General features: G+C 58.1%; 53 protein-coding genes (2 of these 53 cut by a window edge). 20 read left to right on the top strand and 33 right to left on the bottom strand.

Going from position 1 to position 56,663, the window contains the following annotated elements; genetic code table 11:
- The 3 genes in view from ACSQ3H_RS04895 to ACSQ3H_RS04885 are tightly spaced (at most 43 nt apart) and all read right to left on the bottom strand, a layout consistent with a single transcriptional unit that may run on beyond the window.
- Positions 1–1,275 carry the 5' portion of an extracellular solute-binding protein gene (locus tag ACSQ3H_RS04895; protein WP_436116014.1) on the bottom strand. Its footprint begins 180 nt before the window's first position, so 1,275 of the gene's 1,455 nt are visible here — the first part of the coding sequence; its start codon is at positions 1,273–1,275; its stop codon lies beyond the left edge, outside the window.
- Between the two features lie 43 nt (positions 1,276–1,318).
- Positions 1,319–2,347, bottom strand: a complete 1,029-nt coding sequence (locus tag ACSQ3H_RS04890) for a carbohydrate ABC transporter permease (RefSeq protein ID WP_436116013.1) — start codon at positions 2,345–2,347, stop codon at positions 1,319–1,321.
- Positions 2,344–3,219, bottom strand: a complete 876-nt coding sequence (locus ACSQ3H_RS04885; protein ID WP_436116012.1) for a carbohydrate ABC transporter permease — start codon at positions 3,217–3,219, stop codon at positions 2,344–2,346. The genes ACSQ3H_RS04890 and ACSQ3H_RS04885 overlap by 4 nt, the downstream gene beginning before the upstream one ends.
- Positions 3,220–3,467: 248 nt before the next feature.
- Between ACSQ3H_RS04885 and ACSQ3H_RS04880 the strand changes: the two genes are divergently transcribed.
- The 3 genes from ACSQ3H_RS04880 to ACSQ3H_RS04870 are packed head-to-tail and all read left to right on the top strand — an operon-like array spanning position 3,468 to position 5,992.
- Complete coding sequence (locus tag ACSQ3H_RS04880; RefSeq protein ID WP_436119349.1) at positions 3,468–4,094, top strand: glucose-6-phosphate isomerase; 627 nt, start codon at positions 3,468–3,470, stop codon at positions 4,092–4,094.
- 30 nt (positions 4,095–4,124) lie between these two features.
- Positions 4,125–5,078 carry a shikimate dehydrogenase family protein gene (locus tag ACSQ3H_RS04875; RefSeq protein WP_436116011.1) on the top strand — a complete coding sequence of 318 codons (954 nt, stop codon included), beginning with the start codon at positions 4,125–4,127 and terminating at the stop codon, positions 5,076–5,078.
- A 2-nt stretch (positions 5,079–5,080) separates the two neighbouring features.
- Positions 5,081–5,992 carry an SIS domain-containing protein gene (locus tag ACSQ3H_RS04870; protein ID WP_436116010.1) on the top strand — a complete coding sequence of 304 codons (912 nt, stop codon included), beginning with the start codon at positions 5,081–5,083 and terminating at the stop codon, positions 5,990–5,992.
- A gap of 105 nt (positions 5,993–6,097) precedes the next feature.
- Here the strand turns inward: ACSQ3H_RS04870 and ACSQ3H_RS04865 are convergent, their stop codons facing one another.
- From ACSQ3H_RS04865 to ACSQ3H_RS04820, 10 genes are all read right to left on the bottom strand, one after another.
- Positions 6,098–6,814, bottom strand: a complete 717-nt coding sequence (locus tag ACSQ3H_RS04865; RefSeq protein ID WP_436116009.1) for a GGDEF domain-containing protein — start codon at positions 6,812–6,814, stop codon at positions 6,098–6,100.
- Positions 6,815–6,948: 134 nt separating this feature from the next.
- Positions 6,949–7,086, bottom strand: coding sequence for a hypothetical protein (locus ACSQ3H_RS04860; protein ID WP_436116008.1), 138 nt, complete (start codon positions 7,084–7,086; stop codon positions 6,949–6,951).
- A gap of 159 nt (positions 7,087–7,245) precedes the next feature.
- Positions 7,246–8,031, bottom strand: coding sequence for an LssY C-terminal domain-containing protein (locus ACSQ3H_RS04855; RefSeq protein ID WP_436116007.1), 786 nt, complete (start codon positions 8,029–8,031; stop codon positions 7,246–7,248).
- Positions 8,032–8,200: 169 nt separating this feature from the next.
- Positions 8,201–8,608 (bottom strand): F0F1 ATP synthase subunit epsilon, encoded by a 408-nt coding sequence (locus ACSQ3H_RS04850; RefSeq protein ID WP_436116006.1) that lies wholly within the window; start codon positions 8,606–8,608, stop codon positions 8,201–8,203.
- A 62-nt stretch (positions 8,609–8,670) separates the two neighbouring features.
- Positions 8,671–10,308, bottom strand: coding sequence for a F0F1 ATP synthase subunit beta (gene atpD / locus ACSQ3H_RS04845; protein WP_436116005.1), 1,638 nt, complete (start codon positions 10,306–10,308; stop codon positions 8,671–8,673).
- An 18-nt stretch (positions 10,309–10,326) separates the two neighbouring features.
- On the bottom strand, positions 10,327–11,205 hold the full coding sequence (locus tag ACSQ3H_RS04840) for a F0F1 ATP synthase subunit gamma (RefSeq protein ID WP_436116004.1): 879 nt from the start codon (positions 11,203–11,205) through the stop codon (positions 10,327–10,329).
- 19 nt (positions 11,206–11,224) lie between these two features.
- Positions 11,225–12,754 (bottom strand): F0F1 ATP synthase subunit alpha, encoded by a 1,530-nt coding sequence (atpA, locus tag ACSQ3H_RS04835; protein ID WP_436116003.1) that lies wholly within the window; start codon positions 12,752–12,754, stop codon positions 11,225–11,227.
- Positions 12,754–13,314 (bottom strand): F0F1 ATP synthase subunit delta, encoded by a 561-nt coding sequence (locus ACSQ3H_RS04830; protein WP_436116002.1) that lies wholly within the window; start codon positions 13,312–13,314, stop codon positions 12,754–12,756. The genes atpA and ACSQ3H_RS04830 overlap by 1 nt, the downstream gene beginning before the upstream one ends.
- A gap of 245 nt (positions 13,315–13,559) precedes the next feature.
- Positions 13,560–13,949 (bottom strand): AGROH133_08824 family phage infection protein, encoded by a 390-nt coding sequence (locus ACSQ3H_RS04825; RefSeq protein ID WP_436116001.1) that lies wholly within the window; start codon positions 13,947–13,949, stop codon positions 13,560–13,562.
- A gap of 165 nt (positions 13,950–14,114) precedes the next feature.
- Positions 14,115–16,298, bottom strand: coding sequence for a primosomal protein N' (locus ACSQ3H_RS04820; protein WP_436116000.1), 2,184 nt, complete (start codon positions 16,296–16,298; stop codon positions 14,115–14,117).
- A gap of 124 nt (positions 16,299–16,422) precedes the next feature.
- Here ACSQ3H_RS04820 and fsa point away from each other — a divergent pair, with 124 nt between their 5' ends.
- Positions 16,423–17,076, top strand: a complete 654-nt coding sequence (gene fsa, locus ACSQ3H_RS04815; protein ID WP_436115999.1) for a fructose-6-phosphate aldolase — start codon at positions 16,423–16,425, stop codon at positions 17,074–17,076.
- 56 nt (positions 17,077–17,132) lie between these two features.
- Here fsa and ACSQ3H_RS04810 read toward each other — a convergent pair whose 3' ends face one another.
- The 9 genes from ACSQ3H_RS04810 to leuS all read right to left on the bottom strand — a co-directional run bounded on the left by ACSQ3H_RS04810 (position 17,133) and on the right by leuS (position 27,260).
- Entirely contained in the window at positions 17,133–17,927 is a 795-nt protein-coding gene (locus ACSQ3H_RS04810) for an ATP-binding cassette domain-containing protein (RefSeq protein WP_436115998.1), read from the bottom strand.
- Positions 17,928–17,936: 9 nt separating this feature from the next.
- Positions 17,937–18,716 (bottom strand): ABC transporter permease subunit, encoded by a 780-nt coding sequence (locus tag ACSQ3H_RS04805; protein WP_436115997.1) that lies wholly within the window; start codon positions 18,714–18,716, stop codon positions 17,937–17,939.
- Positions 18,713–19,876, bottom strand: a complete 1,164-nt coding sequence (gene ssuD, locus ACSQ3H_RS04800) for an FMNH2-dependent alkanesulfonate monooxygenase (RefSeq protein ID WP_436115996.1) — start codon at positions 19,874–19,876, stop codon at positions 18,713–18,715. Before ssuD ends, ACSQ3H_RS04805 begins: the two co-directional genes overlap by 4 nt.
- A gap of 22 nt (positions 19,877–19,898) precedes the next feature.
- A complete protein-coding gene (locus ACSQ3H_RS04795) occupies positions 19,899–20,855 on the bottom strand; it encodes an aliphatic sulfonate ABC transporter substrate-binding protein (protein ID WP_436115995.1) in 957 nt (318 codons plus the stop codon).
- Positions 20,856–21,065: 210 nt separating this feature from the next.
- On the bottom strand, positions 21,066–21,926 hold the full coding sequence (locus ACSQ3H_RS04790; RefSeq protein ID WP_436115994.1) for an ABC transporter permease subunit: 861 nt from the start codon (positions 21,924–21,926) through the stop codon (positions 21,066–21,068).
- Entirely contained in the window at positions 21,923–22,696 is a 774-nt protein-coding gene (locus ACSQ3H_RS04785) for a taurine ABC transporter ATP-binding protein (RefSeq protein WP_436115993.1), read from the bottom strand. Before ACSQ3H_RS04785 ends, ACSQ3H_RS04790 begins: the two co-directional genes overlap by 4 nt.
- 28 nt (positions 22,697–22,724) lie before the next feature.
- Positions 22,725–23,732: a taurine ABC transporter substrate-binding protein gene (gene tauA, locus ACSQ3H_RS04780; RefSeq protein WP_436115992.1), complete on the bottom strand. Its 1,008-nt coding sequence runs from the start codon at positions 23,730–23,732 to the stop codon at positions 22,725–22,727.
- Positions 23,733–24,076: 344 nt separating this feature from the next.
- A complete protein-coding gene (locus ACSQ3H_RS04775; protein ID WP_436115991.1) occupies positions 24,077–24,655 on the bottom strand; it encodes an LPS assembly lipoprotein LptE in 579 nt (192 codons plus the stop codon).
- Complete coding sequence (gene leuS / locus ACSQ3H_RS04770; protein WP_436115990.1) at positions 24,642–27,260, bottom strand: leucine--tRNA ligase; 2,619 nt, start codon at positions 27,258–27,260, stop codon at positions 24,642–24,644. The genes ACSQ3H_RS04775 and leuS overlap by 14 nt, the downstream gene beginning before the upstream one ends.
- A gap of 132 nt (positions 27,261–27,392) precedes the next feature.
- On the opposite strand from leuS, the gene ACSQ3H_RS04765 reads away from it, so the two are divergent.
- Positions 27,393–28,055, top strand: coding sequence for a YggS family pyridoxal phosphate-dependent enzyme (locus ACSQ3H_RS04765; protein WP_436115989.1), 663 nt, complete (start codon positions 27,393–27,395; stop codon positions 28,053–28,055).
- A 3-nt stretch (positions 28,056–28,058) separates the two neighbouring features.
- Here the strand turns inward: ACSQ3H_RS04765 and ACSQ3H_RS04760 are convergent, their stop codons facing one another.
- The gene (locus tag ACSQ3H_RS04760) at positions 28,059–28,595 is read right to left on the bottom strand and encodes a YcbK family protein (RefSeq protein WP_436115988.1); all 537 of its coding nucleotides are present in this window, start codon (positions 28,593–28,595) and stop codon (positions 28,059–28,061) included.
- A gap of 292 nt (positions 28,596–28,887) precedes the next feature.
- Between ACSQ3H_RS04760 and acs the strand changes: the two genes are divergently transcribed.
- Positions 28,888–30,840 (top strand): acetate--CoA ligase, encoded by a 1,953-nt coding sequence (gene acs, locus ACSQ3H_RS04755; RefSeq protein WP_436115987.1) that lies wholly within the window; start codon positions 28,888–28,890, stop codon positions 30,838–30,840.
- A 156-nt stretch (positions 30,841–30,996) separates the two neighbouring features.
- Here the strand turns inward: acs and ACSQ3H_RS04750 are convergent, their stop codons facing one another.
- Positions 30,997–32,262, bottom strand: coding sequence for a class I SAM-dependent methyltransferase (locus ACSQ3H_RS04750; RefSeq protein WP_436115986.1), 1,266 nt, complete (start codon positions 32,260–32,262; stop codon positions 30,997–30,999).
- A gap of 469 nt (positions 32,263–32,731) precedes the next feature.
- Here ACSQ3H_RS04750 and ACSQ3H_RS04745 point away from each other — a divergent pair, with 469 nt between their 5' ends.
- Complete coding sequence (locus tag ACSQ3H_RS04745) at positions 32,732–34,129, top strand: MATE family efflux transporter (RefSeq protein WP_436115985.1); 1,398 nt, start codon at positions 32,732–32,734, stop codon at positions 34,127–34,129.
- Here ACSQ3H_RS04745 and ACSQ3H_RS04740 read toward each other — a convergent pair.
- Positions 34,126–34,377 carry a DUF1674 domain-containing protein gene (locus ACSQ3H_RS04740; protein ID WP_436115984.1) on the bottom strand — a complete coding sequence of 84 codons (252 nt, stop codon included), beginning with the start codon at positions 34,375–34,377 and terminating at the stop codon, positions 34,126–34,128. The two genes, ACSQ3H_RS04745 and ACSQ3H_RS04740, sit on opposite strands and share 4 nt — an antisense overlap.
- A 95-nt stretch (positions 34,378–34,472) precedes the next feature.
- On the opposite strand from ACSQ3H_RS04740, the gene htpX reads away from it, so the two are divergent.
- The 3 genes from htpX (at position 34,473) to ACSQ3H_RS04725 (ending at position 38,607) form a co-directional block, all read left to right on the top strand.
- Entirely contained in the window at positions 34,473–35,444 is a 972-nt protein-coding gene (gene htpX / locus ACSQ3H_RS04735) for a zinc metalloprotease HtpX (RefSeq protein WP_436115983.1), read from the top strand.
- Positions 35,441–36,838: an RsmB/NOP family class I SAM-dependent RNA methyltransferase gene (locus ACSQ3H_RS04730; protein WP_436115982.1), complete on the top strand. Its 1,398-nt coding sequence runs from the start codon at positions 35,441–35,443 to the stop codon at positions 36,836–36,838. Before htpX ends, ACSQ3H_RS04730 begins: the two co-directional genes overlap by 4 nt.
- A 62-nt stretch (positions 36,839–36,900) precedes the next feature.
- Positions 36,901–38,607: a heparinase II/III family protein gene (locus tag ACSQ3H_RS04725; protein WP_436115981.1), complete on the top strand. Its 1,707-nt coding sequence runs from the start codon at positions 36,901–36,903 to the stop codon at positions 38,605–38,607.
- Between the two features lie 8 nt (positions 38,608–38,615).
- Here ACSQ3H_RS04725 and ACSQ3H_RS04720 read toward each other — a convergent pair whose 3' ends face one another.
- Positions 38,616–38,921 carry a type II toxin-antitoxin system RelE/ParE family toxin gene (locus ACSQ3H_RS04720; protein ID WP_436115980.1) on the bottom strand — a complete coding sequence of 102 codons (306 nt, stop codon included), beginning with the start codon at positions 38,919–38,921 and terminating at the stop codon, positions 38,616–38,618.
- Positions 38,918–39,193: a CopG family ribbon-helix-helix protein gene (locus ACSQ3H_RS04715; RefSeq protein WP_436115979.1), complete on the bottom strand. Its 276-nt coding sequence runs from the start codon at positions 39,191–39,193 to the stop codon at positions 38,918–38,920. Before ACSQ3H_RS04715 ends, ACSQ3H_RS04720 begins: the two co-directional genes overlap by 4 nt.
- A 207-nt stretch (positions 39,194–39,400) precedes the next feature.
- On the opposite strand from ACSQ3H_RS04715, the gene ACSQ3H_RS04710 reads away from it, so the two are divergent.
- The 3 genes from ACSQ3H_RS04710 to purH all read left to right on the top strand — a co-directional run bounded on the left by ACSQ3H_RS04710 (position 39,401) and on the right by purH (position 43,423).
- Positions 39,401–40,453, top strand: coding sequence for an aldo/keto reductase (locus ACSQ3H_RS04710; RefSeq protein ID WP_436115978.1), 1,053 nt, complete (start codon positions 39,401–39,403; stop codon positions 40,451–40,453).
- Between the two features lie 42 nt (positions 40,454–40,495).
- Positions 40,496–41,722 (top strand): MFS transporter, encoded by a 1,227-nt coding sequence (locus ACSQ3H_RS04705; protein WP_436115977.1) that lies wholly within the window; start codon positions 40,496–40,498, stop codon positions 41,720–41,722.
- A gap of 84 nt (positions 41,723–41,806) precedes the next feature.
- A complete protein-coding gene (gene purH / locus ACSQ3H_RS04700; RefSeq protein WP_436115976.1) occupies positions 41,807–43,423 on the top strand; it encodes a bifunctional phosphoribosylaminoimidazolecarboxamide formyltransferase/IMP cyclohydrolase in 1,617 nt (538 codons plus the stop codon).
- On the opposite strand, the gene ACSQ3H_RS04695 is transcribed toward purH, so the two are convergent.
- The 5 genes from ACSQ3H_RS04695 to ACSQ3H_RS04675 all read right to left on the bottom strand — a co-directional run bounded on the left by ACSQ3H_RS04695 (position 43,413) and on the right by ACSQ3H_RS04675 (position 51,816).
- Positions 43,413–44,771, bottom strand: a complete 1,359-nt coding sequence (locus ACSQ3H_RS04695; protein ID WP_436115975.1) for an MFS transporter — start codon at positions 44,769–44,771, stop codon at positions 43,413–43,415. The two genes, purH and ACSQ3H_RS04695, sit on opposite strands and share 11 nt — an antisense overlap.
- A gap of 31 nt (positions 44,772–44,802) precedes the next feature.
- On the bottom strand, positions 44,803–49,587 hold the full coding sequence (locus ACSQ3H_RS04690) for an NAD-glutamate dehydrogenase (RefSeq protein ID WP_436115974.1): 4,785 nt from the start codon (positions 49,585–49,587) through the stop codon (positions 44,803–44,805).
- A gap of 108 nt (positions 49,588–49,695) precedes the next feature.
- Positions 49,696–50,328, bottom strand: a complete 633-nt coding sequence (locus tag ACSQ3H_RS04685) for a TPM domain-containing protein (RefSeq protein WP_436115973.1) — start codon at positions 50,326–50,328, stop codon at positions 49,696–49,698.
- 3 nt (positions 50,329–50,331) lie between these two features.
- Positions 50,332–51,192, bottom strand: coding sequence for a TPM domain-containing protein (locus ACSQ3H_RS04680; RefSeq protein WP_436115972.1), 861 nt, complete (start codon positions 51,190–51,192; stop codon positions 50,332–50,334).
- A gap of 9 nt (positions 51,193–51,201) precedes the next feature.
- Complete coding sequence (locus ACSQ3H_RS04675) at positions 51,202–51,816, bottom strand: LemA family protein (RefSeq protein WP_436115971.1); 615 nt, start codon at positions 51,814–51,816, stop codon at positions 51,202–51,204.
- A gap of 126 nt (positions 51,817–51,942) precedes the next feature.
- On the opposite strand from ACSQ3H_RS04675, the gene ACSQ3H_RS04670 reads away from it, so the two are divergent.
- The 4 genes from ACSQ3H_RS04670 to ACSQ3H_RS04655 are packed head-to-tail and all read left to right on the top strand — an operon-like array spanning position 51,943 to position 54,255.
- Positions 51,943–52,191: a hypothetical protein gene (locus tag ACSQ3H_RS04670; RefSeq protein WP_436115970.1), complete on the top strand. Its 249-nt coding sequence runs from the start codon at positions 51,943–51,945 to the stop codon at positions 52,189–52,191.
- 38 nt (positions 52,192–52,229) lie between these two features.
- Positions 52,230–53,114, top strand: a complete 885-nt coding sequence (pdxY, locus tag ACSQ3H_RS04665; RefSeq protein WP_436115969.1) for a pyridoxal kinase PdxY — start codon at positions 52,230–52,232, stop codon at positions 53,112–53,114.
- Between the two features lie 48 nt (positions 53,115–53,162).
- Positions 53,163–53,831, top strand: a complete 669-nt coding sequence (locus tag ACSQ3H_RS04660) for a carbonic anhydrase (protein WP_436115968.1) — start codon at positions 53,163–53,165, stop codon at positions 53,829–53,831.
- A 13-nt stretch (positions 53,832–53,844) separates the two neighbouring features.
- Positions 53,845–54,255, top strand: a complete 411-nt coding sequence (locus tag ACSQ3H_RS04655) for a nuclear transport factor 2 family protein (protein ID WP_436115967.1) — start codon at positions 53,845–53,847, stop codon at positions 54,253–54,255.
- A gap of 53 nt (positions 54,256–54,308) precedes the next feature.
- Here the strand turns inward: ACSQ3H_RS04655 and ACSQ3H_RS04650 are convergent, their stop codons facing one another.
- Complete coding sequence (locus tag ACSQ3H_RS04650; protein ID WP_436115966.1) at positions 54,309–55,130, bottom strand: lytic murein transglycosylase; 822 nt, start codon at positions 55,128–55,130, stop codon at positions 54,309–54,311.
- A 444-nt stretch (positions 55,131–55,574) separates the two neighbouring features.
- Here ACSQ3H_RS04650 and ACSQ3H_RS04645 point away from each other — a divergent pair, with 444 nt between their 5' ends.
- The 3 genes from ACSQ3H_RS04645 to ffh all read left to right on the top strand — a co-directional run.
- The gene (locus ACSQ3H_RS04645; protein WP_436115965.1) at positions 55,575–55,883 is read left to right on the top strand and encodes a BrnA antitoxin family protein; all 309 of its coding nucleotides are present in this window, start codon (positions 55,575–55,577) and stop codon (positions 55,881–55,883) included.
- A gap of 58 nt (positions 55,884–55,941) precedes the next feature.
- Positions 55,942–56,262 (top strand): BrnA antitoxin family protein, encoded by a 321-nt coding sequence (locus ACSQ3H_RS04640; RefSeq protein ID WP_436115964.1) that lies wholly within the window; start codon positions 55,942–55,944, stop codon positions 56,260–56,262.
- A 223-nt stretch (positions 56,263–56,485) separates the two neighbouring features.
- On the top strand, positions 56,486–56,663 hold the start of the coding sequence (ffh, locus tag ACSQ3H_RS04635; protein WP_436115963.1) for a signal recognition particle protein. Its footprint extends 1,406 nt past the window's final position; only the first 178 of its 1,584 coding nucleotides appear in the window; the start codon lies at positions 56,486–56,488; its stop codon lies beyond the right edge, outside the window.

Genomic DNA, 56,663 nt, shown 5'->3' with positions numbered 1-56,663 from the left:
CGGCAAGCGCATGTCAAGCGCGGTGTTCTTCGCGGTGACAGCATCCTTCTGGGCGCCGAGATATTCCTTGGCCTCACGCGGTGAGAAAATCTTCGACCAGAGTTCTGTATTGGTCGTATGCGAGATGCGGTAAGGATTGACGCCGGTACCGCCAGTGATCGCAGCCTGTCCCGAAACTGCGGGGCTGGTCAGGAACTTGATATAGTCCCAGGCAGCATCCTGGTTCTTCGAGGAAGCGGGAACCGCCGCCTGCCAGCCACCGAAGGCCATGAACGATGTCTGGATGACATGGTCGAACTTGTCCCACTTCTTGGTCTTGTAGTTCCAGATTTCGTCCGATCCAGGCAGCGAGGCCGAGCCGACATTGCCGGCAACCTTGGATTGCTTCGGGTCGGCGCCGATAACACCGGTATCACCCCAGCCAATCGATTCCGCCACCTGGCCACCGGCAAAGGCTGCATTCACTTCACCGAACGAGAAATTCAACGCGTTTGGCGGTGCAAGTTTCGAAGCGCGGATATATTCCTCCAGCCCGCGGACCCAGCCAGGATTATTGACCTGGGCATCCATCGTATCTGGATCGAAGAACATACCGCCGGGATTGTCCGGATGGCTGGTATAACCCGCGACGTGGCTGAAAAGGAACCAGAACTGCTGGCCGCCGCGACGGAAGGCTTCTGCTGTGCCCCAGAGGCCGTTAGCCGGTTGTTGGAAAAATTCAGCGATATCGAGATATTGCTTCCACGTCTTCGGGGGTGCCAGATCGTAGCCATACTTGGCCTTGAATGCAGTCTGATTTTCCGGCTTATCGAACAAATCTATACGGTAAGTATAGGTGTGAGCGTCGCCGTCCATCGTCTGTGACAGAACCCTGCCGTTCCACACCATCAGGTGTTCGCGATAGACTGGAGCGATATCCTCCCAATCCACGCCGGACTGCATGGCCTTGGGCATTTCGGAAAGGTAATCGGTGAAATCCGGCGCCCAAGCCGGCGCGAACGCGATTACGTCGAATGTGTCTTCGCCCGATGTCAGCGATGTTACGATCTTCGGGTAAAGTTCTGACCATGGAAATTCGACGACATTCACCTTGCCGCAAGTTTTCTCTGTCCAGCCCTTGGCGGCAAGCTGCAGCGCCGAGGCGATATAAGGCCCGGTTTGCGTCGTGGCAGTCAAAGTGATGCCAGTATAATCGGGATCGCAGGCAAGCGCAGACGATGCTCCCGCCATCGCGAGCAAGCCCGCGGCTGTAGTACTCAATAGCAATCTTCTCATGTTTTCCTCCCTGGAATTTACGATGATCGGTTATTGTGAATGCTTATTTTATTGCTCCCAAAAGCAGACCTGATCGCATCAGCCTGCTCAAAATCCCTGCCATGATGACCATGGGTATGATCGCAACCAGGGCGGCCGCCGAAATCGACCACCATTCGTCACCGCGCTGGCTGTTTTGGCCCGCAACAAGAATCGGAAGGGTCTGCCATCTGGTATTGGTCAGGAATAGCGCGAACAGAAATTCATTCCAGACGAACGCCAAAGTGATCATGAAAGTGGCGATCAGCCCCGGCTTGGACATCGGCACGACTATGCCGAAGAAAATCCTCCACGAGGGCACGTTGTCCACCATCGCCGCTTCCTCCACCTCAATCGGCAATGCGGCGAAAAAATCTCGCATGAGCCAGACCACAATCGGAAGAGAAAAGGCGACATAGGCAAAAGTCAGACCGATATAGGTATCAACGAGCTTGAACCCGATCTTTCCCATCTCGGTGTACATCAGGAACAATGCGAAAGCGGCGACGATCGGCGGAAACATCCGCTGGCTGACAAACCAGAAAACGATATCGTCATTGCCAAGAATGGGTCCTGGAAGTTTTAACCTGCTGGAGCCGATGGCAAGGGCGAGTGCTGCCACGAAGGCATAAATCAGCGATACTGCCTGTCCGAGACCAGCCACGTGGCGGCCCAGCAAATATCCGCCAAAAGCAACGACCACGAAAATGATGCCCGATAAAAGTTTGACCTCGAAGGTGAATCGAACCAGGGCATAGGCGGCCATCGAGCCGACCGCCGTAGCAATCACCGAAGCGGAAAGTCCGACGATCGTCGATGCGATGAATGTATTGTAGAACTGACCGCGCTGTCCCGACAGAAGTTCGCTCCAGGCGGTCAACGTCGGATCGAAATCGACAAAGGGTATGTAAGTAGGGCCCCCGACAACGCCCAAGGGTGACTTGAAAGAAGTAATTGCCACCCAATAGAGCGGAAAGAAGGTAAAGGCCAACCAAAGCAGGCAACCTGCAAGCGCCCACCAGCGTCCAGTTCCCTTGAGATCCCTCACACTCATTTGTGCTTCTCCAGATAGGGCTTCAGGATCGCAAGATAGACGAGGCCGATAACCGTGATGACGATGAGGAATAGGAACGACAGTGCTGAAGTGTAGCCGAGGTTGAACTTCTTGAAACCTTCCTGATAGGCGAACAGAGTCAGGGTTTCAGTGGAAATCCCGGGGCCGCCGCCAGTCATGACAAACACCGTGTCGATGATCTTGTAGCTTTCAATCAGCCGGATAAACACCACCGCCACCGAGATCGGCAGCATCATCGGAAAGGTGATGCCCCAGAATTGTTGCCAGGAGCTGGCATTCTCCAGCGCAGCCGCCTCGTATACGTCATCCGGCAGAGTCTGCAGACCTGCAAGCAGCATCAGCATGACGAACGGCGTCCATTGCCACACCTCGACGGAAATAATCGCGCCGATAGCCCATCTCGTCTGTGTCAGGAAAGGCAGGTTGGGAAAGCCGAAAACTGTCATCAGCTCGTTGAGCGGACCCATAGTAGGGTTAAGGATTTGCCGCGCGATCAACGCCACGGCGACCGGCGCCACCAGCATCGGCAACAAAAAGCTCACGCGGAAAAGACCTTCGCCGGGAACATTTCTGTTTAGTGCCAGCGCGACGGAAAAACCGATGACGTATTGCAGCGTCACAGCAATGAAGGCGATAATGGTCGTTGTCCAAGCGACATGCCAGAACCGTGGATTCTGCAGAAGTTCTGCATAGTTGCCGAAGCCTACGAACCTTGGCGGTATCGGAGGGACAAGCCGCAAACTCATGAAGCTGGTTGTCAGTGAATAGATCAACGGAAATATCGAAATCACCAGCACAATAAGCAGCGCCGGCCAAATGAAAAAATGCTTGATCGGATCGTTTCGGGTCATGCCGCACCGTTGACGCAGCGAACTGCAATCCAGAAGCGGGATACCTCAAAAAAAGCCATTTGCTCCTCCCATCAAGGACAAAATCCTCGATGCCTCCCCTTTTCATATGTAGCGTAATTACGCAACTTTTCTCCGTCAACACAATTTTAGGCGCAACAGAGAGATATTCGGCTTGCCTTTCATCGAGAAAGTTTTACTTGCACGGTATCGTCCCTGCATTTATGTAATTTTACTACCAAATACGGAGACTGATTATGTTGCGCGAACCCGTCGCCTGCGTCGTGGATCCATATGCTGGCGGAATGAGCGGACACACCGGGCGCTACGAAAAGCGCTTGAGTGATCTTGTTGGGCTTTACGAGAACGCGCAAGCCCATGCAGCCCTTGTGATCAGCCTGAATGATCCTGTGATCTACGACGTGGAAGATTTTCGACCGGGCACGCGTGGCGGCGACCTGAATTACGGCGTCACCCGCATGAGCCCCGGGCGCGTCGACAGGGAGTTCTTTCTCACGCGTGGCCATATTCACGCGAAAGCGGATCGGCCGGAGATCTATTACGGTCAACACGGTCAAGGCCTCATGCAGATGGAATCGCCAGCGGGCGAAACACGTATCGTCGAAATCAAGCCGCAGACTATCTGCTACGTCCCGCCTTTCTGGATTCATCGTTCGATCAATATTGGTCAGACCGATCTAGTGATGGTCTTCGCTTACCCATCCGACAGTGGGCAGGATTACGGTATCATCGAAATGTCGAATGGCATGCGCCATCGTGTACTGAGTGGCGGCGACGGGTGGGAACTGGTGGACAACACCTCTTATAACCCACGAACAGGCGAACAGGTCGCTGCGCTCATGAAGAATTATACCTGATCGAAAAGCCACTCATCCGGAGAATTGTAAGTGTCAACTTACCAATCAGCGACGAAACCCACCCTCTACTTCATCGGCGTTACCACCGGCAAAAGCTCCATCATGAAGGTGTTTCCCGCATGGGCCCAGTATCTCGGGCTTGAAACAGCTGTCATCAAGGGCATCGATTTCAAGCTTCATGATGACCCTGCTGCCTACCGCGAAGCTGTGGCGTTCATCCGGGACGATCCCCTTTCTCTTGGCGCGCTGGTCACGACACACAAGATCGATCTCTTTCGTGCGTGCCGCGACATGTTCGATGTGATTGACCCGCTTGCACAGTTGATGGGTGAAACTAGCTGCATATCCAAACGTGATGGCAAACTGATCTGTCACGCCAAGGATCCGATTTCTTCCGGCCTCGCTATCGATGGCTTTCTAGGCAACGGGTATTTTACCCGGAGGAGGAGTGATCTGTTCTGCATCGGCGCAGGCGGCTCGACGATTGCAATCACGTGGCACCTCATGCGCCGCTCCCGAGGCAAAGATGTTCCCGAATGTATCGTCGTCTCGGACCGCAGCCAGGAGCGGCTGGATGAAATTCGTCGCGTTCATCAACAGATCGAAAGCGGCGTGCCTGTAGAGTATATTCTGGCCACACAGGCGGAAGCCAACGACGACGTGCTGCGTACGCTCAAGCCGAACTCACTCGTCATCAATGCGACGGGCCTCGGCAAGGATGCGCCGGGCTCGCCATTGTCCGACACCTGCCACTTTCCCGAGCGTTCCGTGGTCTGGGACCTGAACTATCGCGGTAATCTGGTTTTTCTCGACCAGGCACGCGGCCAGCAACAAACCCGTGATCTGCAGGTCAAGGATGGCTGGACCTATTTCCTGCGTGGCTGGACACAGGTGATAGCCGAGGTTTTCGACATCGAAATCCCCGTAGGGGGGGCCTCATTCGATCGGATTTCCGCAATTGCTCTCGAAGCATCGGAGCGATAGGTATGCGTCGAGAAGCAAATAATATCGAACCTGACGTACACGCGGATCTCCGAAGTACCAGCGGACGTAACATCATAGAAATTATCCGCACCATGCGGACGGAACTTCGTAAGTCCGACCGCAAGGTCGCGGATGTCGTTTTGCAAGATCCTCAACGAATCCTCAACGCCACGGTCGGCGAGACCGCAACGCTTGCCGAGGTCAGTCAGCCGACTGTGCTTCGCTTCGCGACCGCGATCGGCTGCCATGGTTTCCAGGATTTCAAGATACGACTCGCGCAGAGCCTGGCCTTCGGCACGCCAGCTACCCATTCGGTCCTGCTCGACACCGATGAGCCGGAGACGGTGGCCGAGAAGATCTTCGACTACACCATGACCAGTCTCGACTGGGCGCGCTCCCATCTCGACAAGGCCGCGCTGCGCAAAGCCATAGATATCCTCACGCAAGCCCGGACCATCGAATTTTTCGGCTTCGGCGCGTCTGGCATTGTCGCCCGTGACGCGCAGCAGAAGTTTCCGCTTTTTGGCGTGCCATGCGGTGCACAGTTCGATTCGCACCAACAGATCATGGTCGCATCGATGATGAAGCCCGGCGACGTTGCCTTTGTGATTTCCAATACCGGAACAACGCGTTCCATCATCGAGATTGCCCGCATTGCCCGCGAAAACGGCGCAGCCGTTATCGGCCTCACTGGCTCGGAATCGCCGCTTAGCGGCTACTGCGATGTATCTCTCGTCGTCGAAACCCTGGAAAATACCAACATGTACACGCCAACTATTTCGCGGATCGCGGCGCTAGTGGTGATCGACATTCTTTCGACCAGTGTCGCCATGCGTCGACCAGCCGAATATCAGGCCCGTATTCATCACATGAAACGGCAATTGAGCGGCATGCGTAAGATGCAACCGATCTGATACACGCATTCCTGAACCCGAAAGTCTCCTGACCAACCTATTCGTTCAATCTGCAACTGGTTCAGTTGGTTATGACGCCATTTCATAAACGATGCGATCGCGTCCCTAGTTCTTGGCCCGATACAGACATTCGTCGGCAGCATTCACGAGCTCTTCAAGCGTCTGTCCGGGTTCGTGGAAAGAAACGCCGATGCTAACGGTTAGGGACAACTCTTTCGGGCCAACCTTTGGTGAAATTCCCCGCATATCGAGCAATATTCCGTGGGCTACCCACGCAGCTTTGCCGTAATCCGCATCAGCAAGAAAAACTGCAAATTCTTCGCCGCCGAAACGGGCGCCCACGTCGCGCCTGCCTAGTCTCTTTCCAATGAGTGAACCCATTTCCTGAAGCACATCGTCGCCAACTGCATGCCCGAAGCTATCGTTGACCGACTTGAAATGATCTGCGTCTATATAAAGAACAGCACCAGCACTAAGGGCAGGATTGTTGCGAAGGATCATTTGCTCGACGCGCAAATAAAACTCATGACGCGTCGAAAGCCCTGTCATACCGTCTTTGCGGAATGCGATATCGAGTTCGTGCGCCATGACCTTCAGCCGATAGTTCAATCCGACCAGAAATGCCCCGAGCGGCCCTCCGACGACGATAACGATAAGCGTTGTCGCAAGGATCGTCTTGTCAAGACTGTCGTATCCGCCCATCTCGAAGAAGAGGGCAGCCAAGCAATTGGCCAGTATACAGCCCAAGCCAAGCAAAAGCAGGATTTGCCTGAGAGGCGATAGCTCCCCAAACATCGTCATCCAGCGATTGAAAGTCTTCATAGATGCCTTCCAGACTTGCGGTCGGCATTTATATTCTTGGAAAGTGAAATATGCGGTAAATGAATCCTCCGACATCAGTCGAAAGATTCGCCGACCTGACAAACGTTCACTCCTCGATGGTGTAGCGTTGCGCGTCAGGCTGGATCTGCTCCCATGACAAGGCCTTCAATGTCGTGCTTCTGGGTAACGGGCACGAGTTTGTCGACTACACGGCAAACGAGATGTTCCCAAACAGACTGAGGCAGGCTGTCGTAGTAATTCTGCGTTACCATCAGATCGTGCAGTTCAGCGTGCCCCGCGCCCCTGGAGCATCGACGCCGAGCACCATCACTGGACGGGCAATCGGCGACTCATGCTCGGTTCCGCGGTGTACCGTCAGCGCCGAGCGGCAGGATCCCAGCTAAGCCCACTGCTACTTGGAATTAAACGAGCTAGCCCCCGAGCGCGTTCTTGACCCCCTGCCATGCGCTATCCTTGGCTTGAATGAGAGGCGGTGACGCGAGCATCCGGGGTGGTTCGCTTCGACGCTGTCCACCATGAACCAAGGTGAGCATGCGGATTTCGCCGTCGGTGTAGTAGCGGCTTCCCTCGCCATTGCGCCCGTTAAGGGTTGGCCCGACACCCGAGACCTGATAGATCACTTCCACCATGCCGGCCCGCGTAAGACTATTGGAAAAATAGTCACGCTCGGCATCGATATCCGGCGCAATGTCATGCGTTACCTGACCGGTATATTCGCTGAAACCAACGCGTTGGTCGAAGGTTGCGGAACCCAGCCAGACGGGCCGTTGTTCGGCCCCTGTTTCAAGGACCTTCCACAAGCGTACATGATGGCGTTGCTTTGCACTGCTGCCAACCGGCATTTCGTAAGCGAGATCCTCACGCCTGCCCTCATAAAATAGTGGGCTGACCGGAGCCTTATCGTAAGGCCGGTCGAGCATCACGCTTCCGATGATATCTATGCTCGAGCGCAATGTGATCGGGTCTGCGGGATACCAGCCGCTCGCATGCATGGCTCTGATGACATCTTCTCGCGCACCGACCAGACCGACGTTCAAAGGATCGCCCGGAATGCCCCGTGCAGTTTTCGTCACCATCGGATGATTGGCAAGGTCTGGCTGCCGCTCATAGTGAGCCCAGACTGCAGGAAGAGCCACATATGCAAGCAGAAGGTAAAAAGCGATGACGATCGCGGCACCAACGACTAGTCGCCTCATCTCCCCCTCCGACCCTCATCGCGTTCTGTTGGACGGAGCTTATCGCGATAATTTGGGAAAGAACATGGTCTAGCATTAGACCCGAAGCCTCAATCGTAGGTCCAGTCATTATACCATAAAAAAAGCGGGCCAGTGCCCGCTTCCATATTCAAACACCAGTGTCCCACAATCAAGCAGCCTTGATGGCTTCCTCGAGTGTCTTCAGCTGGCCCAGAAGGTCTTCTGCCTTGGCCCGATCTTCGCGGGTCGTCGCGTCTTCGAAGTCTTCCTGGGCATCCTTTATACGGTTCTGCAACTCATCAGCCTTTATATCGGCGACGTGTACCGCCGATTCCGCGAGGAGCGTGCAGCCATCGGGCGTGATATCGACAAACCCGCCGAAGACCACATAGCTGTCCGGCTTGCCATCAGGCGTCTTCACGGTGACGACGCCCGGCTTCACGGTTGCCATCAGTGGCGCATGGTGCGCCATGACGGTCATGTAGCCCTCCGTACCCGGAACCACGACTTCAATGATCTGCTCTGAAAGAAGCAGACGCTCTGGTGAGACGAGTTCGAATTGAAAGGCTTCTGCCATGATATTCACTCAAGTTCCTGTGGGCGAAAAGGGCGGGCCGCAGCCCGCCGTCAGTCTTGTCGTTAAGCTGCCTCTGCAGCCAGACGCTGTGCCTTTTCAATCGCCTCGTCGATAGAGCCGACCATGTAGAACGCTGCTTCCGGCAGATGGTCATAGTCACCGTTGCAAAGGCCCTTGAAGCCCTTGATCGTGTCGGCCAGATCAACCAGCTTGCCCGGCGAACCGGTGAAGATTTCAGCGACGAAGAACGGCTGCGACAGGAAGCGTTCGATCTTGCGGGCGCGGGCGACAGCAATCTTGTCTTCTTCCGAAAGCTCGTCCATGCCGAGGATGGCGATGATATCCTGAAGCGACTTGTAGCGCTGCAGGATCGACTGAACCTGACGAGCGGTCTGGTAGTGCTCGTCACCGACGATCAGCGGATCAAGCATGCGCGATGTCGAGTCGAGCGGATCCACAGCCGGATAAATGCCCTTTTCAGAGATCGCGCGATTGAGAACCGTCGTCGCATCAAGGTGGGCAAAGGACGTCGCGGGCGCCGGATCGGTCAAATCGTCGGCGGGCACGTAAATGGCCTGAACCGAGGTGATCGAACCCTTGTGCGTCGTGGTGATGCGTTCCTGCATCTGACCCATGTCAGTCGCCAGTGTAGGCTGATAGCCCACCGCGGACGGGATACGGCCAAGCAGAGCGGACACTTCGGAACCGGCCTGCGTAAAGCGGAAGATATTGTCCACGAAGAACAGAACGTCCTGGCCCTGATCGCGGAAATGCTCGGCAACTGTCAGACCCGACAGAGCAACACGGGCGCGTGCCCCTGGCGGCTCGTTCATCTGACCATAGACGAGCGCAGCCTTGGACCCTTCGCCGCCGCCTTCCTTGTTCACACCGGATTCGATCATCTCGTGATAAAGATCGTTGCCTTCGCGGGTACGTTCACCCACACCGGCGAATACCGAATAGCCGCCGTGCGCCTTGGCGACGTTGTTGATCAGTTCCATGATGAGAACGGTCTTGCCAACGCCCGCACCGCCGAAGAGGCCGATCTTGCCGCCGCGCGCATAAGGCGCGAGCAGGTCTACGACCTTGATGCCGGTGACGAGAATCTGGGCTTCCGTCGATTGCTCGACATATTCAGGGGCCGGCTGGTGGATGGCGCGGGAAAGCTTGGTCTTGATCGGACCTGCTTCGTCCACTGGCTCACCGATCACGTTCATGATGCGGCCGAGGGTTTCCTCACCGACCGGCACCATGATGGGCGAACCTGTATCGTAGACAACCTGACCGCGAACCAGACCTTCCGTCGAGTCCATGGCGATCGTGCGAACTGTGTTCTCACCGAGATGCTGCGCGACTTCGAGAACAAGGCGGTTGCCGAGATTGTCGGTTTCCAGAGCGTTCAGGATCTGTGGCAGGACACCACCATCGAAGGCAACGTCGACGACGGCGCCGATGACCTGACTAACGCGTCCGGCAACGCCGGTTGCCTTGAGCGCGGTCTTCGGTGTAGCGGTCTTTGTCGCCTTGGCTGGCGCAGCGGTCTTTGCTGCTGGAGCGGCCTTGGCGGCAGTCTTGGGTGCGGCGGCTTTCGCCACCGGCTTCACGGCTTCAGCCTTGGCTGCCGCCTTCGGTGCAGCTGCCTTTGCTGCCGGAGCAGCCTTGGCGGCTGCGGATGTTTTCGGGGTCGCTGCTTTAGCCATCGATCCTTACCTTCGCGATTAGAGCGCTTCCGCGCCCGAAATGATTTCAATCAGTTCTTTGGTGATCTGGGCCTGACGCTGGCGGTTGTACGACATTGTCAGCTTGTTGATCATGTCACCGGCATTGCGGGTTGCATTGTCCATGGCGGACATGCGAGCACCCTGTTCCGATGCCGCGTTTTCAAGGAGAGCGCGGAAAACCTGGACGGAAATATTGCGCGGGATCAAATCGCCGAGAATGGCTGCCGGATCCGGCTCATATTCATAGACTGCATCGCCTGCGCTCTCCGGCTCGACATCGCCAATGGCGTTGGCAGGGATCAGCTGCTGGGCGGTCGGGATCTGCGCAATCACCGACTTGAATTCCGAATAGAACAGCGTGGCAACGTCAAACGCGCCTTCATTGAAGAGCGTAATGATCTTGTGGCCGATCTCGTCGGCATTGACAAAACCAAGGGTTTTGACTTCGCGCAGATTGACGTGATCGATAATGTTCCGGCCGAGATCACGGCGCAGGATATCCGCGCCTTTCTTCCCGACAGTGATGATCTTCACCGTCTTGCCATCGGCAATCAGCCGGCGCGCATGATCGCGGGCCAGACGCGCAATCTGCGCGTTGAAACCGCCGCACAAGCCACGCTCGGAGGTGCAGACAATAAGCAGATGCACATCGTCCTTGCCGGTTCCGCTCATCAGCACGGGCGCGTCGTCGCCATCGACATTGGAAGCGATGTTCGCCAGCACCGCAGCCATGCGCTGCGAATAGGGACGAGCGGCTTCCGCAGCTTCCTGCGCACGACGCAGCTTCGCCGCGGCGACCATCTGCATCGCCTTGGTGATCTTCTGCGTCGCCTTGACCGAGGCGATCCGGTTTCTCAGATCCTTTAACGAAGGCATCCGTTCATCCCGTCAATGGTTAAGCGAAAGACTTGGCAAAGCCGTCAACAGCGGCCTTGAGCTTGCCTTTGGTATCGTCGCTGATCTGCTTTTCCTTGGCGATCGTGGCAAGAACATCCTTATGTTCCGTACGCAGCCATGTGAGCAGACCCTGCTCGAAACTATTGACCTGATTGACGGCGAGCTTGTCGAGATAGCCATTGACGCCGGCATAGATCACCGCGACCTGCTCTTCCGTCTTCAGCGGCGAGAATTGCGGCTGCTTCAGGAGCTCGGTCAGGCGCGCACCACGGTTGAGCAAACGCTGCGTCGAAGCATCGAGATCGGAACCGAACTGGGCAAACGCCGCCATTTCACGGTACTGGGCAAGCTCACCCTTGATCGAACCGGCTACCTGCTTCATCGCCTTGATCTGCGCCGCAGAACCAACACGGGAAACCGACAGACCGACGTTCACGGCCGGACGAATGCCCTGATAGAACAAGTTGGTCTCGAGGAATATCTGGCCGTCGGTGATCGAGATCACGTTGGTCGGGATATAGGCGGAAACGTCGTTCGCCTGTGTCTCAATGACAGGCAGGGCAGTCAGCGAACCGGCGCCATTATCTTCATTGAGCTTGGCAGAGCGTTCCAACAGACGGGAGTGCAGATAGAAAACGTCGCCGGGATAGGCTTCGCGACCCGGAGGACGACGCAACAGCAGCGACATCTGGCGGTAAGCCACGGCCTGCTTGGATAGATCGTCATAGCCGATCAACGCATGCATTCCGTTGTCACGGAAATATTCGCCCATCGTGCAACCGGCAAACGGTGCCAAGTACTGCATCGGAGCAGGATCGGAAGCTGTCGCAGCAACGATGATCGAATACTCGAGAGCGCCGCGCTCTTCGAGAATCTTGACGAACTGCGCAACCGTCGAACGCTTCTGGCCGATAGCGACATAGACGCAATACAGCTTTTCGCTCTCGTTACCGGCATCGTGAGCCGGCTTCTGATTGAGGAATGTATCGAGAATAATCGCGGTCTTACCGGTCTGGCGATCGCCAATGACCAGCTCGCGCTGGCCGCGGCCGACCGGGATCAGCGCGTCGATAGCCTTGAGGCCGGTCGACATCGGCTCATGCACCGACTTGCGCGGGATGATGCCGGGCGCCTTGACGTCAACGCGCGAACGCTGTGCTGCCTTGATAGGACCCTTGCCGTCGATCGGATTGCCAAGCGCGTCGACAACGCGGCCGAGCAGCTCCTTGCCGACAGGAACATCGACGATGGCGCCGGTCCGCTTGACGGTGTCGCCTTCCTTGATGTCACGGTCCGAACCGAAAATAACGACACCGACATTGTCGCTTTCGAGGTTCAAAGCCATGCCACGGGTACCACCCGGGAACTCGACCATTTCACCGGCCTGAACATTGTCCAGACCATATACACGAGCAATACCGTCACCGACGGACAGAACCTGACCGACTTCGGAGACTTCTGCCTCCTGGCCGAAATTCTTGATTTGCTCTTTCAGGATTGCGGAAATTTCCGCGGCGCGGATGTCCATCAGCCGACCTCTTTCAGTGCAAGCTTAAGCGAAGAAAGTTTTGTGCGAAGCGAAGTGTCGATCTGGCGGGACCCCAACTTGATGATGAGACCTCCAAGGATCGACGGATCTACAGTGACATTGATTGTCACGTCCTTGCCGGCGACGCTTTTCAGCGTGGCCTTCAATTCTGTCTGCTGCGCCGCCGTCAGGGCATGCGCGGAAGTAACGTCCGCCGAAACTTCGCCGCGCTGGGCGCTGGCGATCTGGCGAAATGACTGGATCATGGCAGGCACTGCGAACAGGCGCCGATTCTGCGCGACGACGCGCAGGAAATTGCCGACGAGTCCGCCGATCTTGGCCTTTGCGAGGATCGCGGAAATCGCCTTGACCTGATCGCCGGACGAGAAAACCGGGCTTGCAACAAGCCGCTTCAGATCGGCGCTGCCATTGATGAGAGCCTCGAATTCACCGAGATTCTTCTCCACCTCAGCAACGGATTTCGTCTCCAACGCGAGGTCGAACAACGAACCCGCGTAACGCTGGGCAACACCGGTAATGAGCGACGAAGTTTCTGCCACGAACGACAAGCTCTCTGCGTTGGAGCCAAAAATCAGGAAACCGGAAGGAAATTTCGGTCAAATCTTTGGCATTATTGATTTTTTTACCGCCGAAGGCACAACCCGAGAGCCGTATCCGACGAGATTTGAATGCCGTCTAGCATAGGAACACAGGACTCGCAACACGCGAATCCCCTAAAAAGGCCGTCCGAATCGCCGCAGCTCTGGATAATTATGAGTAAGCGATTCAACTAATCCTGTCATGCCTATGCAACAAAGCCGAAGGCGAACAGCAGGGGACCTGTAGCCAATGCAATTTCGATGACCACGGATATCCAGTTGTAAAGCGTATTGCCTCTGTCGGACATCATCGAGATCAATCGGCCGAAGACCGTAAAGCCCCACGAAACGCCAAGCGCGATCCAGAGAAATGGCTGCGAGAAAACCAGGGCGCTGATGCCAAGTCCGAGATAGAATCCGGCGAAGGTTGCGCGCACTTCCGATATGGCTTCAGGCCGCTCGGGTTTGGTCTGCAAGCGCATGATTTTCAACGCGACGCGAGGAGCAAAAAACAGGATCAATCCGAAGATGACCGTGATTGCCGCTGACAACCAAGCCATCCATTCGCCTGTAGTCGCCGGCCAGTAAAGTTCCATTTCTATATCCTTTCCCCGGAATCTGTCTTTTTGTAGCGCCAACCCAAAACCCGTCATGGGACGGCGACAATGATGGTTTTCGAGCACCGGCGCGGAGTGTACTTTTGGGTACATGAGCACCGGAGCACAGAAAAAAACGCCATTTGCAGCCTGCCATGCCGGGTTTTATAGAAAGCTTTGCGGATCGATATCAACCTGTACGCGCACCGATCCCCGTTCTTTTGGGCCCGCCGCCAGCATGGCGCGGATAAAACCCTGAATATCCGCCTTGCGGGTGCCGTGGATCAAAAGCCGAAAGCGGTGACGCCCACGAACAAGTGCGAGTGGCGCCTCCGCGGGGCCCAGCACGCTGATCTGCACCGAGGATGGCGCGGCACGGCGCAACGCGCGTGCATGTCCTTCAGCCTCCGGGCGTGTTGCTGCCGAGATAATCAAAGCGCCCAGCCGTCCGAACGGCGGCAGACCGGAGCGTTCGCGCTCCTCTATCTCGCGCTCGTAAAAGGCCTGCGCATCACCGGATACGATCGCTCGCATCACCGGATGGTCCGGCTGATAGGTCTGCAACAGCCCGAGGCTCTTCTTGCCAGTACGCCCGGCGCGCCCAGTCACCTGGTTCAGCAACTGGAATGTGCGTTCAGCCGCGCGCGGATCACCATTGGCCAAGCCAAGATCCGCATCGACAACACCCACCAGCGTCATATTCGGGAAATTATGCCCCTTGGCGACCAGTTGCGTCCCGATAATGATATCCGCCTCGCCGCGCGCGATCGCATCGAGCTCAAGCCGCAGCCGTTTCACGCCCATCAGGTCCGACGACAAGACGATGATGCGCGCGTCGGGAAATGTCTTTTCCGCTTCCTCGGCAATGCGCTCGACCCCCGGCCCACAGGCGACGAGATGGTCGAGCGTACCACAGGAAGGACAAGCCTCGGGTCTAGCCTCGCGGTGCCCACATTGGTGGCAGACGAGCTGACCTCGGAACCGGTGTTCGACCAGCCAGCTTGAACAGTCCGGGCACTGGAAGCGATGACCGCATACCCGGCACAGCGTGAGCGGAGCGTAACCCCGGCGGTTGAGGAACAGGAGCGATTGCTCCTTGCGTTGCAAGGTCTGGTTGATCGCCTCGACCAATGCTGGCGAAAGAAACCCGCCCGGACGCGGCGGTGATTTGCGCATGTCGATCGACTTGAGATCCGGCATCGCGGCTTCCGCATAACGGCCCGGCAGGCGGATGCGTGTATAGCGGCCCTGGTTCGCATTCACCTGGCTTTCGATCGATGGCGTCGCTGAAGCAAGCACCACCGGGAAATTGCCGATATGCCCACGCACCACCGCCATGTCGCGGGCATTATAAAATACGCGATCTTCCTGCTTGTAGGCCGGATCGTGCTCTTCATCGACAATGATCAGACCGAGATCCTGGAATGGCAGGAACAGCGCCGAGCGGGCACCCGCGACAACCCTGACCTGGCCCTCCATAACCTGCCGCCAGACCCGTTCGCGCGATCGTGGTGCAAGGTCCGAATGCCACTCCGCAGGTTTCGAACCGAAACGGTCGTGGAACCGATCGAGAAACTGCTGCGTGAGGGCGATTTCGGGCAGGAGGATCAATACTTGTTTGCCCTTCTCGATCGCCTTGGCCACTGCCTCGAAATAAACTTCGGTTTTGCCAGAACCGGTGACACCATCGAGCAGACATACCGCGAAACCACCGGCGGACACCGCCGTGACCAGTTGATCTGCCGCTTCGGTCTGGTCGCTGGACAACACCGCTTTCGCATAATCCGGATCGGGAGCAGCCACGATGGGCCGCACCGGGATCATCACCTGTTCGAACACACCCTGCGCGGAAAGACCGTCGATCACTGTGGCCGAAACACCGGCCGCATGGGCAAGTCCGGTCCGCGTCCACGCCATGCCATCTTCTGCCAGTTCCAGCACACGGGCCCGCGCACCGGTCATCCGGTCAGGCTCGCGGCCGGAAAATCGCAAGCCCGGGACTGGTGGTTCCGGATCGAAAGCTGCAGGCACGCGCAGTACCATCCGTGCCACCATGCCAGGAGGCGAAATCGTATAATCGGCGGCCCAACGCATGAAGCGCATCATGCCATCATCAACCGGCGGGCAATCGAACAGTTCCGATATCGGCCGGAGCTTTTTCGCATCGACCGAGTCTGTCGAACCTTCCGTAACGATGCCCGCAACCTCGCGCGGCCCTAGCGGAACACGCACGATCGATCCGGCCTGCACCTCCATGCCATCCGGCACGGCATAGCTATAGGGCCGCTCGGCCGGCATCGGCACAAGCACGGGAACAATTTTTTGCGGGATGAACGAATCCTGGCTCATATAGGCGTGACCTTGACGCGGCTTTCAGATAAAGAAAAGCCACTTTCCGAGAGAAACATCCCATCTCTCATATTCGGGCGCAGCTCATGCTGGGCCATCAGTCATATAAGGAAGGACTGCTCCGATGAAATTCTTTGCCGATACAGCCGATGTAAAGGAAATCCGTGAACTCAACGATCTTGGATTGCTCGACGGGGTGACAACCAATCCGTCCCTGATCCTGAAGTCCGGCGGCAGCATCTTCGAAGTCACCAAGGAAATCTGCAGCATTGTCAAAGGCCCCGTCTCGGCCGAAGTGACAGCCGTCGAATATGAGCAGATGATGAAAGAAGCTGCGGTACTCGCCAGAATCGCCGACAATATCTGCATCAAGGTGCCGCTCACCCTCGATGGCCTTCGGGCTTGCAAGGCGCTTCGCTCCGACGGTCATCTGGTCAATGTGACCCTGTGCTTCTCCGCCAATCAGGCGCTGCTCGCCGCCAAGGCGGGCGCAACCTTCATCTCGCCCTTCATCGGCCGCATCGACGACATTGGCATCAACGGGCTGGAGCTGATTTCCGAAATCCGTACCATCTATGACAACTATGATTACAAGACGGAAATCCTTGCGGCCTCGATCCGTACAGTCAACCATGTCAAGGAAGCGGCGTTGATCGGCGCTGACGTCGTAACCGCTCCGCCGGCGACGTTGAAGGCCCTCGTCAAGCACCCGCTGACCGATAAGGGCCTCGAGACTTTCCTTGCTGACTGGGCAAAGACCGGCCAGAAGATCGCCTGATCAGGCAATTGCTTTCCAATCAACAACACCCGCTGACATTGTCGGCGGGTGTTTTCTTACCGATTGTACAATTGATCCAATATTTGCCGTTCGAAGAACGCCAGCTCCGGTGAGGCATGGCGGCGTGGGCGCTCAACCGGGATCGCAAGGTCGAGCGCGATCCGGCCGCTATCGATGACGACCACACGGTCGGCGAGCGCCACCGCCTCTGCCACGTCATGCGTCACCAGGACCGCAGTGAAGTTCTTCGCCAGCCAGATTCGCTCCAGCAGTTGCTGCATCTCGATCCGCGTCAGTGCATCCAAAGCGCCCAGCGGCTCATCAAGCGCCAATATCGATGGATGACCGACCAATGCTCGCGCCAGCGCTACGCGTTGCCGCTGCCCACCGGATAGAACGGATGGCCACTCGCCACCGCGATCCGCCAATCCGACTTCAGCCAGAATCTCGAGGCTTTTCTTTCGCGCAGCCTCGCCTTTTTCGATGCCCGTCAACCCCACATCGACATTGGCGGCGACGCGCGCCCAGGGCAGAAGCCGCGGTTCCTGAAACATGATACGCGTGCGCTTCTGATCACCTGTCGCAGCACCGTGGACCAGTTCGCCGGATGTCGGCTTGTCGAGCCCGGCGAGCAATCGCAACAATGTGCTCTTTCCGCAGCCGCTCTTGCCAATGACCGCAACGAACTGCCCCTCGTAGACCTCAAGGTTGATGCCTTGCAACACCGCCTTGCCGCCAAACTGCTTGGCGACATTACGAAAGGAGAAGGAAACCTTGCCTTGCGGTGCCGGCGTATAGGCGGGCGTCGTCGTGGTGTAGGATTTGCGGGCAGTGACGGTTGCTGCGGTCATCTTGGTTCCTCAAACGGTCTGGAAGGCAGGGTGCCATTGCAGTGATATTCGCTCGAGGAGCCGAGCCAGCGAATCCGCCAGCTTGCCAAGGAGCGCGTAAATCAAAATCGATAGAACAACGACGTCGATCAGCAGAAATTCGCGTGCCTGCATGGCCATGTAGCCAAGACCCGAGGATGCGGAAATCGTTTCGGCAACGATCAGCGTCAGCCACATGATCCCCAGCGCATAGCGCAAGCCCACGAAGATCGAGGGCAGCGCGCCCGGCAGGATCACACGTAGGAACAGCTGCGTCCGTGACATGCCATAGATGCGGCCCATCTCGACGAGTTGCGGATCGACACCCTGAATACCAAGCAGCGTGTTCACATAGATCGGAAAGAATACGCCGAGGGCGACCAGAAACAGTTTCGCCTCCTCGTCGATGCCGAACCACAGGATAACCAGCGGGATCAGCGCCAGATGCGGAATGTTTCGGATCATCTGCAGCGTCGTGTCGGTCAATTCGCGGCTGAGCGCCGATAGCCCGTTCGTAAGGCCGAGAGCAAAACCGATGGCGCCGCCCACGACGAACCCGCTCAAGGCGCGCAATGTCGAGATGCGGATATTCTCGATGAGTTCGCCTGACCAGAGCAGTTTCCAGAACGCTTCGCCGACAGCCGACGGCGCCGGCAGCACATTGGCCGGGATAAGCCCTGCCCGCGACGCGCCTTCCCATCCGGCGAGCAGCAAGGCCGGCAAAAGCCAGCCCAGTGCGCTGCGACCGAAGGAACGGAGCGCCCGGCTCATGAGGAAGCCTGCAGGCGTTTGTCGCCATAAAAGCCAACGCCAAACTCGTTCTCGATCGACCGGCGCGGGGCACGTGTATTGCCGCCAAGACCGAGTTCCGGAAACAGAAGTTCAGCAACACGGTAGGCTTCTTCCAGATGAGGATAGCCGGAACCGATCACCGTATCGATGCCCACCGCCTGATATTCGCGGATACGTGTCGCAATGCTTTGCGGCGAGCCCACAAGCGCGGTGCCCGCCCCGCCGCGTACCAGCCCGACACCGGCCCAGAGGTTCGGTGCGACGAGAAGCTTGTCGCGGCGTCCGCCATGGAGTTCCGCCATACGGCGCTGTCCGACAGAATCCATTTCCTTCAGAAACCGCGCCTGCGCGACTTCGATCTGCTCGTCGGTGATCTTGCTGATCAGCCGGTCCGCCGCCGCCCAGGCTTCATCTTCCGTCTCACGAACGATGAAGTGCAGGCGAATGCCGAAGCGCAGCTTACGCCCTTTGAGCGCTGCCTTCTGGCGTGCGCGGTCGATCTTTTCGGCAACTTGTGCCACCGGTTCGCCCCAGGTCAGGTACATGTCGACCTGTTCGGCTGCCAGATCCTGACCTGCATCGGACGAACCGCCGAAATAGAGCGGGGCACGTTCCTGCACCGGCAAGAGATCAAGCCTGCCACCATCTACCCGATAATGTTTGCCGTCGAAATTTACCGTTTCGCCGGAAACGAGATCGCGCCAGATTTTAAGGAATTCCGCCGCCTGTTCATAGCGCTCGTCATGCGGCAGAAACACGCCGTCGCCTGCAAGTTCCTTGGGATTGCCGCCGACGACCACGTTCAGCAAAAGGCGTCCATTGCTCAAACGGTCGAGCGCTGCCGTCTGCCGCGCCGCAAAGACCGGCGATGTCACCCCGGGGCGAAGTGCAACCAGAAACTTCAATCGCTCCGTATGCGCGGCGAGGCCCGCTGCGGTGATCCAGGAATCTTCGCAGCTCTGTCCTGTCGGAAGCAGCACGCCGGGAAAGCCGAGCCTGTCGACTGCCTGGGCTATTTCGCGAAGGTAATCGTGTTCCGGCGGCCGCTGCTGTCGTTCCGAACCGAGATAACTGCCATCGCCATGGGTGGGGATGAACCAGAAGAAATCAAGTGGGGCATTGTTTATTGGCTGCGTCATATCGTGACTCCGGTCCATATGGTCAGTTGCTGGGTGCCGTCCAAACGGCATCCGAAACCTTGATGGCGTTGGGAATGAGCTTCAGCTTGAAGAAGCTGTCCGCTGTTTCCTGCTGGTGCGCAATGATTTCCGGCGTAACGGGGCCTGCACTGAAGTTTGCGCGGTTTGCCGCCAGTATTTGTGCCTCGAGCGGCACACCCGTTACTTCGTGGAGCGCCTCCGCCACCTTGTCCTTGTTGGCATTTGCCCAATCGGCCGCGACCTTGAGCGCGCCAATCGTCTCCTTCACGACGCCTGGATATGCATTGGCGAAGTCACGATTGGCGATGAGATAGGTATTGACGTTGAGAACGTCGCTGGTGCGGACGAGAATGCGTGGATTGTAACGCGTCTCGGCAATAGCGAAGAACGGATCCCAGATTGCCCAGGCATCGATTTTATCGCTGGCAAAAGCCGCAGCTGCATCAGCCGGACTCAGGAAAACCGGCGTGATTTCATCGTAGCCCACCTTGGCTTTTGCCAATGCCGCTATGAGAAGATTGTGTGCACTCGTCCCTTTGCCAACACCCACTTTCTTGCCCTTGAGATCGGCAAGGGACTGGATCGAAGAGCCAGGCTTGACGATGATCGCTTCGCCCTTGCCATTTGGCGCAAGGGCTGCGGCATAGACAATCGCGGAACCCGCCGACTGCCCGAAGATCGGCGGCGCATCACCGACATAGCCAAGATCGATGCTGCCGACATTCAGCGCTTCGACAATTGGGGGGCCGGCAGTGAATTCCACCCATCTGACTGCAATGCCCTTCGGCCCAAGCGCCTTTTCGATCACTTGTTGTTGGCGGGCGACGACTGGCAAGCCCGTCTTCTGATAACCGATTTTCAGTTCCTTCAGGGGCTCGGCGGCATAGGAGAAACTAGCGGTGAAAGCGGCAGCAGCGAAGAGGGCCGCGCCAAATGCTCTACGTGTCAATCTGGACATTGGTCCCTCTGGATGAGGCGGGCTTTGTTGATGAAAAGCCTTCCCGCCCGATCGGGAATTGAACCGATGTTAGTTAACTCGACCATTCTAATAGAGAAAAGAAATTTCATAGAGTCTGGAGGGAAGGGATTAGTTTTCTGGCGTGCCCGTGGGCTCGCGCAAAGCTGCGCGAATTTCTATCCCACCTTAGTATAATGCAGCGCCTCCGGGCTAATCCCGCCCCGACCATGGCACGAGCAGCCGCTCCAGCCGTCGAATACCTATCTCCAGGATGAAGGCGACGATCGCAATGACGAAAATGCCCATGATGACCACGTCCGTGACCAGGAACTGCGCGGCGGACTGGATCATGAAGCCCAAACCGCGCGTCGCCGCAACGAGTTCGGCTGCAACAAGCGTGGTCCAGCCGGTGCCCAGCGCTATCCGCAGTCCAGTCAGGATAGACGGGGCTGCGCTCGGCAGGATTACATAGCGCACCACTTGCAACCGCGTCGCACCAAGTGCGCGGGCGGCATTGATGCGTTCCAGCGAAGCACTCTTGACGCCGGATGCGGTCGAAATGGCAATAGGCGCCAGCATTGCTATCGCGATCACCAGGATTTTCGAAGACTCACCAATGCCGAACCAGATGATCACCAGCGGCAGATAGGCGAGCGGCGGTATCGGCCGCAGGAACTCCAGGATCGGATCGAAAATGCCACGCCCAATAGCGCTGATACCGATGGCGATGCCCATCGGTATTGCCACGAGCAAGGCAAAGAACAGCGCCGCGAACACCCGGAGCAGGCTCGCACTCAAATGCTGCCAAAGCGTGGCGTCAACGAAACCGGTCGTCGCAACAGAATAGAATTTCCAAAGCACCGCCTGCGGTGACGGGAGAAATACCGGCGAAACCAGTTTGAAATGCGCCGAGATAGCCCACCCGAGGGAAAAAATAAGGACGGTGATAGCACTGACCACCCGCGTCGTTGTCAGAGGCGATGCTTTTGGAACCTTTCTGTTCGATTGGTCCGGGTTACTGCTCGCGGACGCAGCCGTTATGTTCCGTTCAGTTTCGACGGTGAGCGTCATGCCGCTTCGCCTTCAAAGATCGAATCCTCCAGCTCCGCCTTTGCCAGTGCGAAAGCAGGATCTGCCTTGATCGCTCGCACTGTTTCTCCCGCCGCGTAACGCCGCCCAAAGTTGACATCGATCTGCCTGACGATACGCCCCGGACGGGGCGCCAGAATAACAACACGCGTTGCCAGAAGCAGCGCTTCATCGATACCGTGCGTGACCATAAGCACACCGATGTTGTTCGCCGCCCAGATATCCAGAAGAAGTGTCTGCATGCGTTCGCGCGTCAGGGCATCGAGCGCGCCGAGTGGCTCATCCATCAGCAAGAAGTCCGGCTCAGCCGCCAGCGCCCTGACAAGGCCAACGCGCTGCCGCATCCCACCCGACAGTTCCCATATGGATTTACTGCCGAACCCTTCGAGTTTGACCAACGCCAACAATTTGTCAGCTACGGCCTCGCGTTCCTTCAGAGGAACACCCCGAAGTTTCAAGGCAAAGGCGACGTTCTCGCGCGCGCTCAGCCAGGGAAACAACGCATCGTTCTGAAAGACGACAGCGCGATCAGCGCCCGGTCCGGCAACTGCCTTGCCATCGACGGTGACCACGCCGCCAGTCGGTGCAATCAGCCCGGCTGCGGCGTTCAGAAGCGTAGTCTTTCCGCAACCGGAACGACCGACAAGCACCACGAAATCCCCCGATTGCACCGAGATGGAGGCGTGCGTGACGGCGGGCTGTAGCTGCCCGCCATACTGCACTGAAACGTTTTCAAGCTTCAAACTGGCCATAAACCTCTAACCTCGAAGGATTTCCTGCTCAGTTCGAGGCCAGCGCCGCATCGACATATTTTGTCGTGACATATTTGCTGTAGTCCGGCAGCACCGCATCTATCTTGCCCTGTTCCTTCAGAAATTCCGAGGTGGCCGCGACGGCCTTGACGGTATCGCCGCCGAGAAACTTGCCCGAAGCCTGCTCCGTCAATGTCGGGAAGACATAGCCCTTCAACAGCGCCGGTACCTCATCCAGCTTTGCACCGGTCAACCGGCTGATCTTCTCGGCCTGCGGCGAAGATGCGGACCATGAATCCGGTTTGCCCAGATAATCCGCATAGGCTTTGCCGGTCACCTTGACGAAATCGCGCACCGCGTCCGGATGGGCCTCGGCGAATTCCGTCCTGACGATCCACGCGTCGAATGTCGGAGCGCCCCACGAGGCAACCTTCGCGGAATCAACGATGATCTTGCCGCTGGTGCGTATCTGGCCGAGCGCCGGGTCCCAGACATAGGCGGCATCGATATCGCCGCGTTCCCAGGCTGCTGCGATTTCCGGCGGGCGCAGGTTTAAAATGTTGACGGTCTTCGGATCGACACCCTCATGCTTCAATGCCGCGAGCAGGCTGTAATGCGTGGTCGAAACGAACGGAACAGCGACTCTCTTGCCGGCCAGATCGGCGATCTTGGTTACATTGGAGCCGTTGCGCGCAACAAGCGCTTCGGATTCTCCGATGAGCCCGACGACAAGAATGGTTTCGATCGGCAATTCACGGCTGGCCGCCGCCGCCAGCGGACTTGAGCCAACATAGCCGATATCGACCGAGCCCGACGCTACCGCGGCGATGACATCGGCGCCTGAATCAAATTTTCGCCAGTCGATTTTCGCCGCCGTTGCGGTTTCATAGGCTCCATCAGCCTGCGGAACTTTCGAGGGTTCGACCACGGTCTGATAGCCTATGGTGATTTTCAAATCCTTCGCATGGGCGGAACCGAGTGCGGCAATGCTAAGAATGGCAGTGCTCGCGATGAGTATATGGCGGCGTGTAAGCATCGTTGATCCTGCGATTGGTTGTCATTGATGACTGTCCAACAGTCGCTATCTCTACTTGTTTTGTAGAGTTATGATCTGCCAAGTTTTGCCGACAAAGCAAAAATTAATTCTCTGAAACAACCCTCTCTCGTCAAAATGGAGAGGATGGATTGTGTTCAGGCCTCTTCACCGTCGTCGAAGCGGCCGTCGAGCCTCAAACCTTCGATCGAAGTTGCACCATCCCGGCGGACCACGGTCATGGCACGCGCTGGCCGATATCAAGCCGTATGGAACGCAGCGACCTGTACCCGGTTGCCTCAAGCGAAGTCAGGCGCATCGACTACATCCCGACTAATTTTACGAACTCAGAACTTCGAGAGGTCCTGAGCGACGCTGAGGTTGAGCGACTCGGCGAGTTCTCGCGCCGCACGATTATTCGCGTCGCGCTGAGCCCGAAGCACAGCATAACGCTGTCTTGGCGCGTCATAATCCGCAGTGATAATACGTGTTCCGTTGCCGATGACCTTTCCGTCGGACAGGCGGGTCAGGGCATAGGCGCCGGTCATCCGAATCGAACCAGCTGTTGGCTGGCCCGATTTGTCATTGGTGGCATTCTGCACGAGTAACAAGGACAGATCCCTGGAGGCGACGCTAAGCTGTAGCGAATAGACCGGGCTGGCTGGTTGCCCTGCTCCGCCGGCAAACAGGAAAATCAAATTGTTGCGCACTTCCTGCGTCACGCGGTCGCCGGGCTGGTTGATTGAGATGCTGGCGAGCCTTGAGCGCACGCCGTCGTTGACGCTGCCGGTCACTGTGGGACTCGGCGTGGAATAAAGCGGCCGCACCTGACAGCCACCCACAATAAGAGCCATTCCAAGAACGCAGACCGACAACAACAGACGCCCGGAACGCGAACCCGGCTGAAAACGATCAGGCAACGACATTGATGATCCTCTGCGGTACGATAATGACTTTCTTCGGCGGATTGCCGTTCAACGCAGCCTTGACGAAATCAAGCGCGAGGGCGGCTTTTTCGACCGCCAATTGATCCGCATCGCGGGCAATTGTCAAATCGCCGCGCTTCTTGCCGTTGATCTGCACCGGCAGCGTCACATCGTTCTCGATGATCAATGTCTCGTCATAACTCGGCCATGCCTGATGCGCGATAAGATCCTTGCCATTCAGCGCTTTCCAGCACTCTTCAGCCAAATGCGGCATCATCGGTCCGACCATTGCCAGAAGCATGTTGGTCGCTTCGCGGCTTGCCGCGATCATCGCCTTGTCGGCTTCGCCGGCGGCGATCTTCTGCAAAGGACCTGAAAGCACATTCACCAGCTCGTAGAGCCGTGCGACAGCCTTGTTGAACGCCAGCTTCTCGATATCCTCGCCAACCAGCTTCACCGTTCTGTGTGCGGCCTTGGATATCTGTAATGCCTCACCCTCGGAAGCGGATGCAGCCTCGACGCTCTGCAATATTTCGGCTGCCTCTGAGATCAGGCGCCAGACACGCTGGACAAAGCGGTGCGCACCTTCAGCACCGGCCTCCGTCCAGATCACATCACGCTCGGGCGGCGAATCGGACAGCATGAACCAGCGTGCCGTATCGGCGCCGTAGGAAGCGATGATATCGTCCGGATCGACAACGTTCTTCTTCGACTTCGACATCTTTTCGATAGAGCCGATCTCGATTTCTTCGCCGGTTTCGATCAAGATCGCACGGCGCTTACCATCAACCTCCTCGACCTTGACTTCCGCTGGCGTGACCCAACCATCTTTGCCCTTGTAGGTTTCGTGTACGACCATGCCTTGCGTGAACAGGCCCTTGAACGGCTCGCTGATATCGAGATGTCCGGCAACCTTCATCGCTCGCGTGAAAAACCGCGAGTAGAGCAAATGCAGGATCGCGTGTTCGATGCCGCCGATATACTGATCTACCGGCAGCCAGTGGTTGGCGATCTTCGGATCGGTGGGCTCGTTCTCCCAGGGTGCGGTAAAGCGGGCAAAGTACCAGGACGAATCGACGAACGTATCCATCGTGTCGGTCTCGCGCCGCGCAGCCTTGCCGCATTGCGGACAGTTGACATGCCGCCAGGTCGGGTGACGGTCGAGCGGATTACCGGGACGGTCGAATTCGACATCATCAGGCAGCTTCACCGGCAGATCCGCCTTCGGCACCGGAACAACGCCGCAATCGTCGCAATGGATCATCGGGATCGGGCAACCCCAGTAGCGCTGGCGCGAAATACCCCAATCCCGCAGGCGGAAGTTCACCTTGCGCTCACCCTGCGGCCGATTGCCGATTGTCTGCTTTTCCAATCGATTCGCCACTTCCTCGAAAGCCGCCGCTGGCGACAAGCCATTCAGGAATTTCGAATTGATCATCACGCCGTCATCGACATAGGCGATTTCCGTGATCTGGAAAGTCGCTGCGTCAGCGTCCGCAGGCATGACCACGGGCACGACCGGCAAACCATATTTGTTGGCGAAATCAAGATCGCGCTGGTCGCCGGACGGGCAACCAAAGATTGCGCCTGTGCCATAATCCATCAGCACAAAGTTGGCGACATAGACCGGCAGCTTCCAGCTCGGATCGAACGGGTGCGAGACACGCAGGCCAGTGTCAAAGCCTTTCTTCTCGGCCGTTTCCAGCGCAACGACCGAAGTACCGGCATGGCGGCACTCCTCGTTGAACTTCGCCAGCGCCGCATTGGTCTCCGCAGCCTTCTTCGCCAGTGGATGATCTGCGGCAATGGCGATGAACGACGCGCCGAACAGCGTGTCGGGACGCGTCGTGTAAACCTCGATCTCACTCTCGCCGCCGGCATGCGACTTCTCATCCAGCGCCCAACGGATCAGCATGCCTTCAGACTTGCCGATCCAGTTGCGCTGCATCAGCCGCACCTTGTCAGGCCACTGGTCAAGACCGTCCAGCGCGCTAAGCAACTCCTCGTTGAAGTCGGTGATCTTGAAGAACCACTGCGTCAGTTCGCGCTGTTCGACCAGTGCGCCCGAACGCCAACCACGCCCGTCGATGACCTGTTCATTGGCAAGAACCGTCATATCCTCCGGATCCCAATTGACCTTCGAGGACTTGCGCGTCACCAGACCCTTCTCGACGAAGTCGAGGAACAGCATCTGCTGACGGTGATAATATTCGACGTCGCAGGTGGCGAACTCGCGCGACCAGTCCAGCGACAGGCCCATGGACTTCAACTGGCTGCGCATGGTCGCGATGTTCTGGTAGGTCCAGGTCTTCGGGTGAACCTTGTTCTGCATCGCAGCGTTTTCCGCCGGCATGCCGAACGCGTCCCAGCCCATTGGATGCAGGACATTGAACCCCTTGGCGCGCTTGTAGCGTGCAACGACATCGCCCATGGCATAGTTGCGCACGTGCCCCATATGGATACGGCCCGACGGATAGGGAAACATCTCGAGCACATAATACGGGTCGCGCGGATCGTCATTGGGTGTTTCGAAAAGTTTGGCGTCGTCCCAAACCTTCTGCCAATGCCTTTCGGCTACACGGGGATTATATCGTTCGGTTGCCATGAACGGGATTCTCTTGCAAAGGATAGTGGTTGCGGGACCTTCACCATGGATTGGTGAGACCGTCAACCATTTGAAGCTGAAGGAACCCGCGAAAACCGGGCTCGTGTATCATAAATAGGACTCAACTGCGCCATGCCCAATGCTGTCGACCAACTTTTTGCCGTTCAGAGCGAAATCAGCAAGGCTGAAGCCGAGGCCAATCGCTCAAAGGGCTCTGTGACATTGGTAGCGGTTTCCAAGACTTTCGATGCCGACGCAATTCGTCCCGTCATCGCGGCGGGTCAGCGTGTGTTCGGCGAAAACCGCGTCCAGGAAGCGCAGGGCAAATGGCCAGCCCTGCGCGCCGATTTTCCCGATATCGAACTACATCTGATCGGCCCGCTGCAGTCTAATAAGGCGGAAGATGCAGTCGCGCTTTTCGACGTTATCGAAACTATCGACCGCGAGAAGATCGCGGCGACGCTTTCTACCGAAATGAGGAAGCAGAACCGCTTTCCGAAACTCTTCGTTCAGGTCAACACCGGCTCGGAACCCCAGAAAGCCGGCATAGAGCCCAAGGAGGCCGTGGCCTTCGTCAAGCGCTGCCGCGACGTGCACGGACTCGTCATCGAGGGCCTGATGTGCATCCCGCCAGCCGATGAAAACCCCGGCCCGCATTTTGCGCTCTTGCGCAAGATTGCTGGCGCAGCCGGTGTGGAAAAGCTTTCCATGGGTATGTCGGGCGATTACCAGATTGCCATAGGTTTCGGTGCGACTTCGGTTCGGGTCGGCTCAGCGATTTTCGGCGCTCGCTAGTTTTTACCAGCTACGGCGCGGCCCGGTGTCGATGTGATAATAACCCGCCGGGTAGCGCTTCAGTCCACCCACGTCTTTCGCGGAAGAGAGAAAATTGATCAGACCCGACGCGCCGCCATGCACGCGGAAATCAACCGCCTGGCAGCTGAGGTGATAAGACTGATCACGTCCGCCAACACTGCGATTGCGCGACCGTGAACGAACCGTCGAGTTAACGGTGATCGGGCCATATTTCGCAGAAACGCGGTTCAGCACATTTCTTAAACGCTCGGGAACACACTTCGACGGCGCCTTGTAGTCAATGTAGGCCTTGCCGCGCGGCATAGCCGCGAGCACCAGCGGGCTGATCTTGTCGAAGACGGAATCTTTCAGGAGATGAGCATGTTCTTCATCGAACAGATGCGCACCGACCCGCTCTTGCGGATTGGACGCCTCGGGTAACGTCCCGGCATCCGCTGGGATAGCCAGAGCAAGAACGATCAGGGCAAGTGACGTGAATTTCGCGCGGAACACAACGCTGCGCAAGGGTTGAATTGTCATTCTTCGATCCTTGGTGGCGCAGACTTTTATGATTATGCGGCGCGCCTCATTTGTCCTCCCAAGTCAAGGCAGCGACCGTTCAAGCCGAAATGTGTTCAAAATGGACCCGGTTCCATGACAAAATGTAACGGTATATTACAACGTCCGGTTGCAGATGGCGGCACGGGCCCGCCGCGATCAGCCATATGGGATATTTACGCCATGATTTGCATGATGCTATGGAAAGCTATTCGCCTCTCGCCCGAGGGGCTTGCGGGTGGAGGCCCGTCATCTCAGGTTCTGGAGGAAATGGATGTCCGAGAAGGTTTATCCCGTGCTGGCAAGCGCGAAGAAAAACGCGCTCATCGACAATGATACCTATCTCAACTGGTACAAGCAGAGCATCAAGGACCCGGAGAAATTCTGGGGCAAGCACGGCAAGCGCATCGACTGGTTCAAGCCTTTCACCAAGGTCAAGAACACCTCGTTCGAGGGCAAGGTCGCGATCAAGTGGTTCGAGGACGGCGTCACCAACGTCTCTTACAACTGCATCGACCGCCATTTGAAGAAGCGCGGCGACCAGGTCGCGATCATCTGGGAAGGCGACAATCCCTATCTCGACAACAAGATCACCTATAACGAGCTCTACGAACAGGTCTGCCGTCTCGCCAATGTGCTGAAGAAACATGGTGTCAAGAAGGGCGACCGCGTTACCATCTATATGCCGATGATCCCGGAAACATCCTATGCGATGCTTGCCTGCACCCGTATCGGCGCCATCCATTCCGTCGTCTTCGGCGGCTTCTCGCCGGATGCGCTGGCCGGACGCATTGTCGACTGCGAATCCACCTTCGTCATTACCTCGGATGAAGGCATGCGGGGCGGCAAGCCGATCCCGCTGAAGGATAATACCGACAAGGCGATCGATATTGCCGCCAAGCACCATGTCATGGTCAAGAACGTGCTTGTCGTGCGCCGTACCGGTGGCAAGACCGGCTGGGCACCCAACCGTGATCTCTGGTATCACGAGGAAATCGCCAGCGTTAAGCCGGAATGCAAGCCGGAGAAGATGAAGGCGGAAGATCCGCTGTTCATCCTCTATACCTCCGGATCAACCGGCAAACCGAAGGGTGTCCTCCACACCACCGGCGGCTATCTCGTCTATGCTTCGATGACGCATCAATACGTCTTCGATTACCATGATGGCGATATCTATTGGTGCACTGCCGATGTCGGCTGGGTCACCGGCCATTCGTATATCGTCTATGGACCGCTCGCCAATGGCGCAACGACACTGATGTTCGAGGGCGTTCCCAATTACCCGTCCGTATCGCGCTTCTGGGAGGTCATCGACAAGCACAAGGTCAATATCTTCTACACCGCCCCGACCGCCATCCGCGCGCTGATGAGCGCCGGTGACGAGCCGGTCAAGAAGACCTCACGCGAGTCTCTGCGTATCCTCGGTACCGTCGGTGAGCCGATCAATCCGGAAGCCTGGGAATGGTATTACCAGGTCGTTGGCGACAAGCGCTGTCCCGTCGTCGATACCTGGTGGCAGACGGAAACAGGGGGCATCCTGATCACGCCATTGCCCGGTGCGACGGCGCTGAAGCCCGGCTCAGCCACGCGGCCCTTCTTTGGTGTTCAGCCACAGCTTGTCGACAATGAAGGCAATGTGCTTGAAGGAGCCGCCGACGGCAATCTCTGCATCACCGATGCCTGGCCGGGTCAGATGCGCACGGTCTATGGCGATCACAAGCGCTTCATCGAGACCTACTTCTCCACCTATAAGGGCAAATACTTTACAGGTGACGGCTGCCGCCGCGACAAGGACGGCTATTACTGGATCACCGGCCGCGTCGATGATGTGCTCAATGTTTCCGGTCACCGCATGGGCACGGCGGAAGTGGAATCCGCGCTTGTCTCGCACGATACGGTTTCGGAAGCTGCTGTGGTCGGCTACCCGCACGACCTCAAGGGACAAGGCATTTACTGCTATGTCACGCTGATGGCCGGTCTTGAGGGCACTGATGATCTGCGCAAGGACCTCGTTGCGCATGTGCGCAAGGAGATCGGCCCGATCGCCACGCCCGACAAGATCCAGTTCGCTCCGGGCCTGCCGAAGACCCGGTCGGGCAAGATCATGCGCCGCATCCTGCGCAAGATCGCCGAGGATGATTTCGGCGCTCTCGGCGATACGTCGACCCTCGCCGATCCGGCGGTGGTCGACGATCTGATCGCCAATCGCCAGAACAGGAAGGGCTGAGGCGGGAGCATCCATTGCTCCCTCCCTGGGCTCGGCCTTTAAATTCGACCTGATAAGTCAGCTGGTGTGATTTTCGAGAACCGGCGCGCAGTGGACATTCTCGTCCATGAGCACCGGAAGCGCAGAAAATCGCATCAGATGGCCATCAGGGTGGATTTAACGATAGAGGTCAGCTCGCGTCTGCGGCACGGCTGACAGTCCACGCTTGCGCTTGGATGCCAAAGTCTGGTTGATCTGGACCGTACCCCGCTCGAAAGCCAGCGCGCAGCCGGTCAGATAAAGCAGCCAAAGCCGTGCTTTGGGTGCGCCCACTTCCGCGATCGCCTCGTCGAACCGTGCATGCAGGCGATCAGCCCAGATACGACAGGTCTTGCCGTAATGCTCGCGCAGGTTTTCGACGTCGTGCACTTCGAAACCATAGCCTTCGAGATTCTCAACGGTCATGCCGAGATGGTCGAGTTCGCCGCCCGGGAAGATATATTTCACCAGAGCAAGATGCTCGGCGCTCTTGCGGCCAAAAGTCTTCTTGTTGCGCTTCATGCGCCGTGTGATCGCATGATGCAGGTAAAGCCCGCCCGGTCGCAGCAGCCGGCGTACGCTGGAATAATAGGTGTCGTAGTGCGCGATACCCACAGCCTCGAACATGCCGATCGATGAAATCTTGTCGAACTGCCCTTCCAAGTGCTCGTAGGATTTGACGTGAATGGTGATCTTGTCTTCAAGACCTTCTGCCCTGATCCGCTCGCGCGCGAGCGCGGTCTGCGCCTCGGACAGCGAGACGCCAGTGCCGGTCACGCCGTAATGCTTCGCCGCATAGATCAGCATGGCGCCCCAGCCGCAGCCGATATCGAGGAGCCTGTCGCCCGGCTGCAGGCGCAGCTTGCGGCATATCAGCTCCAGCTTGTCGGCCTGCGCCTGGTCGATTGTGTTGGTCCAATCGGTAAAATAGGCGCAGGTGTAGACCATGCGCTCGTCGAGGAAGAGCTGGTAGAACGCATTCGACACATCATAGTGATGGGTGATCGCTTCCTTGTTGGAACCGCTGACAAAGGGATTTTTGCCACCGAGACCGGAACTGCCGGCCTTGCCACCGCCGAGCAGCAGCGAAGGCACATCCTTCAGCAACTGCCATTTTGGCAGGCTCTTCAGCTTCTGCTTGAATTTTCCTGATGGTCCGCGCTCGACCAGATCGAACAGCGTTCCGTTCTTCACGTCGATCTGGCCGGAAACCCACAATTCGACGATCGAGCCAATATTGGGCTTCAGGGCAAGCTGGCGCACCACCATCGGATCGTTGATAGCGAGGATCGGCCCATCGGTCTCGCCAATACGCGTACCGTCCCATAATTCGACGGCGAATTGCGGCTCGAGTACATCGATTACCGTGCGGATAATCCGTGCCGCTCTATCTTCAGCTGCCATCTTGTGCCCCTAACACCTGCCCGAATACCGGCCACCGGCGCTTTGTGAAAACTTGGCATGGCTTATGGCGGCAATTGCGGTTTTGCAAGCCGTCTGGAAGACGCGTCGAATTTTTCTCTTGAAACGCGGGCAAAGACACCCCATTCTTGTTTTGTGTTCAACGAATGAAAAGGAGGTGATCCGATGTCTCGTGATTTCGAAAACTGCCACAAGGCGTCTGATGCTTTCCATCGGGGATCGTCTCTCCGTTGAATAAGCACCCTGGTTAATTCGGGGAAGAAGGCCAAACGACAGCTTTGTGCCAGACGGAATTGCGGGGCCACCCTTCGGGGTGGCCCTTTCCGTTTATGCGGTCTGAATTTTGACAACCGCTGCTTTGCTCTTCGCGAAATTGATGCTACCAAGATTTTGCCTGAAAACGGTGCACTCTGCCTTATCTGAAGGCAAATCCCTCTGAAAGATCGAGCAAATGTCGGTTGCTATAGCCCAAAACGCTGCGTCAAGGCGTGCATGGCGTGATGAAATCGTTGCGATGCTCTCGCTGAGCTGGCCGATGATTCTGACCAACCTTGCGCAGACGGCGATGACAGCGACTGACGTCATGATGATGGGCTGGGTGGGAGCGGATACGCTTGCCGCCGGTGCACTCGGCACCAATCTCTATTACGTTCTGATGATTTTCGGCCTCGGCCTGATGCTCGCGACCTCGCCGATGATGGCGCGCGAGCTCGGCCGCAACAAATTCACCGTCCGCGAATTACGCCGTACGGTGCGCCAGGGTCTGTGGATCGCGGTCACCATTTCGATCCCGATCTGGCTCGCATTGTGGAACACCAAGGCGATCCTTGTAGCCATGGGACAGGATCACGCGCTTGCCGCCGACGCCGGCAATTATGTGCGCGCGCTGCAATGGGCGGTGCTGCCCTTCTACTGCTATATCGTCGTACGTTCCTTCATCGCCACACTTGAGCGTCCCGGCTGGGCCCTGGTCATCGCTCTTTTTGCCGTCGCCTTCAACGCGCTGGCCAATTGGCTGCTGATCTTCGGCCATTTTGGCTTTCCCAAGCTTGGTATCGTCGGTTCCGGCATTGCAACGTCACTGTCTTCCGCGTTGATGTTTGGAGGGCTCGTCGTTGTTATCTCCCTCGACAAACAATTTCGGCGCTACCGCTTGTTCGGGCGCTTCTGGCGGGCCGACTGGCCACGCTACCGCGAACTGTTCCGCCTCGGCTTGCCGATTGCGGCAATCCTGAGCTTCGAGGTGACGATCTTCAATGCCGCCGCCTTCCTGATGGGACTGATCGGCGCCGATTCGCTCGCTGCGCATGCCATCGCCATCCAGATTGCCTCGATCGCCTTCATGGTTCCGATGGGTTTCGGCCAGGCGGCAACGGTACGCGTCGGCCGCGCCTACGGTGCACAGGATCATGAAGGCATCAAGCGTGCCGGCTGGGTTGCATTCACAGCCGGCACGGGCTTCATGGTGCTGACGGCGTCGCTGATGCTTTTGGCACCCCATGCTCTGATAAGTGCTTTCATCGACGTCAACGACCCTGCCAATGCGAGTGTCATTTCGCTCGCCGTTACATTTTTGGCGTTCGCCGCGTTGTTCCAGATCTTCGACGGCGGCCAGGCTGTTGCAAGCGGCATGTTGCGCGGCCTGCACGACACCACCATTCCGATGATCTATGCGGCAATCGCCTATTGGGGTGTCGGCCTGCCGCTATCGATTGGCCTCGGCTTCTGGCTCGGCATGGAAGGCGCTGGCATTTGGCTTGGGCTATTGTGCGGCCTCGCAACGGCCGCGCTTCTGCTGATCAGCCGCTGGTTACGACGCGAGAAACTCGGGATCGAGATTATCCCTTAAAAGTCGATGGTCCGTCCCTTTATCTCCCAATCGCCAAAGCGTGCGGGATCCTTGCCGCCGCGGCCGCCGATTTCGCGCGGTTGGTCAGTCTGTTCCTTCTCGGCCTTGCGGCGGGCTTCCGCCTCAAGTCGAGCCCGCTGCGCAGCTGGTGGCAGTTGCTCGAATGTCGGACGCGGCCGGTTGTCGTCATTGTCCGCGTGCGGTGTTACTGATGTCTGTTCGTCATTCATAACGGTCATGCTCGTCATTGAAGCTTGCTGTATAAAACACCATCATATAGCGGAAGACGACCAATAAAAGGAATGGACTTGATAGCTTTGTCCAATATGGGAGGACTGATGCCATGAATGTAATGCGCACCGGAATGCTGCTTGCCTTTATGACTGCCCTGTTCATGGGCGTCGGTTTTCTCATTGGCGGAACGGGCGGCATGATGATCGCCCTCGTGATAGCCGCAGGAATGAATCTCTTCAGCTACTGGAATTCCGACAAAATGGTGCTGAACATGCACCACGCGGTCGAGGTCGATGAGGCAAACGCACCGGAATATTACGGCATTGTCCGGGATTTGGCAGCAAATGCAAATCTCCCCATGCCGAAGGTCTACCTCATTCAGAACGATCAGCCCAACGCCTTTGCTACCGGGCGCAATCCACAGAACGCCGCGGTTGCTGCCAGTACGGGCCTGCTGCAGCGCCTGTCGCCCCAGGAAGTCGCCGCCGTGATGGCGCACGAACTTGCACATATCGAACACCGCGATACGCTGACCATGACCGTCACTGCCACCCTTGCCGGTGCCATTTCCATGCTCGGCAACTTCGCCATGTTTTTCGGCGGCGGCAGCCGCGAAAACCATAATCCGCTCGGCTTCATCGGCGTCCTCATCGCCATGATCGTCGCGCCGTTTGCCGCCATGATCGTGCAAATGGCAATCAGCCGCACGCGCGAATACGCTGCCGACCGGCGTGGCGCGCAGATCTGCGGCAATCCGCTGTGGCTGGCATCAGCGCTCAACAAGATCGCCCGCGGCGCCAGGGAGATCGTCAACGAGGATGCGGAGCGCAATCCCGCCTCCGCTCCGTTGTTCATCATCAATCCGTTGAGCGGCCAAGGCGCCGACAATCTGTTCTCTACCCATCCGAGCACGGAAAACCGCATCGCCGCGCTTGAAGCGATGGCAAACGAGTTCAGCCAAGCGCCTGCAGCGCCTCGGCCTTCCCGCGCACCGCAAGCGCCGATCGATGACGAACCGCAGGATGACCGGCCGTCCCCGTGGGGCCGCGATGGCGGCGGCCGTAAAGGCCCGTGGGCATGAGCGTGGAACCCGGTACCAGACGACCAGCCAAACGACCTTTAGGCAAAAAACCGGCAGATTATATCGATGCGGAAGATCGTCCCGGCCTCGCAGCGCGTCAGGTTGCAACGCGCCTGCTTGGCGCCGTCATCGAGAAGCACACCTCGCTTGATGGCCTGACCGACAACAGCAACGGCCACCCGCAATATATGGCACTCGACGACCGCGACCGCTCGCTGGTCCGTGCCATCCTCGGTGCTGCGCTGCGCAATCGCGGCACGATAGAAGCCGCAATCAGCCAGCTGATCGACCGGCCATTGCCTGAAAACGCCGTTGCCCTGCGCCACCTTCTGCATGTCGCTGCTGCACAAATCCTCTATCTCGACCTGCCCGACCGCGCCGCCGTTGATCTCGCAGTGACCGCCGCCAATAATGATCCGCGTAACCGCCGCTTCGCCTCGATGGTCAATGCAGTCCTTCGCCGGCTGTCGCGCGAAAAGGAAACCTTCAAGGGCGAGGTCCATCCGCACGCCAGCAATGTCCCGGCCTGGTTCGAGAACAGCCTCATTGCCGCCTACGGCAAGGACAAAACCAAAGCCATTCTCGACATCCAGAGCAAGGAGCCGCCTATCGACCTGACGGTGAAAGGCGACCCGCAGGAGTGGGCCGAACGGCTTGGTGGCATCGCCTTGCCAACGGGTTCCGTACGTCTTGCCACCGTCGAAGGTGCGCTGACCGCTCTTCCCGGCTTTGCGGAAGGGCAATGGTGGGTACAGGACACAGCCGCGAGCCTGCCAGCGAAGCTGTTCGGAGACATCAAGGGCCAACGCGTCGCCGATCTCTGCGCCGCGCCGGGCGGCAAGACCGCCCAGCTTGCACTGGCGGGCGCCAATGTCACCGCGCTCGATCTTTCGGCCAACCGCCTGAAGCGCCTGCGCTCCAATCTCGATCGCCTGCAGCTTTCCGCAGAAACAGTGGAAGCCAATCTGTCCGCCTATCAGCCAGCCGAGCTATTTGATGCGATCCTGCTCGATGCACCGTGTTCTTCAACGGGCACTGTGCGACGCCACCCGGACGTGCCATGGACCAAGACGCCCGAAGACATCCGAAAACTGGCGCAGCTTCAGGCGAAACTTCTCGACCATGCCGTCACCATCGTCCGCCCCGGTGGTATTGTGGTCTTTTCCAATTGCTCCCTTGATCCTCTGGAAGGAGAGAAAGTCGCCAATGACCTCCTCGCCAAGAACCCAGGTGTCGAGCTCGTTGCGGTGACGAAAGATGAAGTCGGCGGCCTTGCCGAACTGATCACCAAGGAAGGCTTTGTCCGCTCTACGCCCGCCGATCTTGCCCATGAAATTCCGGCACTTTCGGGCATGGACGGCTTCTTCGCGGCGCGTTTCAAACGGAAATACTAAAATTTTAACGGTTTCAGATGCATAGTCGGTGTTTGTCGACGGCGATTCGAAGCAATAATAATATGGTCGCGTTAAGCGAAACACCGCAATTGTGGGGACTGGCAACAGCGCAACTTTGGCGCCGTTTCCGCAGGCGTGTGCGCATGGGCCCGCTTTATCGCTGGCGTTTCACCGGTTTCACGCCGGAACGCGTTCTCATCGCGCCGCAGGATCTTCGCCCCGCCGATCCGCAATTGGCGGAAGAGTTCTACCATGGCCGTTTCGCCCTTGCCGGCAGGGTTGTCGAGACCGGCGGACGCTCGCCATTCCTGGTTGAACCGCCCAATGCCGCATGGCAGGCCGCTCTGCACAATTTCGGTTGGCTGCGTAATTTGCGTGCCGCAGGCACCGACCTTGCCACCGCCAATGCGCGTGCCCTGCTCAGCGACTGGATTACCACCCACGGCCGTTCGATTACAGGTCCCGCCTGGCTGCCGGAGGTCACCGCCCAGCGCATCATCGCCTGGCTGCAGCATTCGAGCCTCATCCTTGCCGGCACAGACCTGCGCTCCTACCGCCAGTTCATGCGCTCGCTCGCCATGCAGGTACGCTATCTGCGTACGATGGCCGCAGTCATGGATGACGGCGAGGAGAAGCTTCGCGCTCGCATCGCCCTGGCCTTGGCCGCACTGGCATTGCCTGTCGCATCCAGCACCAGTCGCTCGGCGCGACGCAATCTCGAGTTTGAGCTCACGCGGCAGATCCTGCCGGATGGCGGTCATATCTCACGCAACCCGCTGATCGTCCTGGAGCTGCTGGCCGATCTCCTGCCCTTGCGCCAGACCTATGCCAGCGGTCAGGAAGCGCCGCCGAAAGCTCTCATCGAAGCCATCGAGCGCATGCTACCGGCGTTGCGCTTCTTCCGCCATCATGACGGCAGCCTTGCCTTGTTCAACGGCGTTGGCGCCACCATGCCGGAACGGGTAATCGCAGTGCTGCGCCATGACGATATCGGCGGTCTGCCGCTGACCCATGCGCCGCATTCGGGCTATGAACGCCTGTCGATGGATTCCACCACGATCATCGCTGACACGGGACTCGCACCGCCGGTAACGGCCTCGCGCGATGCCCATGCCGGCTGTCTCTCCTTCGAGATGTCGTCCGGCCGCAACCGCTACATCGTCAATGCGGGCGTCGATCGCTATGGCCCAGCGGAGTTCCGCCCGCTGGCCCGCTCCACGGCCGCGCATTCGACGGCAACGATCAACGACACGTCTTCTTGCCGGTTCAGCTCCTCCGGTCTCTCGACCATGATTGGCACGCCGATCATCGCCGGTCCGACAAAGGTCAATATCGAGCGAATCGAACGCGAAGGTGCTGTCGGCTTTGTTGCAAACCATAATGGCTACGTCCGGCCCTTCGGCATCTTCCACGAGCGGCAGATTGTCCTGTCGCACAATGGCAGCGTCATCGAAGGCATTGACAGTTTCTTTGCGGCCGGACGCAATCCGCTGCGCGATACCGGCGCGGAGGATGTTGTCATCCGCTTCCACCTGCATCCGTCGGTCAACATCACCGTCGATGAGCATGGCCTGATCATCCTGCAGGCGGAGAATGACGATATCTGGATGTTCTCGGCGACGGTGCAGCCCTTCATCGAGGATTCGCTGTTCTTTGCCGGATTTCGGGGACCGGTCAAAACTCACCAAATCACGCTTTCGGTCAATGCCGCCCAGCGCCCGGAAGTCGAATGGCAGTTCACCCGCACCACGCTCGGGGTTTACGGATAACGTCTACTTCACTCTGGCCATTTTTCTTCTGGCCAATCTCGCGACATATGGATTACCCGCAAAATCGATACCGTTCCTCCGCCAGTCGTATTGGTGATGGCATAGGAAAGGAGGTAGGGTAGTCGGGCAACAGGTTTTTCATATGTTCCGCTTACACGACCGGGCCGTCCAGTGGCAAAGTCGCTAAGACCGTTACCGGCTTTTTCAATCGCATCGGCAACCTTCTCGGCAGCAAAAGGATTGTCCCGGGCAATGTAGCGGAGGATATCAAGATAGTTTCGAGCTGCCTCGTCGGACCAGACGACCGGCCTCATTCCTGCGGCGTCTTCTTCTGTACCTTTTTAGCATCCGCAATGATTTGCCGGGCCTCTCCCATAACCTGAGCGTGTGAAACGACACGCCCAGCTTCAACATCGGCGCGGCCGCGGTGAATGCCTTCGATGATTTCAAGTTCACGATCGACATAAGCAGAAACCGCTTCTGCTGCGAGATAGGATTTACTACGCCTTGTGTCGCGTGCGAGTTTCGTAAGTTTCTCTTTGACGTCCGATGGGACACGAATAGTCATTGTGGTACTGGCGGTCATGGGGTGGCCCTGTGTTGATTTGTGTACAGTATAGCACACATTAGCGCGTCGCCGGCGATATGGGTTGAAAAACCCACCCGATCACCAATCTGTGTTTCAGCTTCGGGGGCGACATCTGTCCGTTGGGCTTGTATAGAGTTGCAACGCTGCCGCCTGCTCGGCGCGCTTGCACCTCAATCATCGTCGCATCCACCAGGAGTCCGAACCATGGAGTATCGTCAACTTGGCCGCTCCGGCCTCAAAGTATCCGCGCTCAGCCTCGGCACGATGACCTTTGGCGGCAAAGGCAATTTCGCCAAGACCGGTGACACTGACCTGCAAGGCGCCAGGCGGCAGATCGGCATGGCGCTCGATGCCGGGATCAACCTTATCGACACAGCGGACATTTATTCGACCGGCGCTTCCGAGGAGATCGTCGGTCAGGCCCTCAAGGGCAAGCGCGACAAAGTCCTCGTCGCCACCAAGGCGCGGTTTCGCATGGGCGAGGAAATCAACGATGCGGGCCTGTCGCGCTACCACCTGATCCGGGCTGCAGAGGCCAGCCTGAAGCGCCTCGGCACCGATCACATCGATCTCTACCAGTTGCATCAGTGGGACGGTCTGACACCGCTCGACGAAACGCTGGAAGCGCTCGATACACTCGTGCGATCCGGCAAGGTACGCTACATCGGCGTATCGAATTTCTCGGCCTGGCACCTGATGAAGGCAATGGGCATCGCGGCGCTGGAAAAGTTCATCGCGCCGGTTAGCCAGCAGATTCACTACAGCCTCGAAGCACGCGAAGCCGAATATGAACTGGTTCCTGCGACCCTTGACCAAGGCCTTGGCGTGCTGGTCTGGAGTCCTTTGGCCGGAGGACTTCTCTCAGGCAAATACCGCCGCAACAAGGCGACACCGGAAGGCACACGTCAGCTCGCCGATTGGGGTGAGCCGCCGATCCGCGATCAGGAGCGGCTTTACGATATTATCGAAGTGCTGGTTAGCATCGCTGAAGCCCGCAATATTTCCGCGGCGCAGATCGCGCTTTCCTGGCTGCTTGGGCGCAAGGCTGTGACCTCCGTCATCGTTGGCGCGCGTACCGATGCCCAACTCGCAGACAATCTCAAGGCTGCCGATGTGGTCCTGAGCGCTGAAGAGCGTGCGAGCCTGGATAAGGTCAGCCAGATACCGCTCATCTACCCGTACTGGCATCAGGCCCGTACCGCATCCGACCGGCTTTCTGCCGCTGATCTTTCCCTGATCGAACCTCACCTCAAATAACGAGAAGCCGGAGGTGGGAGGACCGCCGGCAGCGAGAACCTTATGGCCTATTCCCGAGATACCGTCCTGCCGCAATCCGAACCTGCCGAGGCTGCAACAGAATTGCCGGGGCTTTCCCCGGCATTGACGTTCCTATTCGCCTTCGCCTGCGGGGCGATGGTCGGTAATATTTATTATGCGCAAGCACTGATTGGTCTCATCAGCACTGACCTTAATATGCATGGCGGCATGGCCGGTTTCATCGTGACGGTGACCCAGCTCGGCTACGGCGCGGGGCTGCTGTTTCTGGTTTCGCTGGCCGATCTCGTCGAAAACCGCCGGCTGGTTCTGCTGACGCTTGCTGGTACCGCACTCGGTCTCGCCGGAGCAGCTCTGTCCGGCTCGGCAATGACCTTCCTCTTGTGCTCCTTCGCCATCGGCTTCTTCGCTTGCGGCGCACAAGTACTCGTTCCTTTCGCTTCTCATCTGGTTCCCGCCGCCTCACGCGGCCGCACCATCGGCAATGTCATGGCGGGCCTCTTGACCGGCATCATGCTGGCGCGGCCGCTGGCCAATCTGGTCGCTTCGGAATTCGGATGGCGGGCGATCTTCTGGATTTCGGCGGCAGCAATGCTCGCTGTCCTTGTACTTTTGCGCGCCGCACTACCACAACGCCAGCCGCATGGCAGCATGCGCTATGGGGCGATCCTCAAATCGATGTGGCATCTCCTTGTCACCACACCGGCCCTGCAACGCCGTGCTTTGTATCAGGGCATCATCTTCGCGAGTTTCAATTTGTTCTGGACCGGCATTCCGCTATTGCTCACCGACAAGTTCGGCTACAGCCAACGCCAGATCGCCCTGTTTGCCTTGGCCGGAGCGGCTGGCGCATTGGCCGCTCCCGTCGCTGGCCGGCTCGCAGACCGTGGCTATACAAGACAGGGGACAGCGACAGCCATGGTTACCCTGACGCTGTGGTTTCTGATTGCGGGTTGGGCTGGAACTGCCATCTCGATCACCGCACTGGTCCTCTCGGCGATCTTTATTGACAGCGCCGTCCAGACCAACCAGATCCTCAGCCAGCGCATCATCTTCTCACTCAATGATCAGGCACGCGGACGACTCAATGCGATCTATATGACGATCGTCTTCCTGCTCGGTTCGGCCGGTTCGGCGCTTGCCGCCGCGACCTATTTCTATGGTGGCTGGTGGGTCACCTCGCTGACAGGCGCTGCAATGGGACTAGCCGTTCTTCTGGTGTTTGCCACAGAACCGCGTACCAGGTCGTAAACATAAAAGGTAGGATTCCGCCTTTGCCTGTGCTAACCGGCTGGCAAAATCCGCTCAATATTTCATTCTGTAAGGACGAACCCCATGGCCGCCGCCGCCAAATCCTATTCCCCACCGAACCTTTATCCTGTCAAGCGGGCGCTTCTCTCCGTTTCCGACAAGGCCGGCCTTACCGCGCTTGCTCATGCGCTGCATCGCCACGGCATTGAAATCCTCTCCACCGGTGGTACCTCCAAGACGATAGCCGCCGAGGGCATCCCCGTTCGTGACGTCGCCGACATCACCGGCTTTCCGGAAATCATGGATGGACGTGTCAAGACCTTGCATCCGAAACTGCATGGCGGGCTGTTGGCCGTGCGAGACGATCCAGAACATACAGCAGCGATGAAGGCGCATGATATCGGCGCCATCGATCTCGTCGTCATCAATCTCTATCCGTTCGAAGAGGTCCGCCATTCCGGCGCCGACTACGCCAATATCGTTGAGAACATCGACATAGGCGGGCCGGCCATGATTCGCGCAGCCGCCAAGAACCATGCCTATGTCGGTGTCGTCACCGATACCGGCGACTACGACATGGTTATCGCCATGCTCGACAAGCATGAGGGCTCGCTGCCCTATTCATTCCGCCAGAGCCTCGCCGCCAAGGCCTATGCGCGCACTGCCACCTATGACGCAGCGATTTCCGGCTGGTTCGCCGAAGCGCTGATGACCGAGACACCATCGCGCCGCGCTATCGGCGGTCACCTGCATTCGGTCATGCGCTATGGCGAAAATCCGCACCAATCGGCTGGTTTCTACCTTACCGGGGAGAAGCGTCCAGGCGTCGCCACGGCTACCCAGCTGCAGGGCAAGCAGCTCTCCTACAACAACATCAACGATACGGACGCCGCCTTCGAACTCGTCGCCGAATTCGATCCGGCCCGCACATCCGCCGTCGCCATCATCAAGCACGCCAATCCATGCGGCGTCGCCGAAGGCGCGACGCTGAAGGAAGCCTATCTGAAGGCGCTTGCCTGCGATCCGGTCTCGGCCTTCGGTGGCATCGTCGCGCTCAACAAGACGCTCGACGCCGATGCCGCCGAGGAAATCGTCAAGACCTTCACCGAAGTCATTATCGCACCGGATGCAACACCGGAAGCGCAAGCGATCGTCGCCGCCAAGAAGAACCTGCGCCTTCTCGTAGCCGGTGGTCTGCCCGATCCGCGCGCCGGTGGCATCAGCGCCAAGACCGTCGCCGGCGGCATCCTTGTTCAGTCGCGCGACAGCGGCGTCGTCGATGATCTCGAATTGAAAGTGGTCACCAAGCGTGCACCGACGGAAGCCGAGATGTCCGATCTCAAGCTCGCCTTCCGCATCGCCAAGCATGTGAAGTCCAATGCCATCGTCTACGTCAAGGATGGCGCGGCGGTCGGTATCGGCGCCGGGCAGATGAGCCGTGTCGACAGCGCCCGCATCGCCGCCCGCAAGGCAGAAGACGCCGCCGAAGCTGCAGGTCTCGCAACACCGCTGACCAAGGGCTCCGTCGTCGCATCCGACGCGTTCTTCCCCTTCGCCGACGGCCTGCTTTCAGCAGTCGCCGCGGGCGCAACGGCTGTCATCCAGCCGGGCGGATCCATGCGCGACGACGAGGTGATTGCCGCGGCCGACGAGCATGGTATCGCCATGGTCTTCACTGGCATGCGCCATTTCAGGCACTGACCTTCGCGGCCGGATAGGGTGTCTTGAACAGGACCGCCAGTCCGGCCAGCAAAAAAAGAATAATCATCGCCATGCCAAGGCGCGGCGAGCCGCTGGCCGCCGTTACCGTCGCCACCAGGAACGGCGCGAGAAAACTCGTCGCCCGTCCGGACAGCGCATAGATGCCAAAATAGCGTCCTGCTTCGTCAGCTGAGACGCTGCGCGCCATAAACGAGCGCGACGACGCCTGCACGGGTCCGAAGGCGATGCCGATCAAGAGGCCGAAGCCGATATAGGCTTTCTCTGCCGGCGTGCCGAACAGGCCGCCGCTATCCGCCCCCGGCAATTGTACGAGGCCGAACAGCGTATAGCCGGGACCGGTCGAGACGATGCCGATCGTCGCGACTGTCAGCAACACCAGCGAAATCACCACCACGACCTTCGACCCAAGCATTGTGTCGAGCCTGCTTGCTGCAAGGCAGCCGAAAATGGCGACCACATTCAGTATGATGCCGAAGATGCCGATCTCCGCCGTTGCCCAGCCAAACATTGTCGCGGCAAAGGCTCCACCCAGCGCGATCAGCGCATTCACGCCATCCTGATAGATCATGCGGCCGACGAGAAAGCGGAATATCCCGGGCCGCTGCCGCACCTCTCTGAGGGTGGACTTCAGTTCCGTTAACCCCACGCGCACGGCTTTGCCAACCGGTAAACCCTTCGCACCATCCGGCGTGAAAAAGAACATCGGCAGGACGAAGACGAAATACCACAGCGCCGACAACGGCGCCGTTGCGCGATCGCCCTCGCCTGCCGCCGGATCGAGCCCGAAGATCGGGCTCAATCCCAGCATGGTCTTGCCGGTTTGCGGCGACGCGGCCATGAATGCCACGACGAAGATCAGCACGATCATACCGCCGAGATAGCCGAGGCCCCAGGCCATATTGGATATCCGCCCGATATCCTTTGGTGCCACCAGCCGCGGCATCATCGAATCGTTGAAGACGATGGAAAATTCCGCTGCTATCGACGCCAGCGAGAAGAACACCAACGGTACAATCAGGCCGGAGCCCGGCGCCGCAAACCACAACATGGTCAACGAGAATATCTTGATGATGGCGAAGAAACCGATCCATGGCTTGCGGCGTCCCGTCTGGTCGGCAATCGATCCGAGCACCGGCGACAGAACCGCGATGAACAGCCCCGAAATAGCGATACCATAACCCCAGGCTGCCTGGCCAACGGCGGGGTCGCTTGCCATGCGCGAGACGAAATACGGTCCGAAGATGAACGTGGTGACGACGGTGAAGAATGGCTGCGCCGCCCAGTCGAAGAGCATCCACCCCCAGATGCCCCTTCTCGATGCAGCCATTCGCTATCCCTTACTCATCGAGCCCAACTGCCTATGACAGATCGGAAAGCAATCCCGCCGCCACGGCAAGCCGCGAGACGGTCAGATCGCCCGTTTCCACAATATTCGCCATGCGCTGCCGCACCTCGTCGACGCGTGCACCCCGGCTCACCAGCCAGTCTTTCGCCGGATCGGCCTGCTTGCCATATTTGCTGAGCGCCGCCACAGCGATACCGCGCCGCGCCTGCGAAATCAGGTCAGTGGCACGGGCAAGCGCCAGTCCATCATAGTAATCGGCTATGGAAACGCCCCGCGCCGCGTCCTCGATACGCCCGATGCGGAAGGCTTCGGATATGTCGAAATAGGCTCGCGCGGCGCTGGCCATATCGATATTGGCCTGCTGCGCAACGGCGGCGATGTCCGGGATGATCGGCGCAATCTCCAGCCGTGCCAATTGCGCGGCGAGTGCCGGAGGTGCACCGAGGGCTGCATTGCTGGCAGCGTCTTCGCGGATCATCCCGGTCATTGATGCCGGCAAGAGCTTGTCGAGGCGCGGCTGCAGCGCATCACGTGCCGTCTTGATCTCCGCGATCGCCGCGCCGAGGCCAACAACGCTTGTCCGGTTGCGCAGAACCCAGGCGGTCGTCCAGTTCAGCATCTGTGCCACTTTGGCGTAGAAACCGTTCTGCGTTTCGCCCGGAATTACATTGTCCAGCGCGTCGATCCCCGCGAACACCCCGTCCAGCTCAAAGCCATCCCGCACGATCACATAGGCGCGCACGATCTCCGGGCCCGACTGGCCGGTAAGGTCCGAAAGCCTGCTGACGAAGGTCGGGCCGCCACGATTGATCACGTCGTTGGCAAGCTGCGTCGCGATGATTTCCCTGCGCAGGCGATGCGTGCGGATTTCGTCGCCAAAGCCCTCCTTCATCTGCCTCGGGAAATACTCCATCAATTCGCCTTCGAGATAGGGATCGTCCGGCAAATCGCTTGCCAGGAGCTGATCGGACAGGACGATCTTCGAATAGGCGAGGAGAACGCCGAGCTCAGCCCGGCTCAGTGGAATGCCTTCCACCTGCCGCTCCGCCATCGCCTTGTCATCGGGCAGCGTCTCGACCTTGCGGTTAAGGAGTTTTTTCGTTTCCAGATCACTGATGAAGCGCGCCTGATAGGCAAGGTCGGCGAGGCCACGCCGCTGTGCTAGCGAAAGGGCCAGTGTCTGTAGATAATTGTTGCGCAGCACCAGATCACCAACCTCGTCGGTCATCGATTCCAGCAGCGTGTTGCGCTTGTCGCGTTGCAATTTCCCGGCGCGCATGGCCTGCGCCAGTGCGATCTTGATATTGACCTCGACGTCGGACGTATTGACGCCGGCCGAATTGTCGATCGCATCGGAATTGCAGCGCCCGCCGAGCAATCCGAACTCGATACGCGCCTTTTGCGTAACGCCGAGATTGGCGCCTTCGCCGATAACTTTCGCCCGAACATCGCTGCCGGTGATGCGGATCGCGTCATTGGCGCGGTCACCCGCTTCCGCATCGCTTTCCAGCGACGAGCGGACATAGGTACCTATACCGCCGAACCATAGGAGGTCGACGGGCGCCTTCAGGATCGCCGTCATAATTTCGAAGGGCGTTGCCGTGGTCTTGGCAAGGCCGATGACCTTTGCGGCTTCCTTCGACAGGGTGATGGACTTTTGCGAGCGCGAGAAAATGCCGCCGCCTGCGGAAATCTTGGTCTTGTCGAAATCCTGCCAGCTGGAGCGCGGCAGATTGAACAGTCGCTGGCGTTCCTTCAGCGTCGCCTTCACATCGGGCTCGGGATCGATGAAAATATCGCGGTGGTCGAAGGCCGCGACAAGCTTCGTCTGCGGCGATAGCAGCATGCCATTGCCGAAGACATCACCCGACATATCGCCGACGCCAACAACCGTGAACGGCGTTTTCTGGATATCGGTGCCGATCTCGCGGAAATGCCGCTTCACGGCTTCCCAGGCGCCGCGCGCGGTAATACCCATTTTCTTATGGTCGTAACCGGCCGAACCGCCCGAAGCGAAGGCATCGTCCAGCCAGAAATCATGCGCCTGACTGATCGCATTGGCGGTGTCCGAAAAGGTCGCAGTGCCCTTGTCGGCGGCCACGACGAAATAGGGATCGTCGCCATCGAGCCGGGTCATGTTCTGCGGCGGCACAACCGTCTCGCCCTGGAGATTGTCGGTGACCGAGAGCAGGGTCGAGATGAACGTGATATAGGCCGCGCGGCCCGCCTCAAAAATGGCATTGCGATCACCGCCAACCGGTAGCTTTTTCGGATAGAATCCGCCCTTCGCGCCAACAGGAACGATGACCGCGTTCTTCACCTGCTGCGCTTTCACCAAACCCAGCACTTCCGTGCGGTAATCCTGCGCACGATCCGACCAGCGCAAGCCGCCACGTGCGACTGGACCAAAACGCAGGTGCACGCCCTCGACCTCCGGGCCATAGACGAAAATTTCGCGGTAAGGCCGCGGCTCCGGCAGTTCATCCAGCGATCGCGGATCGAGCTTGAAGGCCAGCGTCACGCGTTCGCTGCCGTCTTCTTCCGGCGCAAAGGCATTGGTGCGCAGGGTTGATTCGATGAGGTTGAGAAAACGGCGCAGGATGCGGTCATCGTCGAGGCTCGGGACGCCCTGTAGCGCTTCCTCGATAGCAGAGCGTATCGTCGATTGCCTGCGTTCCGACTGCGCCCCTGTCTTGGACGGGTTGAGTTTCTGATCGAACAGATCGAAGAGCTGCCTGGCGATCGCCGGATAGCGGTTAAGCGTCGCCGCGATGAAATCCTGCGAATAGGGAATGCCTGCCTGCTGCAGATAGCGCCCGTAAGCGCGCAATATAATGATCTGCCGCGCCGTCAGCTGCCCGGTAAGAGCAAGCGCGTTATAGCCGTCATTGTCCGACGCACCGTTCCAGATTGAGCGGAACACGTCTTCGAAAAGATCGCCGTCATCGGTGAGATCGATCGCCGAACCCGAGGCGCTGGTGAGTTCCATATCATGCACATATAGCGGGCTGCCGTCGGCGGCCGGCAGCGCAAATGTCTGTTCGCTGATGACACGAAAACCCATATTCTCCAGCAAGGGAACACGCTGTGAGAGGGCAACGGCCGAGCCGTAATGATAGATCTTCAGCGAAGCGGCATTGGGCCCGTCGGTCCGGTGCCGGTAGAAATCGACATAAAGCGGATTGTTGCGCGCCAGGCCGGCAATGCGGCTCGCATCGACCAGCGCCTCGTCCGGCGAAAAATTCTCGCGATAGGAATCCGGGAAAGCCGCGGCCAGGGATGTGAATTCGGCGGTTCCCGTACGGTCCCCGACCTCTGCGACTGCATCTTCCCAGGTGCGCACGATCGAGCGAACGGTTTCTTCCAGCGCCTCACGCTTGACCTTCGGAAATTCGTCCTCGGCATGGCCGACAATGAAGTGCACGCGAGCAAGACCGCCCTCGGGAAATGCCGGATAATAAGCCGACACATGCCCCTCATACACATTGGCAAGGTACGAGCCTATTTTCTCGCGCACGATGGAATCATAGCGTTCGCGCGGTACAAAGACGATGATCGAGGCGAAGCGACCAAACGGATCAATGCGCGGCAGGACTCGCACGCGCGGCCGCTCGCCTAGCGCCAATATGATCTCGGCGTAGCGGGTCAGCGTCTTGACGTCGATCTGGAACAGGTCATCGCGCGGATAGCTCTCAAGCACCTTGATCAGCTGTTTGCCCGAATGATCTTCGCGGTTGAAGCCGAGCCGGCTGATCACCGCCTCGGTCTTCGAGCGCAGATAGGGAATTTTAAGAACCGAACGCGTATAGGCGCCAGAGGTGAACAGTCCGACGAAACGCAATTCGCCGCTCACCTTGCCATCCGAATCGAATGTCTTGACGCCGATATAGTCCATATAGCCGCGACGGTGCACCAGCGACTTGGTGTTGGCCTTGGTGACGATCAGCGGTTCCGGGCCGGTCAAAAAGGCGATGATCTGCGGTGTTGTCGTCACACCCTGGTTGCCGCGCTTCAAAACCCGCACGTCGGGATCGCTCAGGATGCCAAGGCCCCGCTTGCCGGAACGCTCCAGCTCGCCCTGACTGTGGTCGCCCTGATAGTCGTATTCACGCACGCCAAGAAAGGTAAAATTGTTGTCGCGCAGCCACTCGAGGAATTCTACGGCCTCTTCCGCTGCAGCCTTTTTCATCGGCGTTTTGCCGGTCCTGTAGGACTCGACCGCCTCGCCCAAGCGCGCCACCATGGCTCCGCGATCACTAACAGCTTCGCGCACCTGCTTGAGCACAGTGGTAAGCGCGGCGGTCATGATCTCGCGCGAAGGTGCATCAAGCGCTGGAACATGAATCTGCATGACGCTCACTCGCGCCACATCCTTGCCCGGCTTGTCCGGACCGGCAGCACCGAGAACGCTGTTCTTGTCGATATCCATGACCGGATGCAGCACGAGATAAACCGATGTAACGCGCTCGCTGATCTCGCCAAGCACCGAATCGAGCAGGAAGGGCATATTGTCATTGATCAGGGTGACGACGGTGACGGGCCGGGCATCACGGTATACGATATTGCCTTCGCTGACGTCGATGACCGGTTGACCTGACTTGAACTGCGCCAGCGCATCCTCTGCGAGCTTCGCCGAAGCCGTCAGCGCACCCGCGTCGTAATCGGCAAGGTCTTCTTCCGGCGCCCGGGCAAACAGCAGGTCCTGGAACAATCCTGCGTTTGGTTTCTTTTCCTTCGCGGCTTTCGGTGGTTTTGACTTCGTAGCGGCTTTTAAGTCCGGTTTGTTCTTGGAAGCCATAAAATATTCCCCCTGGATTATGTAATTGGCTCGATCATAGCCGCTCAGAAGCTATTTTCGACCACAAACTGCACGGTCGCAGTGAAAATAGTGTGACACGCAACAAAATTACAATTCGACTAAATGATCATCGAGCTCATTGACGTCATCGGGGCCTGTGGGGAAATGTTCTTCCAGGAGCTGACCCGCTTTTTTAATGGCTTTGAGGAACCCGCTGGTCAAATCATCCCTGCCGGCATGATCAGTCAGAATCGCAACAATGCCGTTCCATTCATCCTGATGGACTTTTGCATTGATGCCCGCATCCGCAACCACCTCTGCGTAACGTTCCGCCAGCGAGACGAACAGCAGAATGCCGGTACGCTGGGTCGTGAGATGGACATTGCGCGCCAGAAATTGCTGGATCGCATTAAGGTGCGCACGCTTGTAGCGGATGCGTCGCGGCACGAGCCACATGGTAATGCCCGACACCAGCCACAGCACCAGCACCGCAGCCAGGAAGGCGGCGAGGATAGCGAGACCGAAGATCGGTAGTGGCACGGTGTACCAGTACCAGTGCGCCGCGACCGCGACCAGAACTGCAGCGAAGAGGATACCGCAGGCGACAGTAAAACCGGCGACGTAGAAATAGCTGTCGCTGCGCCGCGCCAGCACCGCGTAGATTTCGCCGCTCGTGCGGCTTTCGGCATCGCGGATCGCTTCGGCGATACGTGTATGATCCGCTTCGTTCATCAATCTCATGGCCTACCAGCTCCCCGATGCGCCGCCGCCACCGGACGAACCGCCACCACCCGAAAAGCCCCCGCCCCCGCCGCCCGAAGACCAACCGCCTCCACCGGATGACCATCCGCCCCCGCCCCCTGAGGACCATCCGCCGCCACCGCCGCGACCATTTCTCGACGAGCCTATGTCGAAGATCATACCCAGCCATTCATATCTGCCAGGAGCGATCTTGCGGCCGAAGGACGTCACGACTGCTGGCAGAATGATGCCGCCAAAGAACATGAACAAAAAGATCATGACGAAGATCAGCATCACCCAGTCGACGTCGGATGTTGGTTCCTGGACATTGCGTTTGGCGCGGGCCTCGAGCTCTGCCGCATCACCGGAAAGCACCGTCAAAATGCCGTCGACGCCTTTCGAGATTCCACCCGAATAATCACCCGAGCGAAAACCCGGTATGATGGCGTTTTCAATGATGAGCTTGGACAAGAGGTCCGTCAGCGTGCCCTCGAGCCCGTAGCCGACCTCGATGCGAACCTTGCGGTCATTTGGCGCGACGACCAGCAGCACGCCGTTGTTTTCCTGTTTCTGCCCCAACGCCCAGGAGCGGTAGAGCCGGTTCGAATAGGGCTCTATTTCCTCGCCGTCGAGGCTCGGCACGGTCACCACGACCACCTGATCGGAAGACTTGGCCTCGAATGCTGCCAGCTTCTGGGTTATCTGGTCCCGTGTCGCCGCATCGATGACATTCGCGCCATCGACCACGCGCCCCGTAAGCGCCGGCAACTCCGCGGCAAAGGCACTGACTGACAGGTATGCCAGCAGAGCAATCGCCAATAATAGGCGATTGAACCCAACCGCAGTCTGGCGCAATGCGCTCATTTCTAAAGCCTAGAACTTGACCTGAGGCGTTTGCTTTGCTGAATCTTCGATGTTGAAGGTCTGGTAAGGTTCGCTTCCTGTGTACCAAATCCACTTCCAGATCATCGTCGGCATGGTCTTCAGCGCCGTATTATAGACCCGCACTGCCTCGATATAATCACGGCGCGAAACTGCGATGCGGTTTTCGGTGCCTTCCAGCTGCGATTGCAGGGCAAGGAAGTTCTGGTTGGACTTCAGCTCAGGATAGTTTTCCACCACGGCCATCAGTCGCGAAAGAGCGCCTGTCAACTGTGCCTGATTCTCCTGGAACACCTTCATTGCATTGGGGTCGGTCAGCGTTTCCGGGGTCACCTGCACCGAGGTTGCCTTGGAACGGGCTTCGACCACCGAGGTCAGCACGTCCTTTTCCTGCGCTGCGTAACCTTTGACGGTCTCGACGAGATTTGGAATGAGATCGGCCCGGCGCTGGTACTGGTTGAGCACTTCACTCCACGCGGCCTTGGCACGCTCTTCATTGGTCGGGATTGTGTTGAAACCGCAGGCCGAGAGCAGCGGCACAAGAAGAAACAGGGCAATGACAGAAAGTGTGCGGCGCGGTGCCGGCAGGCAAGTCACATATTGCATCGGAATCCTCTCCCCGAGTTCAGATTCGCCGCTTCAGAACGAAGCAGCACGAACCTAGCCATTTTTTTCTGCAAAAGGAACTGGCAAAGCGCTATGCTGGATCGTTGAACAAAACAGGGTCTTCTCATGCCTGAACAGGACGGCCAGCACCAGCCAGACACAGAATCCAGACGCATTATCGAGCGTATCAATCGCGAATCCGCCGCCGGGGGCATGTCCATTATCGAACGCACAAAGACCCATTTTTCCGCCAAGGATGCTGATTCAGCCGATTCGATCGAAGTCTGGGGCACACGCATCGGCAGGTTTCTGGGATTGCTTGTATTGATCGCCATGATTATCTGGTTGATCAGTTCTATAGTCGGCAAGGGCTGAGTCGCGCTCTTGCCCGAACTCTCGCATGAGTATTTCCAATGACCAGTTCCGTTGCTCCGTCCTCCAATGCCATCATCGTCATTTCCAGCCATGTCGTGCGTGGCTCGGTCGGCAATCGTGCCGCAGTCTTTGCACTTGAAACGCTCGGCCACCCGGTCTGGGCCGTGCCGACGGTTATCCTGCCATGGCATCCCGGACACGGACCGGCCAAGCGCATTGTGCCGGAGCCCCAGCAGTTCGACGACCTGATCGCTGACCTCGAGCGTGCGCCCTGGCTCAGCGAAGTCAGCGGCATCATGAGCGGTTATCTCGGCAATGCGGCGCAGGCAGCGAGCGTCGCACGTTTGGTCAAGACCGTAAAAGCCCGCAACAAGGACGTGCTATATCTGTGCGATCCGGTGATCGGCGATGAAAAGGGCCTTTACGTTCCGGAGGCAACTGCAATCGGCATTCGCGATCAACTGATGCCGCTCGCCGATATCTCGACGCCGAACCGTTTCGAACTCGCATGGCTTACGGGGGCGGAACTTCCGGACAACAAGGCCATCATGCAAGCGGCATTGCACGCGGGGCCGGGCACGATGCTCGTCACCTCGGCGCATCCGATGATCGCGGGCGGCACGGGCAATCTGCTTGTCACCCATTCTCTGGCACTGCTTGCCGAACACCGCCTCGTCACCGGCCCCACCAACGGCCTTGGCGACCTCACCTCCGCCCTGTTCCTTGCCCGCATGCTCGCCGGTCTTGACCTCGAACAGGTGCTGCAGCGCACCACCGCCTCGGTCTTCGAGATCATGGCCCGCTCCGCCAAGCGCGGCGCCGACGAATTGATGCTGGAGGCCGACGCGTCCAGCCTTTCCACGCCCATGGCGATGACGCAGATGCGCCGGCTCGTGCATCCAAGCAAGGGCATTCGGGCATAGTCCACGAGACCAATTGATATTGTTTCAGATCAGGATTAATCAAAGTCCATGACCCTGCTTCCTGAGAAACTCCTCACCGGCTATCGCAACTTCATGGCGCAGCGTTATGCCAACGAGACCATGCGCTACAAGCAGCTGGCAGACCAGGGCCAGACGCCGGAAACACTGGTCATCGCCTGCTGCGACTCCCGTTCGGCACCTGAAATCATCTTCGACACGGCGCCGGGTGAGATATTCGTTGTTCGCAATGTCGCCAATCTCGTGCCGCCTTACGCACCGGACGGCGAATATCATTCCACCTCGGCAGCGCTCGAATTTGCCGTGCAGAGCCTCAAGGTCAAGAACATCGTCGTCCTTGGCCATGGCCGGTGCGGCGGCATCAAGGCGGCGCTCGACAGTGACAGTCAGCCGCTTTCCCCCGGCGATTTCATCGGCAAGTGGATGAGCCTCGTCGGCCCCGCAGCGGACGCGGTTTCCGCCAACGAACTGATGACACCCTTTGAGCGCCAGACTGCGTTGGAACGCATTTCCATCCGGTATTCGCTGAAGAACCTGCGCAGTTTTCCGTGTATCGATATCCTCGAGAAGAAGGGCCGTCTCACATTGCACGGCGCCTGGTTCGACATTTCCACCGGCGAACTATGGATCATGAATCCGGAAACCGGTGACTTCCTTCGCCCCGACCCCGAAGAGGTCGGCGCCACCGCGCTGGAATAGGGGAGACAAGAGAATGGCGCGATTGATGTTCATGATCGCCGTCATTCTTCTAACGACGCTTCCTGTCCCGGCGGACGACGCGCAGAATGCAATCATCGAAAGCTGGTATTCTGCGCTTGGTACCGCCGACCGCGCGGTATTCGACAAAATTCTGGCTGATGACGCGACGGTCATTCTTGAAGACATCGATACGATCCAGACCAAGGATGAATTTCTGGCCAGCCTCGATGAATGGAAGAATGCGGTGCGCAGCGCCAAGGTGCGCCACCGTATCGGCACCGCGGAAGGCGATACGTTGACCGTTTTCGTCTGCTATCAATTCCCGTCGAACACCACCTACACGCGCGAGATCTTCAACTTTCGCAACGGCAGGATCATAGAAAGCGCCCAGAGTTCGCTAGGCGGAGCCTGCGAAGGCTTCTAAAAAGGAAAGGCCGGCACCACGTACCGGCCTCGAACATCAATAGACGCAGCGGATTATTCGCCGTCGATTTTTGCACCTATAATGGCGATTGCCTGCTGATAAACGCTCGCAGCGTTCCAGCCTGCAATGGCACCGAAATTCGCTTGTCCCGGCTGGTAACCCGCCCCCCGCTGCCAGCCATGTCCGACCAGAAAATTCGCTGTCGAAGCCAGTGCGTCGGCCTTCGAACGGACCATGTCAATACGTCCATTGCCGTCGCCGTCTGCGCCATAGCGCAGGACATTGAGCGGAAGGAACTGCGTCTGACCGATTTCGCCATGCATTGCGCCTATGGCATTGGGAGCGAGCGTGCCATTGTCGACAAGCTTCAAAGCGGCATTCAGCTGGTCGCGGAAATATTCGGGACGACGGCAGTCATAGGCGAGCGTGGTGACGGCGGAAAGCGTGTGCTGATTGCCCATAAAGCTGCCAAAACCTGTTTCCATGCCCCAGATCGCAATCAACGGACCAGCGGGAACACCGTAACGCTGTTCGATGCGGGCAAACAGCGCTGCATTCTGCGCCTTCTGCGTTCTACCCCGCGAGATGATCGTCTGACCGCCCCGGACCTGCATGAATTTGTCGAGCGAATATTTGAAGCTCTTCTGGTTGCGGTCGGCATTGATGGTTTTCGTGGCATAGTTCACAGTGTCCAGCGCATTGATGCCCCTGCTGCCAACCCCCTGCGCCTGCGCCTCTTGCTTGTAACCCTGGACCCACGACTCGAATCCTGCGGAAGTTTTGCCGCACGAGGCGGCTGCCTGCGCCGCACCCGCCGTCACAAGAAGCGCGGTCGCTACGGCCGCAAAAAATCTGCCTTTGGCAACGAATGCCATGAAAATCTCCTCAAAGGTTGAATCGCTCGTGCTCTATCTGCCATTTTTCGGTGGTGCTGTCATCTGGCAGAATCACCCATTTATTGGTCAAAACGTCCCAACTTGTCCTTCTTTTCGGGCTTTTTCGATATTCTGTTACGCGCTTTGTCAAATTCGACGTGTCAGAACCAGAATGGTTAGATACAATCTGCAGTTGCAATACGACGTAGGTACGGCTGCGTATATAGAATACAACTGAAAGTTTTAACTAGTAGAATTCATGTATTAAGACGCGCATTGGCTTCATATATATCAAACAATCAAGACATGTGTTTTTCTGTATATACTAAAATAGGACTTCAAATTAATTTTACTACTTTCGTATGAGTTTTAACTTGAAAAATACCGAATCAATGCTTACCCCATAGATCATTCGATTACACAACAGACTACTGGTGAACGAAAATGCCAAAGACCTTAAGTGAGGAGGAACGCGCGGATCGTCTGGCCCGTATCCAGCTTGCCATCGACAGCATTATCCTGAGCGAAAAGGCTGCACTCCCATATGATGAGCCGGAAGCCCCGGTAATCACGCTGGTCCACAGCCTGGCCAAACGCAGACCGGGCCGCCCCCTTGCACAAAGCCCCAAGGTACCGGTTTCGATCCGGCTCAGCCCCGACGTACTGGCTTATTTCCGCTCGGGAGGACCCGGCTGGCAGGGCCGTATCGACGAAACACTGCGCGAGGAGGCCAGTCTGAAAAAGCAGAATTAACAAAGGTATTTGCCGCATTCGTTATGTGTAAGGTTGCTTTCACAGAGGTAGATCAATCATGTCAGATCATAAATTCAAGGCTTGGAAGGAAGACCTCGTTGCGCGGGTGAAAGCCTATGCCGCTACTGTTGCCTCCAGAGAGGATGCCGCCCTGACCAAAGCAGCTCTCGATCCGGGCAAGGCTCTGGCCTACGCCTTTACCATGCGTTGGCCGGGACACCCGCCTGGGGATACGCCCAAGGTGCAGGTCTCGATCCGGCTGAGCGCCGATCTGCTCGACTATTTTCTGTCGGGTGGTCCTGGCTGGCAAAACCGCATCGAGGAGATCCTGCGCGCCGCGACCGGCGTGAAAAACGAGCACGACAACACGCTGTATTGACTTGCCACGCCAATTCCTGTTTAAGCCGCACATCAATCCGCGACGAGTTTTGAGACTCCGAGCAGCCAACCGGGACCCCGCAAGGGTTTGAACGATCCCGGAGGTCAACACCCGACAGCGCGATGCGCCCTCGGGTGTCATTTTGCTTTGAGCTCATTGCCTTGGCGCGGATCGTACTTACCTTTTGCGGAAACGGGTCCCTGAAAGGATAAAGGAAAACTGGATGTTCGAGAGCTTACAGGAACGACTGGGTTCGATTTTGAACGGCCTGACAGGCCGCGGCGCGCTGTCGGATGCCGATGTAGCGGCCGCCTTGCGCGAAGTGCGCCGGGCGCTGATCGAAGCTGACGTTGCGCTCGATGTCGTCCGTTCGTTCACCGACAAGGTTCGCGCCAAGGCGG

The organism is Phyllobacterium sp. LjRoot231 (assembly GCF_964253365.1).
GTDB lineage: Bacteria > Pseudomonadota > Alphaproteobacteria > Rhizobiales > Rhizobiaceae > Phyllobacterium.
This window is presented reverse-complemented; position numbering and strand designations above follow the sequence as displayed.

Excerpts from the sequence above, each read along its gene's own strand:
- ACSQ3H_RS04775 (WP_436115991.1), bottom strand. The coding sequence starts at position 24,655 with ATGTCGTTGCCTGATCGTTTTCAGCCGGGTTCGCGTTCCGGGCGTCTG.
- ACSQ3H_RS04765 (WP_436115989.1), top strand. The coding sequence starts at position 27,393 with ATGCCCAATGCTGTCGACCAACTTTTTGCCGTTCAGAGCGAAATCAGC.
- ACSQ3H_RS04870 (WP_436116010.1), top strand. The coding sequence starts at position 5,081 with ATGCGTCGAGAAGCAAATAATATCGAACCTGACGTACACGCGGATCTC.
- ACSQ3H_RS04740 (WP_436115984.1), bottom strand. The coding sequence starts at position 34,377 with ATGACGAGCATGACCGTTATGAATGACGAACAGACATCAGTAACACCG.
- leuS (WP_436115990.1), bottom strand. The coding sequence starts at position 27,260 with ATGGCAACCGAACGATATAATCCCCGTGTAGCCGAAAGGCATTGGCAG.
- ACSQ3H_RS04670 (WP_436115970.1), top strand. The coding sequence starts at position 51,943 with ATGCCTGAACAGGACGGCCAGCACCAGCCAGACACAGAATCCAGACGC.
- ACSQ3H_RS04760 (WP_436115988.1), bottom strand. The coding sequence starts at position 28,595 with ATGACAATTCAACCCTTGCGCAGCGTTGTGTTCCGCGCGAAATTCACG.
- pdxY (WP_436115969.1), top strand. The coding sequence starts at position 52,230 with ATGACCAGTTCCGTTGCTCCGTCCTCCAATGCCATCATCGTCATTTCC.
- acs (WP_436115987.1), top strand. The coding sequence starts at position 28,888 with ATGTCCGAGAAGGTTTATCCCGTGCTGGCAAGCGCGAAGAAAAACGCG.
- ACSQ3H_RS04660 (WP_436115968.1), top strand. The coding sequence starts at position 53,163 with ATGACCCTGCTTCCTGAGAAACTCCTCACCGGCTATCGCAACTTCATG.
- ACSQ3H_RS04860 (WP_436116008.1), bottom strand. The coding sequence starts at position 7,086 with ATGGTAACGCAGAATTACTACGACAGCCTGCCTCAGTCTGTTTGGGAA.
- htpX (WP_436115983.1), top strand. The coding sequence starts at position 34,473 with ATGAATGTAATGCGCACCGGAATGCTGCTTGCCTTTATGACTGCCCTG.
- ACSQ3H_RS04855 (WP_436116007.1), bottom strand. The coding sequence starts at position 8,031 with ATGAGGCGACTAGTCGTTGGTGCCGCGATCGTCATCGCTTTTTACCTT.
- ACSQ3H_RS04750 (WP_436115986.1), bottom strand. The coding sequence starts at position 32,262 with ATGGCAGCTGAAGATAGAGCGGCACGGATTATCCGCACGGTAATCGAT.
- ACSQ3H_RS04850 (WP_436116006.1), bottom strand. The coding sequence starts at position 8,608 with ATGGCAGAAGCCTTTCAATTCGAACTCGTCTCACCAGAGCGTCTGCTT.
- tauA (WP_436115992.1), bottom strand. The coding sequence starts at position 23,732 with ATGCTTACACGCCGCCATATACTCATCGCGAGCACTGCCATTCTTAGC.
- ACSQ3H_RS04745 (WP_436115985.1), top strand. The coding sequence starts at position 32,732 with ATGTCGGTTGCTATAGCCCAAAACGCTGCGTCAAGGCGTGCATGGCGT.
- ACSQ3H_RS04890 (WP_436116013.1), bottom strand. The coding sequence starts at position 2,347 with ATGAGTGTGAGGGATCTCAAGGGAACTGGACGCTGGTGGGCGCTTGCA.
- purH (WP_436115976.1), top strand. The coding sequence starts at position 41,807 with ATGGCCGCCGCCGCCAAATCCTATTCCCCACCGAACCTTTATCCTGTC.
- ACSQ3H_RS04655 (WP_436115967.1), top strand. The coding sequence starts at position 53,845 with ATGGCGCGATTGATGTTCATGATCGCCGTCATTCTTCTAACGACGCTT.
- ACSQ3H_RS04645 (WP_436115965.1), top strand. The coding sequence starts at position 55,575 with ATGCCAAAGACCTTAAGTGAGGAGGAACGCGCGGATCGTCTGGCCCGT.
- ACSQ3H_RS04790 (WP_436115994.1), bottom strand. The coding sequence starts at position 21,926 with ATGACGCTCACCGTCGAAACTGAACGGAACATAACGGCTGCGTCCGCG.
- ACSQ3H_RS04730 (WP_436115982.1), top strand. The coding sequence starts at position 35,441 with ATGAGCGTGGAACCCGGTACCAGACGACCAGCCAAACGACCTTTAGGC.
- atpA (WP_436116003.1), bottom strand. The coding sequence starts at position 12,754 with ATGGACATCCGCGCCGCGGAAATTTCCGCAATCCTGAAAGAGCAAATC.
- ACSQ3H_RS04710 (WP_436115978.1), top strand. The coding sequence starts at position 39,401 with ATGGAGTATCGTCAACTTGGCCGCTCCGGCCTCAAAGTATCCGCGCTC.
- ACSQ3H_RS04825 (WP_436116001.1), bottom strand. The coding sequence starts at position 13,949 with ATGGAACTTTACTGGCCGGCGACTACAGGCGAATGGATGGCTTGGTTG.
- ACSQ3H_RS04715 (WP_436115979.1), bottom strand. The coding sequence starts at position 39,193 with ATGACCGCCAGTACCACAATGACTATTCGTGTCCCATCGGACGTCAAA.
- ACSQ3H_RS04640 (WP_436115964.1), top strand. The coding sequence starts at position 55,942 with ATGTCAGATCATAAATTCAAGGCTTGGAAGGAAGACCTCGTTGCGCGG.
- ssuD (WP_436115996.1), bottom strand. The coding sequence starts at position 19,876 with ATGACGCAGCCAATAAACAATGCCCCACTTGATTTCTTCTGGTTCATC.
- ACSQ3H_RS04865 (WP_436116009.1), bottom strand. The coding sequence starts at position 6,814 with ATGAAGACTTTCAATCGCTGGATGACGATGTTTGGGGAGCTATCGCCT.
- ACSQ3H_RS04785 (WP_436115993.1), bottom strand. The coding sequence starts at position 22,696 with ATGGCCAGTTTGAAGCTTGAAAACGTTTCAGTGCAGTATGGCGGGCAG.
- ACSQ3H_RS04695 (WP_436115975.1), bottom strand. The coding sequence starts at position 44,771 with ATGGCTGCATCGAGAAGGGGCATCTGGGGGTGGATGCTCTTCGACTGG.
- ACSQ3H_RS04690 (WP_436115974.1), bottom strand. The coding sequence starts at position 49,587 with ATGGCTTCCAAGAACAAACCGGACTTAAAAGCCGCTACGAAGTCAAAA.
- ACSQ3H_RS04840 (WP_436116004.1), bottom strand. The coding sequence starts at position 11,205 with ATGCCTTCGTTAAAGGATCTGAGAAACCGGATCGCCTCGGTCAAGGCG.
- ACSQ3H_RS04805 (WP_436115997.1), bottom strand. The coding sequence starts at position 18,716 with ATGAGCCGGGCGCTCCGTTCCTTCGGTCGCAGCGCACTGGGCTGGCTT.
- atpD (WP_436116005.1), bottom strand. The coding sequence starts at position 10,308 with ATGGCTAAAGCAGCGACCCCGAAAACATCCGCAGCCGCCAAGGCTGCT.
- ACSQ3H_RS04810 (WP_436115998.1), bottom strand. The coding sequence starts at position 17,927 with ATGACCGCAGCAACCGTCACTGCCCGCAAATCCTACACCACGACGACG.
- fsa (WP_436115999.1), top strand. The coding sequence starts at position 16,423 with ATGAAATTCTTTGCCGATACAGCCGATGTAAAGGAAATCCGTGAACTC.
- ACSQ3H_RS04675 (WP_436115971.1), bottom strand. The coding sequence starts at position 51,816 with ATGCAATATGTGACTTGCCTGCCGGCACCGCGCCGCACACTTTCTGTC.
- ACSQ3H_RS04705 (WP_436115977.1), top strand. The coding sequence starts at position 40,496 with ATGGCCTATTCCCGAGATACCGTCCTGCCGCAATCCGAACCTGCCGAG.
- ACSQ3H_RS04725 (WP_436115981.1), top strand. The coding sequence starts at position 36,901 with ATGGTCGCGTTAAGCGAAACACCGCAATTGTGGGGACTGGCAACAGCG.
- ACSQ3H_RS04720 (WP_436115980.1), bottom strand. The coding sequence starts at position 38,921 with ATGAGGCCGGTCGTCTGGTCCGACGAGGCAGCTCGAAACTATCTTGAT.
- ACSQ3H_RS04685 (WP_436115973.1), bottom strand. The coding sequence starts at position 50,328 with ATGAGATTGATGAACGAAGCGGATCATACACGTATCGCCGAAGCGATC.
- ACSQ3H_RS04680 (WP_436115972.1), bottom strand. The coding sequence starts at position 51,192 with ATGAGCGCATTGCGCCAGACTGCGGTTGGGTTCAATCGCCTATTATTG.
- ACSQ3H_RS04885 (WP_436116012.1), bottom strand. The coding sequence starts at position 3,219 with ATGACCCGAAACGATCCGATCAAGCATTTTTTCATTTGGCCGGCGCTG.
- ACSQ3H_RS04650 (WP_436115966.1), bottom strand. The coding sequence starts at position 55,130 with ATGGCATTCGTTGCCAAAGGCAGATTTTTTGCGGCCGTAGCGACCGCG.
- ACSQ3H_RS04820 (WP_436116000.1), bottom strand. The coding sequence starts at position 16,298 with ATGAGCCAGGATTCGTTCATCCCGCAAAAAATTGTTCCCGTGCTTGTG.
- ACSQ3H_RS04795 (WP_436115995.1), bottom strand. The coding sequence starts at position 20,855 with ATGTCCAGATTGACACGTAGAGCATTTGGCGCGGCCCTCTTCGCTGCT.